The sequence below is a fragment of the Paenibacillus sp. EKM211P genome, from assembly GCF_011066175.1.
Taxonomy (GTDB): Bacteria; Bacillota; Bacilli; order Paenibacillales; family Paenibacillaceae; genus Paenibacillus; species Paenibacillus polymyxa.
On sequence record NZ_JAAMNS010000001.1, the window covers coordinates 633,491 to 683,454 of the forward strand.

General features: G+C 42.1%; 37 protein-coding genes and 1 rRNA gene (1 of these 38 cut by a window edge). 34 read left to right on the plus strand and 4 right to left on the minus strand.

Annotated features, from left to right (window positions below; all coding sequences use genetic code 11):
* From G9G57_RS02840 to G9G57_RS02850, 3 genes are all read left to right on the plus strand, one after another.
* Nucleotides 1-519: the end of a glycosyl hydrolase gene (locus G9G57_RS02840; protein WP_164964449.1), read on the plus strand. The gene continues 3,546 nt to the left of window position 1, outside the view; 519 of the gene's 4,065 nt are visible here — the last part of the coding sequence; its start codon lies beyond the left edge, outside the window; it ends in the stop codon at nucleotides 517-519.
* 366 nt (nucleotides 520-885) lie between these two features.
* Nucleotides 886-2,268, plus strand: a complete 1,383-nt coding sequence (locus G9G57_RS02845; protein ID WP_040102755.1) for a hypothetical protein — start codon at nucleotides 886-888, stop codon at nucleotides 2,266-2,268.
* Nucleotides 2,269-2,500: 232 nt separating this feature from the next.
* Nucleotides 2,501-2,728: an aspartyl-phosphate phosphatase Spo0E family protein gene (locus G9G57_RS02850; protein WP_013373325.1), complete on the plus strand. Its 228-nt coding sequence runs from the start codon at nucleotides 2,501-2,503 to the stop codon at nucleotides 2,726-2,728.
* Nucleotides 2,729-2,961: 233 nt separating this feature from the next.
* On the opposite strand, the gene G9G57_RS02855 is transcribed toward G9G57_RS02850, so the two are convergent.
* Both G9G57_RS02855 and G9G57_RS02860 read right to left on the minus strand, forming a co-directional pair.
* Nucleotides 2,962-3,777: a flagellar motor protein MotB gene (locus G9G57_RS02855; protein ID WP_013373324.1), complete on the minus strand. Its 816-nt coding sequence runs from the start codon at nucleotides 3,775-3,777 to the stop codon at nucleotides 2,962-2,964.
* A complete protein-coding gene (locus G9G57_RS02860; RefSeq protein ID WP_016324776.1) occupies nucleotides 3,761-4,588 on the minus strand; it encodes a flagellar motor protein in 828 nt (275 codons plus the stop codon). Before G9G57_RS02860 ends, G9G57_RS02855 begins: the two co-directional genes overlap by 17 nt.
* A gap of 208 nt (nucleotides 4,589-4,796) precedes the next feature.
* Between G9G57_RS02860 and uvrB the strand changes: the two genes are divergently transcribed.
* The 3 genes from uvrB (at nucleotide 4,797) to G9G57_RS02875 (ending at nucleotide 11,440) form a co-directional block, all read left to right on the plus strand.
* Nucleotides 4,797-6,788, plus strand: coding sequence for an excinuclease ABC subunit UvrB (gene uvrB, locus G9G57_RS02865; protein ID WP_013373322.1), 1,992 nt, complete (start codon nucleotides 4,797-4,799; stop codon nucleotides 6,786-6,788).
* Between the two features lie 169 nt (nucleotides 6,789-6,957).
* The gene (gene uvrA, locus G9G57_RS02870) at nucleotides 6,958-9,819 is read left to right on the plus strand and encodes an excinuclease ABC subunit UvrA (protein WP_040102757.1); all 2,862 of its coding nucleotides are present in this window, start codon (nucleotides 6,958-6,960) and stop codon (nucleotides 9,817-9,819) included.
* Between the two features lie 409 nt (nucleotides 9,820-10,228).
* On the plus strand, nucleotides 10,229-11,440 hold the full coding sequence (locus tag G9G57_RS02875; RefSeq protein ID WP_164964450.1) for a hypothetical protein: 1,212 nt from the start codon (nucleotides 10,229-10,231) through the stop codon (nucleotides 11,438-11,440).
* A 118-nt stretch (nucleotides 11,441-11,558) separates the two neighbouring features.
* Here G9G57_RS02875 and G9G57_RS02880 read toward each other — a convergent pair whose 3' ends face one another.
* A complete protein-coding gene (locus G9G57_RS02880) occupies nucleotides 11,559-13,184 on the minus strand; it encodes a nitrite/sulfite reductase (RefSeq protein ID WP_090888657.1) in 1,626 nt (541 codons plus the stop codon).
* A gap of 355 nt (nucleotides 13,185-13,539) precedes the next feature.
* On the opposite strand from G9G57_RS02880, the gene G9G57_RS02885 reads away from it, so the two are divergent.
* The 5 genes from G9G57_RS02885 (at nucleotide 13,540) to galU (ending at nucleotide 21,563) form a co-directional block, all read left to right on the plus strand.
* Entirely contained in the window at nucleotides 13,540-14,772 is a 1,233-nt protein-coding gene (locus G9G57_RS02885) for a S1C family serine protease (protein WP_017428693.1), read from the plus strand.
* Nucleotides 14,773-14,820: 48 nt separating this feature from the next.
* Nucleotides 14,821-16,734 (plus strand): stalk domain-containing protein, encoded by a 1,914-nt coding sequence (locus G9G57_RS02890; protein ID WP_164964451.1) that lies wholly within the window; start codon nucleotides 14,821-14,823, stop codon nucleotides 16,732-16,734.
* 368 nt (nucleotides 16,735-17,102) lie between these two features.
* Complete coding sequence (locus tag G9G57_RS02895; protein WP_038978193.1) at nucleotides 17,103-17,543, plus strand: GNAT family N-acetyltransferase; 441 nt, start codon at nucleotides 17,103-17,105, stop codon at nucleotides 17,541-17,543.
* A 433-nt stretch (nucleotides 17,544-17,976) separates the two neighbouring features.
* Complete coding sequence (locus tag G9G57_RS02900; protein ID WP_177189492.1) at nucleotides 17,977-20,487, plus strand: U32 family peptidase; 2,511 nt, start codon at nucleotides 17,977-17,979, stop codon at nucleotides 20,485-20,487.
* Nucleotides 20,488-20,681: 194 nt separating this feature from the next.
* A complete protein-coding gene (galU, locus tag G9G57_RS02905) occupies nucleotides 20,682-21,563 on the plus strand; it encodes a UTP--glucose-1-phosphate uridylyltransferase GalU (RefSeq protein ID WP_164964452.1) in 882 nt (293 codons plus the stop codon).
* 91 nt (nucleotides 21,564-21,654) lie between these two features.
* On the opposite strand, the gene G9G57_RS02910 is transcribed toward galU, so the two are convergent.
* Nucleotides 21,655-24,108, minus strand: coding sequence for an O-antigen ligase family protein (locus G9G57_RS02910; protein WP_164964453.1), 2,454 nt, complete (start codon nucleotides 24,106-24,108; stop codon nucleotides 21,655-21,657).
* 144 nt (nucleotides 24,109-24,252) lie between these two features.
* On the opposite strand from G9G57_RS02910, the gene G9G57_RS02915 reads away from it, so the two are divergent.
* The 23 genes from G9G57_RS02915 to G9G57_RS03020 all read left to right on the plus strand — a co-directional run.
* Nucleotides 24,253-25,191, plus strand: a complete 939-nt coding sequence (locus G9G57_RS02915; RefSeq protein ID WP_058830167.1) for an NAD-dependent epimerase/dehydratase family protein — start codon at nucleotides 24,253-24,255, stop codon at nucleotides 25,189-25,191.
* Nucleotides 25,175-25,969 (plus strand): ABC transporter permease, encoded by a 795-nt coding sequence (locus G9G57_RS02920; protein ID WP_058830166.1) that lies wholly within the window; start codon nucleotides 25,175-25,177, stop codon nucleotides 25,967-25,969. Before G9G57_RS02915 ends, G9G57_RS02920 begins: the two co-directional genes overlap by 17 nt.
* A 15-nt stretch (nucleotides 25,970-25,984) precedes the next feature.
* On the plus strand, nucleotides 25,985-27,259 hold the full coding sequence (locus G9G57_RS02925; protein WP_164964454.1) for an ABC transporter ATP-binding protein: 1,275 nt from the start codon (nucleotides 25,985-25,987) through the stop codon (nucleotides 27,257-27,259).
* A gap of 12 nt (nucleotides 27,260-27,271) precedes the next feature.
* Nucleotides 27,272-28,396, plus strand: a complete 1,125-nt coding sequence (locus tag G9G57_RS26335; protein WP_081317874.1) for a class I SAM-dependent methyltransferase — start codon at nucleotides 27,272-27,274, stop codon at nucleotides 28,394-28,396.
* Nucleotides 28,397-28,405: 9 nt separating this feature from the next.
* The gene (locus G9G57_RS02935; protein WP_164964455.1) at nucleotides 28,406-30,673 is read left to right on the plus strand and encodes an HAD hydrolase-like protein; all 2,268 of its coding nucleotides are present in this window, start codon (nucleotides 28,406-28,408) and stop codon (nucleotides 30,671-30,673) included.
* A gap of 12 nt (nucleotides 30,674-30,685) precedes the next feature.
* Nucleotides 30,686-31,918, plus strand: coding sequence for a glycosyltransferase (locus tag G9G57_RS02940; RefSeq protein ID WP_058830163.1), 1,233 nt, complete (start codon nucleotides 30,686-30,688; stop codon nucleotides 31,916-31,918).
* A 78-nt stretch (nucleotides 31,919-31,996) separates the two neighbouring features.
* Nucleotides 31,997-34,108, plus strand: coding sequence for a DUF6020 family protein (locus G9G57_RS02945; RefSeq protein ID WP_155617177.1), 2,112 nt, complete (start codon nucleotides 31,997-31,999; stop codon nucleotides 34,106-34,108).
* Entirely contained in the window at nucleotides 34,089-34,823 is a 735-nt protein-coding gene (locus G9G57_RS02950) for a glycosyltransferase family 2 protein (protein ID WP_081317873.1), read from the plus strand. The genes G9G57_RS02945 and G9G57_RS02950 overlap by 20 nt, the downstream gene beginning before the upstream one ends.
* Nucleotides 34,820-35,206, plus strand: coding sequence for a DUF2304 domain-containing protein (locus tag G9G57_RS02955; protein WP_058830161.1), 387 nt, complete (start codon nucleotides 34,820-34,822; stop codon nucleotides 35,204-35,206). Before G9G57_RS02950 ends, G9G57_RS02955 begins: the two co-directional genes overlap by 4 nt.
* A complete protein-coding gene (locus G9G57_RS02960; protein WP_238799227.1) occupies nucleotides 35,196-35,609 on the plus strand; it encodes a GtrA family protein in 414 nt (137 codons plus the stop codon). The genes G9G57_RS02955 and G9G57_RS02960 overlap by 11 nt, the downstream gene beginning before the upstream one ends.
* A 235-nt stretch (nucleotides 35,610-35,844) precedes the next feature.
* Nucleotides 35,845-36,588, plus strand: a complete 744-nt coding sequence (locus G9G57_RS02965) for a sugar phosphate nucleotidyltransferase (RefSeq protein WP_164964456.1) — start codon at nucleotides 35,845-35,847, stop codon at nucleotides 36,586-36,588.
* A gap of 37 nt (nucleotides 36,589-36,625) precedes the next feature.
* On the plus strand, nucleotides 36,626-37,174 hold the full coding sequence (gene rfbC, locus G9G57_RS02970) for a dTDP-4-dehydrorhamnose 3,5-epimerase (RefSeq protein ID WP_058830159.1): 549 nt from the start codon (nucleotides 36,626-36,628) through the stop codon (nucleotides 37,172-37,174).
* A gap of 92 nt (nucleotides 37,175-37,266) precedes the next feature.
* Nucleotides 37,267-38,286 (plus strand): dTDP-glucose 4,6-dehydratase, encoded by a 1,020-nt coding sequence (gene rfbB / locus G9G57_RS02975; RefSeq protein WP_164964457.1) that lies wholly within the window; start codon nucleotides 37,267-37,269, stop codon nucleotides 38,284-38,286.
* Between the two features lies 1 nt (nucleotide 38,287).
* Nucleotides 38,288-39,160, plus strand: coding sequence for a dTDP-4-dehydrorhamnose reductase (gene rfbD, locus G9G57_RS02980; protein WP_164964458.1), 873 nt, complete (start codon nucleotides 38,288-38,290; stop codon nucleotides 39,158-39,160).
* A gap of 192 nt (nucleotides 39,161-39,352) precedes the next feature.
* On the plus strand, nucleotides 39,353-40,264 hold the full coding sequence (locus G9G57_RS02985; protein WP_238799229.1) for a glycosyltransferase family 2 protein: 912 nt from the start codon (nucleotides 39,353-39,355) through the stop codon (nucleotides 40,262-40,264).
* Nucleotides 40,265-40,462: 198 nt separating this feature from the next.
* The gene (locus G9G57_RS26340; RefSeq protein WP_354005523.1) at nucleotides 40,463-40,540 is read left to right on the plus strand and encodes a putative holin-like toxin; all 78 of its coding nucleotides are present in this window, start codon (nucleotides 40,463-40,465) and stop codon (nucleotides 40,538-40,540) included.
* 370 nt (nucleotides 40,541-40,910) lie between these two features.
* Nucleotides 40,911-41,819: a glycosyltransferase family 2 protein gene (locus tag G9G57_RS02990; RefSeq protein WP_164964459.1), complete on the plus strand. Its 909-nt coding sequence runs from the start codon at nucleotides 40,911-40,913 to the stop codon at nucleotides 41,817-41,819.
* Complete coding sequence (locus tag G9G57_RS02995; RefSeq protein ID WP_016822991.1) at nucleotides 41,816-43,216, plus strand: undecaprenyl-phosphate glucose phosphotransferase; 1,401 nt, start codon at nucleotides 41,816-41,818, stop codon at nucleotides 43,214-43,216. The genes G9G57_RS02990 and G9G57_RS02995 overlap by 4 nt, the downstream gene beginning before the upstream one ends.
* Nucleotides 43,217-43,351: 135 nt before the next feature.
* Nucleotides 43,352-44,224, plus strand: coding sequence for a phosphatidylinositol-specific phospholipase C/glycerophosphodiester phosphodiesterase family protein (locus G9G57_RS03000; protein WP_031462313.1), 873 nt, complete (start codon nucleotides 43,352-43,354; stop codon nucleotides 44,222-44,224).
* A 126-nt stretch (nucleotides 44,225-44,350) separates the two neighbouring features.
* Nucleotides 44,351-45,061 (plus strand): heptaprenylglyceryl phosphate synthase, encoded by a 711-nt coding sequence (locus G9G57_RS03005; protein WP_164964460.1) that lies wholly within the window; start codon nucleotides 44,351-44,353, stop codon nucleotides 45,059-45,061.
* Between the two features lie 41 nt (nucleotides 45,062-45,102).
* Complete coding sequence (pcrA, locus tag G9G57_RS03010) at nucleotides 45,103-47,427, plus strand: DNA helicase PcrA (protein WP_117290420.1); 2,325 nt, start codon at nucleotides 45,103-45,105, stop codon at nucleotides 47,425-47,427.
* 86 nt (nucleotides 47,428-47,513) lie between these two features.
* Complete coding sequence (gene ligA / locus G9G57_RS03015) at nucleotides 47,514-49,529, plus strand: NAD-dependent DNA ligase LigA (RefSeq protein ID WP_164964461.1); 2,016 nt, start codon at nucleotides 47,514-47,516, stop codon at nucleotides 49,527-49,529.
* Nucleotides 49,530-49,906: 377 nt separating this feature from the next.
* Nucleotides 49,907-49,964 (plus strand): 16S ribosomal RNA (locus tag G9G57_RS03020); the annotation flags it as partial.

The window sequence follows — 49,964 nt, forward strand, 5'->3', positions numbered from 1 at the left end:
ACGCTGTCGAACACGGCTAGCGCAGCGCCAAAAGCGGATACTCAGCAGCCAACAACAGGACTGCTGCTCCAGTATCGCACAGCGGATACCAAGGTGAACGACAATCACCTGATTCCGCATTTCCAAATTATAAACCAAGGCACAACCCCCGTACCGCTCAACGAGTTGAAATTTCGTTACTACTACACGATCGACGGTGACCGTGAGCAGACTTTCAACTGCGACTATGCGACGCTGAGCTGCTCGAAGCTGAACGGTAAACTGGTTAAAATGGAGAAGCCTGCAACCAGTGCCGATTATTATTTGGAAGTCAGCTTCAACTCGGACGCAGGCGTGTTAGCACCTGGAGGAAGCACGGGCGAAATCCAAACCCGTATTCATAAAACAGACTGGTCGAATTACAACGAAAATGACGATTATTCGTATAAAGGCACGCAAACCTCATATGCCGATCATGTGAAAGCTACCTTGTACCATAATGGCGTACTTGTTTGGGGAACTGAACCGACAGCCAACTAAGATAAACGTTCGATGTACGGCACATGTGCAGTCAACCGTTTTATTTTGCGCTGATGGGGAGCTGCCGCCAGTTTAAACTTATTTAAATAACATTGCTGATAAGAGCAGGGGATTTATATCCCATCTGCTCTTTTTTTTGTATAGAACCTGTCAGTTCATTTATCGTGTTAAATTGTCTAAAAAAATTTGACCTTTAGCCTCTCTGTGAGGATTTTTATACACATTAAATTCCATAATATATTGAAATGGTGTAGAAAAAGGTGTTGACCCTTATCCAATTTATTCATATAATTTCTAGTATATTGTAATTGATTGTCGAGGAGGGTGATTTTTTAAAATCATCTGAATACGCCGGGGGTGTTTTTATTGGAAAATGCAACCACGATCCGTTCGGAAATTGAGAAAGAATTAAAACTTGGTGGCTATACTTTTAATAGTTTTGGACAAGCTACAGGGCTTAACCGAGGCATATTTAGTGCTATGCTTAATGGGAATCCGCCTAAGCCTATCTCCGTACGACAAATGGACTTGATCACTAAAGCGCTTAATTATCCAGAGGGCTGGTTGTATGACCTGTATGTGGATGAATGTTTTTATGATGGAAGACCTCATTGGAAAAGAGTTAAGCCGTTCCTGATTCGTTGTGTTGAGATAGGAAACCTGAGATGCGTGGAGAAAGTACTCTCGCGCTTAATGGAAGATCTTAATCACATCCCCACAATCTTTGCTTTGGCAGAGGAACTTTATGAAGAAGGAAAACTACAGGAAGCTATTCCTTTCTATGAATGTGTCATCGAAAATGAAAAGTATCAACATTCTGAAAGGTTGGCAATTAGTCATTATAGAATCTTTTCAATCTCTGTTAGTAAAACTATGAAAATAGATGTGGAAGCTGCGCTAAGATTCGTGCCCTTTAGAAATCGGGTACCCTTAGATTATCATTTAGATGGTCTGCTTAAACTGTTAAATCTTTATCACAATTTGCATCAATGGAAAGAAGCAGAGCGTTATGCAGATGAATTGAGAGCGCTCGCAACTATTGTGTGTAAAAGCAGAAAAACTAATAAAAAGAATGTCACATTGAAAACTGAAAGACATTTAGTTGTCTACTATGGCCAAGGTTATTTGATGAAGGGAATTGCATTGGAAAAACAAGAAAGATATGAAGAAGCTATGAAGTATATTTCTGGCTATGCTGATTTAAGTTGGTTTGAAGATTTAGGGGAAATTGGTCAGCAAGAAGTGCAAAGGTTCACGCTTTGGGCAAATGCTAATCAACTTAACCTGAATATTCTTATGGGTGATACGAGTAGTTTACCAATGTATATTCAATTTCTGAAAAATAACCCTCCCGAGATCTTATTGGGATTATTAACGATAGTAGAGTCAGCTAACAAGCACGGTTTTTTAATTGAACATATTCTACAGCAGTTTTCTAACGAACTGGCGTCCTTTAATAATGAATTATCTGTTGGTACCAGTTATTATAAGCAGTCATTTAGTTACAATACTTATGCTGATTTGTGTTACCAACTGGCTATATATATGTTTAATAACCTTTTTCATGAGAAAGGTGTTTATTATGTGTTAAAAAGCCTGAAGAAGTGTCTGGAAATCGGCAATAAAGAAAAGTTTATGGTTTGTACAGCATTGTTTGAAAGATTTAGAGGCAAAGCGACAAAAGACCAAAAATCAGAATATGAAAGTATCATGGAGGAGGTTTTAGTCAATGCGAGTAAAAAACCTTAAATACATCCTGATTTTAGGGGTTTTTAGCTTTTTAGCATTCTCCCATAACATTATTGTCTTTGGACATGGTGCAGGAGCTTAATAGTTACTAAAAAACCAGTCTTGGTAAGGCTGGTTTTTTGATGCATCCTGTTAAAGGGATGAAATGGGTTTTATTATATTTTTAACCTGTAGGGAAGGTATCAGCTTGTAAACTAATGTAAATACCACACCGAACAGGAGGTTTATTGATGTGAAATGGCAACAATTGGAGGAGTGCATCGAAGAAAAGCGAAAAGAATTAAATGATTTGGCGAAAGAGGTGGGATTGAAGGATCGACGGGTGTTGACCAAGTCTATGGAGTTGGATCGGCTCCTTAATAAGTACAGCGACTGGAAATATAGCTATCGTAGACAACAGAGCGTACTTCAAAGTTCACAGATACAAGAAAAGCAACACGAGCTCGTCCTATCTTATTAACATCAAGCATCATGACAAGATAAAACCTAACTTCACCTTGGCTTCTAATACATAGTGAGATATAGCATAAACAAAATAATCTCTATTGCATCTTGTACGCCGCCCTTATCCACGTTGTTCGTACAGTTTATTGTTCTGCGTCTACATCAGAGCGGAAGCCACGTAACATGATGATACATCTTAAAAAAACCTCCCCATTCACGTTATTGCGTGACTCGGGAGGTTTTTGGATTTTACTGCTGCAGCTGGCGCAGCACAGTGATTTCGACACGGCGGTTTTTTTGTCGTCCTGCTTCGGTGCTATTGTCACCAACCGGACGGGTATCTGCATAACCCGCATACTGGAAGCCTGATGGGGATAACTGCTCTCGGTCGATAAAAAACCGGAGTACAGACAGTGCCCGAGCGCCGGAAAGCTCCCAGTTGTCCTTGTAGGTCGACGAGTTAGAGGAACGCGTGAATGGAATGTTGTCCGTATGACCTTCAATGCTAATCGGTGTTTTCAAATCTCGAAATAGACTGGCTAATTTGGATAACGTGTTTGCAGAACCCTGCTTGAGTGCCGCTCTGCCTTGGTCGAATAGAAAGCGGTCATTCAGCGTAATGACAATGCCACGCGGTTGATCGGATACGAAAATCTGGTTTTGTAGCTTGTTGTCTGTAATATATTCCTGAATGACACCCATTAGGTTTTGCAGCTCTTTTTCCTGCTTGCGAAATGCTTGTTCACGCTCGGTGAGCTTGGTTGATCCCGCTTCTTTTTTATTAGAGGCCGGTTGCTTCGTCGCGGGTGGATTCTTGCTGGTATAACGATCGGCAGTTCCTGTAATGCCCGAGCCTTGTTCCAAAATAGAATCTCCCTTGTGGAACGTATCCTGGAGGGATTGAACAACGACGTCGTATTTCTTAGCATCCAGACTGCTCATGGCATACATCACGACGAAAAAAATAAGCAGCAGGGTGATCAGATCGGCATAGGTAATCATCCAACGATCTCGTTGGTCTCCGCCGCCACCTTGACGCCCACGGCGCTTAGCGCGCGCTCTCATGGAAGTCCTCCTTTGGAGTAGCGCTCTCTGTACGTGAGCGACGAGGTGGTTTGCGATCTATATTTTGCTCTGAGCGGATAAAAAACTCCAACTTCTTGCGTACAAGCTTAGGGTTCTCTCCGTTTTGGATAGCCAGGATACCTTGCAGCAGCAAATCCATCGTAATAATTTCACTTTCACTGGCTGCTCTTATTTTGGACGCGATGGGCAGAAAGATCAGATTGGCGCTAGCAACGCCGTATAATGTTGCGATAAAAGCTACAGCAATCGACGGTCCGAGCGCAGTAGGCTCGGTTAGGCTGCCAAGTACATGGATCAGACCCATGACCGTCCCGATAATCCCCATCGTAGGGGCATAGCCGCCTGCCGATTCAAATATTTTGGCGTACCCTTCATGTTTGTGCCCAATAGCATCTAACTCTAGTTCTAAAATTTGCTTGATCTGTTCCTGTTCAGTGCCGTCAATGACTAGTTGAAGACCTTCCCGCAAAAATGCATTCGGATGCTCTGATGATATACGTTCTAGCGCAAGCACACCGGATCGGCGGGAGGTGGCTGCCATGGAAACCAAATCTTCTATATATTGCTCCGTTGGATTGTCCTCACGACTAAAAGCCATCCGCAGAGCGGTGGGTATAGTCTTCAGCTTGGAGGCAGGGTAGCTGATCACAACGGCGGCGAAAGTTCCGCCGAATACGATCAGAGCTGATGTACCTTGAAGCAGCCCTGTGAATTCTCCGCCTTCCCACAAGAAGCCACCGATTAATGCTATGATTCCGGCGATGATGCCCAATACGATGGTGATATCCAAAATTCAATTCACTCCTATTCAAGACTTATCGTTTGCATCCGCGGTAAGAAAGAGGTATAATACGGGAACAAACATTCTTATTCAACCATATTTCCCAAGTATCATTGCTCGGGAAATATCGACATAGAATTACAGGCAAAGACGTTAAAGCTCGATTGGTGTAAAAACATGATGTTTCCATTTTAGACGATAAGGGTGATGCAGGGCAATGAGTGATATCGTTGTTAGCGATAAGACTTTTGAAATTCAGTCGGAATTCCAACCTCAAGGCGATCAACCCCAGGCCATTTTTGAATTGGTAGAAGGAATTGCAGAAGGAAAGAAGCATCAAACTCTGTTGGGTGCTACGGGAACAGGTAAGACGTATACCATCGCTCAAACCATTGCCAAGCTGAATCGGCCTACACTGGTTATTGCGCATAACAAGACCTTGGCTGCTCAACTGGCAAGTGAGTTTAAAGAATTTTTCCCAAACAACTCAGTTGATTATTTTGTCAGCTACTATGATTACTACCAACCGGAAGCGTACATCCCTTCTTCCGATACGTATATTGAGAAGGATTCCAGCATCAATGAGGAGATTGATAAACTTCGCCACTCAGCCACAAGCTCTCTGTTTGAGCGTCGTGACGTTATTATTGTAGCGAGTGTCTCTTGCATTTATGGTTTGGGTTCCCCGAAAGAATATTCAAGCTTGCTGCTCTCGCTTAGAGTCGGCATGGAGAAACCCCGCAATCAGATTTTGTCCCGCCTGGTCGATATTCAATATCAGCGGAACGATATCAACTTCGTGCGGGGTACTTTCCGTGTACGGGGGGATGTTGTTGAGATATTCCCGGCTTCCCATGGAGAAAATGCAATACGGGTAGAATTGTTCGGAGATGAAATTGAACGAATTACTGAGATTAATGTGCTTACAGGTGAATTGATCGGTGAACGTGAACATATCGCTATTTTCCCGGCATCTCACTTTGTTACTCATGAGGATACGATGAGGGTAGCATTGGTCAACATTGAACGTGAGTTAGAAGAGCGGTTAGCAGAGCTGAAGGAGCAAGGGAAGCTGTTAGAGGCGCAACGTTTGGAGCAACGTACCCGCTATGATATCGAGATGATGAGAGAGGTTGGCTTTTGTTCCGGTGTCGAAAACTACTCGGGTCCACTGACATTCCGCGAGCGCGGAGCAACACCATATACACTTTTGGATTATTTTCCAGATGATATGCTGATCGTCATCGACGAATCTCATGTTACATTGCCGCAGATTCGTGCGATGTATAACGGGGACCAAGCGCGTAAAAATGTGCTGGTTGAACATGGTTTTCGTTTGCCATCTGCCTTGGATAACCGTCCGCTGAAGTTCGAAGAGTTCGAGGACAAAGTGAATCAGATTATCTATGTATCGGCTACTCCAGGCCCGTATGAGATGGAAAAATGCGATACGATGGTGCAGCAGATTATCCGTCCTACCGGTCTCCTTGATCCTATTATTGAGGTGCGTCCGAGCAAAGGGCAGATTGACGATCTCATTAATGAGATACGGCAGCGCATAGAGCGTGAAGAACGGGTACTGGTCACCACACTCACGAAGAAAATGGCTGAAGATTTGACTGACTACTTAAAAGAAGTGGGCATCAAAGTTCGATATATGCACTCTGAGATTAAGACTTTGGAGCGGATGGCCATTTTGCGGGATCTTCGTCTGGGAACCTTCGATGTGCTGATCGGGATCAACCTGTTGCGGGAAGGTCTCGATTTGCCGGAAGTATCGCTGGTGGCGATTTTGGATGCGGACAAAGAAGGCTTCCTGCGTTCTGAGCGCTCTCTGATTCAGACGATCGGGCGGGCAGCACGGAATAGTGACGGACGTGTTATTATGTATGGCGATAAGATTACCGATTCTATGGATAAAGCGATCAAGGAGACGGAACGTCGCCGTGCGATTCAAATTCAATACAATGAAGAACATGGGATTACCCCGCAAACCATCCGTAAAAAGATTCGTGATGTCATTGAAGCAACCAAGACGGCAGAGTCCAAGAATGATTACCTTCCTAATGAGACGGGTAAACTTTCCAAGAAGGAGCGTCAATCCCTCATTCAGCGCCTAGAAGCAGAAATGAAGGACGCGGCCAAGAATCTACAATTCGAACGGGCCGCCGAGTTGCGTGATGCTTTGCTGGAGTTGCGGGCTGATTAAACATTGGGAATAAGCTATAAGCAAAACATATTGATAATAAAATGTTTGATTGCTTTTAAGAAATAGTGAGGACGGCCGATGTGGTCGTTCTCTTTGCGATATATCACTTCCATCGGATAATCCAATGCGATATAGGATGACGTGAATTACGGCTAAGGAGATGAAACATTTGGCGAATGAAAGCATCATCATCAAAGGCGCACGCGCGCATAATCTCAAAAATATTGACGTGACGATTCCACGGGACAAGTTCGTCGTCCTGACGGGGCTTAGCGGCTCAGGTAAATCATCACTGGCTTTCGATACGATCTATGCAGAAGGACAGCGGCGGTATGTGGAATCATTATCTGCGTATGCCCGTCAATTCCTCGGGCAAATGGAGAAACCGGACGTCGATTCGATTGACGGCCTGTCTCCTGCCATTTCCATTGACCAAAAAACGACAAGTCGGAATCCTCGTTCTACGGTCGGAACAGTTACAGAAATCTATGATTACTTGCGGTTGTTATTTGCCCGAGTAGGTCATCCTCATTGTCCTGAACATGGCATTGAAATCACTTCACAGACCGTCGAACAGATGGTAGACCGCATTTTGCAGTATCCTGAAAAGACGCGGCTGCAAATCCTGGCTCCATTGGTCTCCGGTCGCAAAGGTGAGCATAAAACACTGTTCACTGATATAGCCAAGCAGGGCTTTGTACGGGTACGTGTGAATGGCGAACTGCGTGAATTGTCCGAGAAGATTGAACTGGAGAAGAACAAGAAGCACTCGATTGAAGTGGTCGTAGACCGGATCGTAGTCAAGGAAGATGTACGTGCGCGTCTGTCCGACTCTATTGAGACGGCACTGAATCTTTCAGGCGGACAGTTGCTTGTAGATATTATAGGGCAAGAGGAGTTGCGATTTAGCTCCAACTTTGCGTGTCCGATTTGCGGTTTTAGCATAGATGAGCTATCTCCACGGATGTTTTCTTTTAATAGTCCGTTCGGCGCTTGTCCAGATTGTGATGGGTTAGGAGTTAAAATGGTCGTTGACCCTGATCTGCTCATACCTGATCCAGAAAAAAGTGTAGAAGATGGGGCGTTCCAGGCATGGAGTGGAGGAACTTCCACTTATTATCCTCAATTTTTACAGTCCGTATGCGAACACTACGGTATTCCGCAGGATATTCCTGTAAGCCAATTGACGTCAGAACAAATGAATCTTATTTTGCACGGAACAGGTGACCAGAAGATCCGTTTCCGCTATGAAAATGATTTTGGTCAACGTAAGGAAGCCTATGTGACCTTTGAAGGCATTATCCCGAATTTGGAGCGTCGTTACCGTGATACCGCTTCTGAGGGAATACGTGAATTTATTGAAGGCTTTATGAGTGCAAAGCCATGTAACACCTGTAAGGGGCACCGACTGAAAAAAGAAAGCCTGTCGGTAACCATTCAAGAGCGCAATATCGCTTATGTGACAGCTTTGTCTGTCGGGGAGGCTTCTCACTTTTTCCATACACTGGAGCTGAGTGAGAAAGAGCAGTCGATCGCCAACCTCATTTTAAAGGAAATTAACAGCCGACTGGGATTCCTTGTGAACGTTGGTCTGGAATACCTGACTTTAAGCCGTGCAGCAGGTACATTGTCCGGCGGGGAGGCACAACGTATCCGATTGGCGACACAGATCGGGTCCAGTCTGATGGGCGTGCTTTATATTTTGGACGAGCCAAGTATTGGGCTGCATCAGCGAGATAATGATCGTCTGATTAGTGCTTTGGAACATATGCGGAATCTGGGCAATACGCTGATTGTGGTGGAGCATGACGAAGATACGATGATGGCGGCGGACTATATCATTGACATTGGGCCAGGAGCCGGAATCCATGGCGGGATGATCATGTCGCAGGGGACTCCACAGGAAGTTATGGAAGATCCGAATTCCCTGACCGGGCAATATTTGAGCGGTCGCAAGTTTATTCCGGTCAATACCGAGCGGCGCAAGCCTGCGGATAAGTGGCTGGAGATTCGCGGAGCCAAGGAGAACAATCTCAAAAATGTGAATGTCAAAATTCCATTGGGTGTTTTCACGGCTGTCACTGGCGTATCCGGGTCTGGAAAATCGACGCTGGTCAACGAAATTTTGTACAAAACGTTGGCGCGTGATCTGAACCGTGCGAGAGTACGCCCAGGTCAACATAAAGAAATTCGCGGGCTAGAGCATATCGAAAAGGTTGTTGAGATCGATCAATCGCCAATCGGCCGTACCCCGCGTTCCAATCCTGCAACTTATACAGGTGTGTTCGATGATATTCGTGACTTATTCTCGCAGACGAACGAGGCTAAGGTTCGAGGCTACAAGAAAGGCCGGTTTAGCTTTAACGTTAAGGGAGGCCGATGTGAATCTTGCAGAGGCGACGGGATCATCAAGATTGAGATGCACTTTTTGCCTGATGTGTACGTACCATGCGAAGTGTGCAAAGGCAAACGCTATAATCGGGAGACCCTTGAGGTTAAGTATAAAGGGAAGAGTATTGCTGATGTGCTGGAGATGACGGTAGAGGATGCGACAGCATTTTTTGAAAATATCCCGAAGATTCATCGCAAGATTCAGACGCTGATGGATGTAGGTTTGGGGTATATCAAGCTGGGGCAACCAGCGACTACCTTGTCTGGTGGTGAAGCACAGCGTGTGAAGCTGGCTTCCGAATTGTATCGTCGCAGCACAGGCAAAACCATTTATATTTTGGATGAGCCGACAACCGGTTTGCATGTTCACGATATTGACCGATTATTGACCGTGTTGCATCGTTTGGTCGATTCAGGCGAAACCGTACTGGTTATTGAGCATAATCTAGATGTAATTAAAACAGCTGATTTCCTGATTGATCTGGGGCCCGAAGGTGGAAGCGGCGGTGGAACGATCTTGGCTACCGGGACACCAGAACAACTTGTAAAAGTAGAGGAATCCTATACAGGCCGATACTTAAAGCCGATCCTTGAACGCGATACACAGCGCAGTCAAGCGCTTCAGACCGTCGATCTATAGATACAGTTTTAACGTACGTTGTGAAAGCCCTGCACAGACAGGAAGGCAGAATACAAATTAGCGTATTTGTGCCTTCCCGTTGGCAGGGTTTATTTTTTTTGTAAAAAAAGAAAACTTTTATTAAATTCCTGCGTTAAAGCATGTGACACATAGTTTACCAAGCGCTGGAATAATAAATCTATAGGTATATTCTTTGATAGAAAGTCTCTGAGTAATCTCTACATTTTAGAGTTTTGGATGTTTAGGCTCGGGCTTGAAGAGGTTAATATATAACTTATGATTATCTATCATCATACGAAGTTCCGTGCCCACGTGACAACCATTACTAGTTGAAGCGACCGTTTATAGTTAAATTGCATCTAAGGTTTATATCACATCTCTGAGGAAGTCATGAAGGGAGCTGGAACGTTTGAAGATTAAGCAAAGTAGAGTTCTACGTACACGTGTATACTCATGGGCAGCAGGAGTCACTATAGCGGCATGGTTATTGGGTTATAGTGCTGCACCGTCCTATGCCTCCGAGGTGTCCGAGGCGTATGCGCCCATACAAGCCGAGATCGAAACCAGTGCAGCGATTGGAACTATTAAAGATTCAGAAAACGCTCACAATTATATTCAGCCCGCAGCAAAGGGTGGGTTTTTAATGCTGAACGTCGAGGACATTACAGAAGCAAGTGTGGTACACGTCACGTACGGCAAGCTGGACAGTTCTCTAGAGACTGTATGGAAACACCAGCAGGACCTGAACGTACAACCGGGAACAAGTAGCAGGGGAGTCCAGCGGGAGACGTCAGATGGTGGGTTGTTGTTTCTGATTGATTATACCCAACCGAACGGAATGCGAGATGTGCAGGCTTCACGATTGGACGCGGATGGAAACCCCTTGTGGTCCAAAACATTACCGACTGATGGCTTGATATCTCAAGGGCAGGGTTCTCAGGTAGGACTGGAGCCACTGGAGGATGGCAGTTTTCTAGTCTCCTCACTGAACCTTGCGGAGCAGTCCTTCACTGTACTCAAATACACAGAAGATGGCGATATACAATGGAATCGAACGACGGCCGGGGTGACCTCAGGTTGGCTGGTTGGCAGTCACAATGGATATTATGCGCTTTTGAACAGCTCAGATGGTCCCGTGGGGGTACAAGCCGATGTGTATGGTCGTAATATCCGTGATGTCCATCTAGACTTAGGATCAGGTAAGGAAATTGCCGCGGTACGTGAGTTGTCCAGCGGTCATATTGCTGTAACAGGGCTTAAAGGAAACAGCAAGCGTACTCAGGTGTTAAGTAATGGTCTGCAATTGTTTAGTAATACAGAGGACTATGCCGCTGACCGGGTGTATCTGCCTGAGGAGCAGTTGTACGTCCAGTTCAGTGATCAATATGATCCACTGGGTAAAACCACGAAGATGCATGGCATTACTATCACAGGCTTAAAAGGAAATGGCACGAAGGTGTGGGAAACGAAGACTCATTATAAGGAAGATAACTCCTTCGGCATCCGATATGATACGGGATTGATATATAAGATTCCTTCAGGCTACGCGGTGGTGACATCTACAACAGGCGCTCAGAAGCCCATAGTACTCGATTTTGCGAAAATATTGATACCGGAGTAATCCGGTGTCTTTTTTTATGAAATCGAAGAAGTAGCAAGTAGGTATGGCACTGTGGTGTGGCATAAGAAACAGCCTGCTTGTATATAAAATACAAGCAGGCTGTTAATGGGCTTTATGTCTAGGATGCAACGTGGCTGGACTGTAAAATGGCAGACAACTTCTCTTGGAAAGACGGAATGCCTACACGCTGTACATACGCATAAAAGCTTTCGCCAGCAATCCTATTTTCTTTGTAAAACAGAATAAGCTCTGCCAATACAGGACCAACCTGGTCGCCACGCACGCGGCCTTTGAGTGCCTTGTTGAACTGGGCATCTGCTCCAAGTGCCCCGCCGACAGCGATGTCGAACGCGTCAACCATGCCTTCAGGTGTCTTAAGGAGCGAGCCTTGCAGTCCAATGTCGGCAATATGCTTTTGACCGCAGGAATTCGGGCAACCAATAAAATGGATGCGCACCTTTTCATCCAATTGTACGTGCTGATCCAAATACTCGGCAACGTCAATCGCTCGCTTTTTCGTTTCCACAATCGCCAGATTGCAAAACTCATTTCCTGTGCAAGATACTGTACGGCTCATAAAATGCTTGGGCTGTGGTGTCAGGCGTTGCAGCACGGGAGCTTTTAGTAGCTCATCTACTTGATCATCCGGCACACCGCTCAGCAAAATATTTTGCGACATCGTGGTACGAATCTGCCCATCACCGTAGCGGTCAGCCAGGTCGGCCAGTTCATGCAACTCGTCAGCACTGAGGCGACCAACAGGTACGTTCAGACCGACATAGTTCAGACCTTCTTGGGCTTGGGGATGTATACCGTCAAAATAGGCGGCTTGCCAGCCAATGGTTTTATCTTCACCTCGTCCCGGCATTTCGCCAGTGTACTCAGTCAGCTTGGCCAGGAATTTGTCTGGGCCCCAATCGGCAACAAGGAATTTCAGACGGGCATGGTGCCGTTTTTCCCGATAGCCGTAATCACGGAAGATGGTGGTGACAGCAATAGCAACCTTCAGTACTTCCTCAGGACGGACAAACAAATCCAGCGGATGTGCCAAATGCGGCTTGGCGGATAGTCCTCCGCCAACCATCACATGGAAGCCAACCACTTCTTTTCCGTTAAGGATCTTGGTTGCCGGTGTGAAGGACAGGTCGTTAATTTCAGCCTGTGCATTATTGTACGTATTACTGGAGATGGACATTTTATATTTGCGCGGAAGATTGGAAAAGTCGCGATTCAATAAGAAAAAGCGGTTTACTTCATCTACAATCTCCTGAGTATCCACCAGCTCATTAGGATCAATGCCAGCCAGAGGATTGCCGACAATGGTACGAGGGCAGTCCCCACAGGCTTCAAAGGAATACAAACCAACCTTTTCCAGACGTTCGAAAATATCCGGCAAGCTTTCAACGGTCAGCCAGTGAAATTGAATCGCCTGACGGGTGGTGACATCCACAAGATCGCGCCCGTACAGTGCGGAGATGTCCGCTAAGGCACGTGCCTGGGCTGAAGTCATGATCCCTGTATTGATGCGGACGCGCATCATGAAATGACCATCCTTGGGTTTTTGCTGGTAAACCCCAGCCCATTTGAATCGGTCCATATCGTCCGCAGAGATCGAGTCATACCCTTTGTTTGCATAGCTTTCGATGATGGTACGTATAACGTCGAGACCATCCTTTTCCAGCTTGACTAACTCAAACTTGTTAAGCTTATCGGGATGAGCATTCCAGATGGGTTCATAGGCCATCTTTTTAACCTCCTTCATGTGTCTTATTTATACTTGAGATTTTGGATATAGAACTCACGATTTTTTATTTCCGACAATATAACTAAGATATAATGTGATGGTATCATAGTTGGTTATGCCCGTAAACGAAGGAATGGTCCAAAGGGTATAACGATTTTTTATTGTTTTTGCTTATTTTTTTGATATAAGGATTTGGAAAATTTATAATATAAATAGTATGAGAGGATAGGGATGTGGCAAACGGCGCTTTTTTAGAAAAAGATAGGGCTTAAAGCGATTGTATGCGTGTCCCCTCTATGGTAGATTTGGACTAACTGATAGAACAGGGTCATGTTAGAGAGGAAATGGTGAGTATATGCGTAAGATGGGGAAAAGGGTAGCTGTGCTGGCTTTGGGCAGCGCTCTATGTGTTTCTGGAACGGCAGGTGCAGCCAGCAGTGGAGCTGCGTTGAAGGCCAAGGTCATTAATGGCGGGGTCTATGTTAACGTAAGTGATATGAATAAAGCATTAGGAACCAGCGGCGCGTATAACAGCGCAAATGGTACATATACGTTATCGGCCGATCGTGTGCCGCAGGTCGTTAAAAATGTATCTCCTTCGGTAGTCGGCATCATTGGCCGTTCTGCGACAGGAGAGACCGTAGCAGGGGGAGACCGATACAACCTGGCTCACGGCACGGGTGTCATCATTCGGGCAGATGGATGGATTGTTACGAACGCGCATGTAATCGAAGGATTAGGTGATGCCGTAGTTGTAACCTCGGACGGAAAATCTTACGGAATCATCGACAGCTACAGCGATCCGATCAGTGACTTGGCGTTGATTAAAATTAAGGCAAGCGGTCTTAAACCTGCTACCTTTGCAGCTTCTACGAATAGTTTACAGGTAGGCGAGCAGGTAGTAGCTATCGGTACGCCGATCTCCTTTTCACTTCGTAACTCGGCAACCTCAGGTGTTGTTAGCGGGCTGAACCGTGGTGTCAACGCTGCGTATCGTCTCATTCAAAGTGATACCGCGATCAACCCTGGTAACAGCGGTGGTCCGCTGGTCAATCTCAAGGGCGAGGTTATCGGGATCAATACAATGAAGTTCTCAGCGGTCGGAATTGAAAATATGGGCTTTTCGATTCCGGCGGATACAGTGAAATATGTCATCAATCAATTTTTCAAATATGGTGAGGTTCGGCGTGCTAGTCTTGGCCTAGGGCTTGAAGAGAGCTGGTCAGCTATCGTTGGATTACCTACTGAGGACCCTTTGAAAGTCACAAAAGTCACCTCAGCCAGTGCCGTACAGGTTAAAATCAAGGAAGGCGATGAGCTGTACAGTATTAACGGCAAGCGTGTAGCTTCCGCCATTGATGTCAATGAGCTGCTTAAAAACTATCAACCGGGCCAAACGGTGAGTGTACTTATGCAATCGGACGGTGATATTGTGAAGCGCAAGCTGGTACTGACACAGGATACTGGTGAAATTTATGATTCCATTCAGTCTGGAGAAGATCTTGAAGACTCGAATGAATCAGGAGCTGCTGTAGATGACGGCGTAGCGCCTTCGAAGGAAGCATCAGAGCCAGCTACTGGAAAGTGAAGATAACGGCTCATCAATCTATAAAATAAAGCTAAAGGGAGATTTACTGTGAAGCATATGCAAAGAAAAATGATGCGTAAGCTGGGGGTCGGCGCTGTCGCATTGTCCCTTCTGCTTACCGCTTTACCAGCAGTTGCAGCAGATCAAGATAAAAACATATTGGAATTGCGTCTGCAAAGCGGCAGCAATACAGCCATCGTGAACGGCCAAAATGCGAATATTACGAAACCCTATTCCAAAAGTGGAGCACTGATGGTTCCGGCTGGTGTGTTTAAAAAGGCATTTAACAGCAAAATTCGCCTAGCTGAAGATAATGTGGTTAAGATCACCAGCGGCACTCACGTTGTATCGCTGACGATCGGTAGTCGTACAGCCTGGGTGAGAGGACACAAGGTGACACTTCCGGCTCCACCGGAAATGTCGTCAGGAATCCTCATGGTGCCTTTGCGTCAAGTAGCAGAAGGACTGGGCGGTAAGATGGAGAAGAATGGCGCAGGAATCATCATTCGGATGGAAGCCCAAGAAGAGGCGGGCACGGTAGCAGAAGAATCACCGAACATTGATAATGATGAGGGCAAGACGCAGATCGGGAATAGTTACTACGATTGGTCCATGAACTATCCAACAGGACTCGTTATCGGTCAGGGGGGTGGAGATGAGAGTATTTCCACATTTATGGACGAGAACAGTGCATACTATATGGAAGTACACACAGCATTACAGCCGGTTCCATTGAATGCAGACGATTTGTTGCAACAATTGGTGCAGGCAGCCAAGGAAACGGGAGAAACTGTAGTGGACCGAAAATCCTTCCCGAAAGCGAAAGTGCCTTATGCTCGTGTTATTACGAAGGATGGGGACGGCGTACTGTGGGAAAATCGTCAGTACTATGACAACGGACGACTGTATGTCGTTTATTTTTCCGATGCTAAAGCAACGAACTATAAAGATCTGGCCCAGTATGCTGGACTGTTGAACTCATTTAAAACCTCTTTTAATGCACAGGATAAAAGTATTAAAGACTTGTCCACTGTAGTAGGAGGCACACGTGAGGCCGGGAATCCAGATTACGGTGTGTCACTCAAAATACCCGCAGGCTGGAAAATGGACGACCAACGAATGCAGTATGAAAGCAATGACGGATCAAGCTTCCACATGAAAATCACCTCTGCTCCAGCAGATGGAAAATTGGAAAACTGGGGTCAGCAACTGCAAAAATGGCTGAGCGATTCATTTGTGTCCACAGCATACGAGGCACAAAAGACATATCCGCTGGAAGTTGCAGGCGTTCAGGGATTAGTGCAGGAGTACCGCTATAATTTTGGAGATGAATGGGTCAAAGAGTACAATGTGCTGATTCAGCAAAATGGATACCGCTACCTGGCTGAATATGCAGTGCCTGAAAAAGTAAGCAAGGGAAATGACCAGTTCAACGCGATCATCTCCTCGCTTCAAATTGATTTTCAAACGGTAGCAAATAACTTTGGACAATTGGAAGAGGATGACTACCTGGCGGACAAAACGAAAACGATTAAAAAGACGTCTAAAGCATATGAATATACAGTGAATATCCCACGCTATTGGACCGCGGTTAGCGATCAATTTGAATTGGGAGATATAGAGTATCAATTTACCGGAGGACGTTTTTCCATCAAAATCGACAACGACCAATCCTTTGAATTAACGGTGTCTCAGCTTAAGGACTTCTATGATAAGCAAGCCAAGAACTATAAAAACCTCAAAGTAGAGGAAGTGAAGGACGTAACGTTTGCCGGTGTTCCAGCAGTGTCCTTTACATTCCACCGTGTAGAGGAAGGCATCGGTTATACAGGTCGCCAAATCGTTCTGGAGCATAACGGTAAAACATATACCGTAACAACGACATTAAACGATGCGAACAACACGGGTGTACAGTCCAACGCACTGGATTCGACGCTGAATTCGTTTAATTTTGTGAAGTAAGAAGGTGTGGGTAAAAGATCAGTGAGTTGTAGTGGGAAGAGGCTACGCGTGCCATTTGATCCTACGATCGCTGTTGACCCGGGATTCTTGGATTGTGTAAGGATTGAATAGTAAGAATCCCAGGTCAAAGGCGAACGCTCGCGCTTCTTCGGATTCAAATGGCCCGCTTCGCTGGCCACCGCCAAATTCTCCAACCTTTTAAAGAGTGAAGTAAGCAGGGAAGAGCGAAGGCTGCTACTTTTACGAGGCTTATTCTGCCTTTTTGCTATAATACGACCTAGCTTTAACATCTGCTGTTTCGTGCGGCAAGGTCAGTAAGCTTTGGTAATAAGAAAAAATGGAAGGTGAAGTATAGGGGGAATCCGAAAATAATTACGCTAAAGGCAGTCGACAAAAGTAATTGGGTAGAATGTGCTGAACTTCAACCGAGCCCTGAGCAACAAAGGTTTATGGTATCTAACCTTTACTCAATTGCGGAATGTCAGTTTTTGGATGGGTTTTTATCTAGAGCGATTTATAATAATGACGTATTGATTGGTTTTACGATGTTTGGTTTAGACCCGGATGACGGGAATTACTGGATTTACCGATTTATGATTGACGAAAGATTTCAAGGCCAAGGCCATGGTTACCATGCAATGTTGCTGGTTATTGACGAAATAAGGAAAGCCAGTAATCGGACTGATATGATCATGATTGGATATAAACCAGACAATGAACTTGCTAGAAAGCTATACAGAAAATCTGGTTTCAGTGAGGAAGGAATATCACCCTGGGGAGAAATGCTTGCGAAGTATAGGTTTGCCTAGTTAATGGTATGATGACGCACCTCCAATGCACCGCTGACCGGGATTGGAGGTGTTTTTGTATTTCAGTATTATATTTTTAAAGGAATCGCTTGGAAAGTGTAGAAGCTTGGGGCGCAGTCTGGTACACTAGATTAGTTACAAGATAAGAATAATTTCTGCCGCAGATGTTTGTGATGCGGATTTTTTGAGTTGGATGCGCTTCAGGCAAGGGACCGATGGTTCAGCGTGTGAATGATCGGACAAGATGATAGAGACAGATAGGCTTAAGAAATAAGATTCTTAGTAGGTTTCCATATCCCTGACTGAACATAACCAGCTTTGGAATGAGTGGATGGAATATTAATGAGATTACCAAGTAAGCAGCATAGCTGCCCTGAAAACAACGATGCTCCAATGAGGGACCATTCGTTTTCAGCATATAGGGAGGGCAATAATGAAATCAGCAGTACGAAGAGAAGATGTCGAGCTTCTGGCACCAGCAGGTGACTGGGATTGTATGCGTGCGGCGGTAGCGAACGGAGCCGATGCGATCTTTTTTGGAGTGGAAAAGTTCAATGCACGGGCACGGGCGAATAATTTTCGCATGGATGAATTGCCCGAAATTATGGCCTTTTTGCATAGCTACGGAGTTAAGGGCTTTTTGACATTCAATATACTAGTATTTGAAAATGAGCTGGAGGACGCTAAAGAGCTGGTTGATGCCTGTATTGATGCCGGTGTCGATGCCCTAATTGTTCAGGATATGGGCTTGGTGAAAATGATTCGCGACATTTCGCCGGATTTTCCGATCCATGGTTCTACTCAAATGACGATTACCTCGCCGGAGGCTGTAGAATTCACGAAGCCGTACAACATGGAACGTGTTGTGCTGGGGCGTGAAAATAATCTAAAACAGATTCAAAAAATTGGCGATCAAGCAAGGCTTCCGATGGAAGTATTCGTGCATGGAGCGTTGTGCGTATCTTATTCAGGCCAATGCCTGACTTCAGAAATGTGGGGCGGACGCTCTGCAAACCGTGGTGAATGTGCACAGGCATGCCGTTTGCCTTACGATTTGATGGTGGATGGAGAGCAAAAGCCGATGGCCGATGTGACATACCTGCTATCCCCCAAGGATTTGGCAGCCATTGATTTGATGCCAGAACTGATTGATGCAGGTGTGGTTTCCTTTAAAATCGAAGGGCGACTGAAAACGCCTGAATATGTAGCGAATGTGGTTAGCAAATATCGCAAGGCCATTGACAAGTATTTTGACGGCGATACGTCCAAGACGAGCAAAGAAGATATCCGCGAGCTGCAGCAGAGCTTTTCACGCGGCTTTACACACGGGTTTCTGGAAGGAACGAATAACAAAAAGCTGGTGGACGGTACGTTCCCGAAAAGCCGGGGCGTGTATCTGGGCCGAGTGGAGCAAATCCTACGTGATGGTGTAGTATGCCGTATCGACGCCCCGCTCAAGCGTGGCGATGGTATTGTATTCGATGCAGGAGATCCTACGCAAAAAGAAGAAGGCGGACGCGTATACGATATCCGCCGCAAGGGCGTGAAGATTGAAGGCGAAGCTGGAGAAGGCTGGATCGTCGACATCGTAGCGGGACGCAACGATGTGGATCTGCGCCGTGTGCACGTGGGCGACCGTATTTGGAAGACCAACGACCCGGCGCTGGACAAGCGTCTGCGCCAGTCGTACGAAACCGAAAAGCCGTACCGTGTCTTCCCGGTACATGTGCGGGTCAGCGGCTCCCCAGGACAGCCGCTGTCGACATGGTGGACCGACGTGCAGAAAGGCACAACGGTCCGCGTGGACTCCGAGTTGGAGCTTGAAATCGCCCAGAAGCGTCCGATGACGCACGAACTGCTCGAAGAGCAGTTCGGCCGACTGGGCGGAACCGTGTTCCAGCTGGAGGAGTTGGACGTCCATCTGCATGGGGACGTCATCGTACCCATGCGCGAGCTGAACAGCATCCGCCGTCAGGCGGTGGAACTGCTCGCGGGCGAGCGCCCCAAACCACCCGTATACACGAAGCGGGCGGTAGAGGTGTATGGCGATGCAGCAGCTCCGGCATCGTCTGTGGCACGTGGTCAGGCAGAGCTGACCGCGCTGTGCCGCAGCCTCCCTCAGGTGGAGGCTGCGCTTGAGGCCGGCGTGGAGTTCATCTACGCCGACTTCGAGTTCATCAAGCAATTCCCGGCAGCCGTAGAGGCTGTGCACGGCGCTGGGCGCCGAATTGCGCTGGTGACTCCGCGTATTCACATGCCAGGAGAAAACGGATATCACAACAATATCCTGCGCCTGCAACCGGATGCTGTGCTGGTACGCAATCCGGGAGCATTGTATTTTTACATGCGTCACCGCTTGGAGAACCCGGATGTGCATCATCCGCAATTGATCGGCGACTTCTCGCTGAATATCGCCAACCATAAAGCGGCTGACCTGTTCCTGGATTCCGGCTGCGACCTGGTGACACCGTCATATGATTTGAACATCCAACAGATGGTCGATATGCTGGGACGTACACGTACCGACAAGCTGGAGATCGTCATCCAGCAGCATTTGCCGATGTTCCATACCGAACACTGCGTGTATTGTACTTTTATGAGTGAAGGCACAGACTACACCAACTGTGGTCGTCCATGTGAGGATCATCGCGCATCCCTGCGTGATCGTATTGGGATGTCTCATCCGGTTCGCGTGGACGAAGGATGCCGTAATACGGTGTATAACGCGATTGAGCAATCGGGCGCGGAATACCTATCTAACTTTCTGGAATTAGGCGTGTCCCGTTACCGAGTGGAATTTTTGGAGGAGACACCAGAGCAAGTTCATGAGGTTATTGATCTCTATAACCGTGCCTTGCGCGGAGAAATTAGCGGAACACAAGTATGGAAGACGCTGAAAGCGACGAATCAGCTAGGGGTTACACGTGGGCAACTGGTGAAATAAACAACTGTATATTTGTTCAGGAGCCAAATAGATTTTAGAAGCATAATATAATCATATAGTAAGTAGAGATTGAAGACATGTTCTCTTTAAGGGAAGATGTCTTCTTCTTTAACCTATTAAATTTATCCATCTACCTGTTATAATCATAGACAGTATTTCCATCCGTTATATTTGAAGACAAAGGAGTTTAACCTATGAGAATCCGTAAAGCAATTATCCCTGCTGCGGGATTAGGGACCCGTTTTCTTCCTGCTACGAAAGCGATGCCAAAAGAAATGCTTCCAATCATAGACAAACCAACGATTCAATTTATTATCGAAGAGGCTGTAGCATCAGGTATTGAGGATATCATTATCGTTACTGGTAAAGGAAAAAGGGCGATTGAGGACCACTTTGATTACTCTTTCGAGCTGGAGTATAATTTGACCTCGAAGGAAAAGTGGAACCTGCTCAATGAAGTGCGTAAACCATCAGAGATGGCAGATATCCACTATATTCGTCAAAAGGAGCCCAAAGGGCTCGGGCATGCCATCTGGTGTGCACGTAAGTTTATCGGTGACGAACCCTTTGCTGTCCTTTTGGGTGATGACATCGTAGAGTCTGAGAATCCATGTCTCAAACAGATGATTGACGTGTTTGATGAATATCAGCGTTCTGTTGTAGGTGTAAAACAAGTCGATTGGAACGAGGTGCATCGTTACGGAATTGTTGAAGGTCATGCACTTACTTCCAAAATCTCTGAGGCGGAACGACTAGTGGAAAAGCCAAAGAAGGAAGAGGCTAAATCCAATTTGGCCATCATGGGACGTTATATCTTGACACCTGATATTTTCGATATCCTGGGTCAGCAATCCGCAGGAGTAGGCGGGGAAATTCAACTGACGGACGCATTGTCCAAGCTGGGAGAAAAGAGTCCGATCTTAGCCTATGAATTTGATGGCAACCGCCATGATGTTGGCGAGAAGCTGGGATTCATCGAAACGACCATTCATTATGCTCTACAGCATAACGAGATTAAGGATGAAGTATTGGCTTATATGAGACAGGTAATTGAAGAGATTGACCAACAAAAATAAACATCTCACTAAATCGAACTATGCTTTGTCAATATAAAAAAAGAGACTATCAGTATGATGTAACGTCATCTGATAGTCTCTTTTTTATTAATTATTTCTCCGATTTTAACTGAGCAATTTGCCCTTTTTCTTTTGGATCAGCCTTAATCAGCTTGTCGTACAATGCTTCATCGTTTTGGCCTTGCTGTTGTAGGGCGGCAATGTAATAGCGAGCGACCTCACGATTTGTAGCATCACTCAGGTCGTCCTTCAAGCCGCCTTTGAGGATGCTTGCAGCCTCAGCAGGCTTACCTGACATGAACTCAATTTTGCCCGTACTGAGTGCAATACCTGGAGTTACTTCAAAAGTACGTGTCAACTCGATTTCAGGTGGAATCGTCTTAAGGTAAGCTACCCCATTCAGAACTTGCTGATAAGCAGCAAGACCTGCTTGGAAATACCTCTGTTCCTTGGCTGTGTCTTTAGCCAATCGAGCTTCATTGCCAAACTCAAACGCTTGGGTAATCAGGAAATTGTACCAATCCAGATCCCAGTTGAAGTTAGCACGGTTATCTTCCAAAATGGCAAATGCCTTGTCATTATTTCCTCTTGCCTGCTCAAGGCGCATTTTTATGAACAGCATGTTTTTATTGTACGGCTCTGCCTGTAGACCTAGATCAACAACGGCAAGACCGCCAGTATAGAACTCTTCACGTTTGGTCTGCTGATATACCTGATAATACATACGAGACAGACCAATAATTGAGTCATTGTGAGTTGGTCGCAAATTCAAATCTTTATTGTAAGCAGCTTGCCTTTGTTCAAAAGAATTGCTGCTTTCCAACGCCTTAGCTTCTTTGGCAGCATTGCTAGCTTGTACAAAGCGCAATCCTACAAAAATAAGCACAATACTGAGAACACCAATGACGATACTATAAATCGGACGGAAACTTGAAGGCTTTAACGCTAAGTGTTTTACACGTTGTGTATCCATTGATGCTGCCATCCCGCCGAGGCCTATAAATACGAGTATACCCATGAATACATAACTCATATTAAAGTCCAATAGACTATGGAGTAAAATGGACATCGCCAAGATCAGGTAAAGGAAGTGGCTATCCCGGTTTTCCTCGTCATTCTTGATGTAACCTTTAATGTATTTATAGAAAATATAAAAGATAAAAGCCATAAAAATGATAAATCCTACAATACCAACCTCTACTAGATATTGCATGAAAAAGTTATGTGCCTGTGCGCTTGTGTAGTTATAGTCTTGATATTTTCCATACAACGTAGCCCAACCGCCGCCACCTGCACCAATCAACGGATAGTCAGCAATCAGCTTAGAAGCATCACGGTAAAAAGTTATACGTTCTAGCACACTATGCTGTCGGAAGTTGATATTTTCAAGACGTGTCTCCACATTGGCTGGTAGAAAACTTCGTAATCCTGTACCAATGAGTAGGAATGCAACTATACCAATTACGATTACAGAGCCAACAGGTAGCCATAGATTAGAGAATTTACGTGAAGCTAGACCTTGCATTCCTTTTTCCAAACGAGATCCCAGATAGGTTTGTATAAGCCATAAAACAACTGTAGTCACCAAGGAAGCTCCAAGAAGTAGTCCCCAGCCCTTAGCTGCCAAAGCGCCATTGTAGGCCTGATTCAGTTGTAGTCCCCAATTTGAAATGGGACTCAAAATAGCAAGTGAAACAACAACCGAAATTGTGCAATGTAGTATCCACAAAATTTGACGTGCAGGTTTAAGAAATAAAAGTAATAGAACAAATACTACTGGCAGCATCACAAGACCACCACGTGAAAGGGTCAGGAACAGAGATACTATAATAGGCACCAACATAAAGGCGTGAGTCGCTTTTCCATACCAAGTCTTTGATTTCATTAAGCAAAAAACGGCTGCAAACAAAAACGCCATCAAAAATGCAGCATACGTATTCGCGTACTGAAAAACTGCTGTTAGACGTGAACCGTTAGAGTCTGTCATAACAGCATCAATGTAGCGATTGTTAAAAACCCAAGTAGAGAACCAACCCACCAAGCGTCCGGCCAATACCCACTGCCCAAACCAGTTAATGAATCCGAAGCCTATAATAAGGTAGGCTATGGTCATAATGGCAGTCTGGATGATACGGTTGCTCAACCGATCTCGTAAGGCGTACAATATAATGATGAATAACGAGGCATAGATGCACTGCACTACGACCATATTCATCGCGAGATAATGAGAAGCAGCGGAAATCAATGATAATACGTATGTCAGCGGGAGCAACATAACAAGTACTGCCAGCCAGTCTCTTTGATCTTCCAATTTGAATTTCTTATAATAGGTTGCAATTCCCAAAATCAATAGAATCATGCTAATGGTCAAAGCCCAATACAGAGGCTTCTCAAACTCTAGCATTTGTCCGTTAAAGAGTGCAGCCTGAAAGGGGGCCCAAGCTAAGAACAGAATAATGCCAACAATTAACACCCAAAATATAACCGGCCTTTTATCGCCACGGGTCGACGTTTTGGCCTGTTTCCCGTATACTGGATTCGACAAGGTTTACAATCTCCTTTTCTTATAGATACGTCAACATTTTAGCATAGAGAAAATGAGTTAACCAGTTGTTCAAAGTACTTTTGTAATTATATTCAAAAAGATAAACTTATTTGTAGTATATATTCGAAAAAAAGGAGAAGTTTTATGAAAGTTATAGTAACTGGAGGAGCAGGATTTATTGGCTCTAACATCGTGGATTTACTTGTGAAACACAATCATAAGGTTGCAATTATTGATAACCTTTCTACAGGTAAGCGAGAAAATATAAATTCTTTTGCTGAATTCTTCGAAGCTGATATTCGTGATACTAATAGTTTGGACTATATTTTTTCAAATGTAGAGCCAGAAATTGTCATTCATCACGCTGCTCAAATAAGTGTGCAAGAATCATTTAGAGATCCGTACTTAGATGCACAAATAAATATAAACGGGACAATTAATATTTTAAATCAATGTGTTTCTCACAATGTTAGGAAAATTATATATGCCTCTTCTGCTGCAGTATACGGAGTGCCTCAATATGTAAGTATTAACGAGCAACATCCTGTTTCTCCCATTTCTTTTTATGGGATTTCTAAGTATGCACCGGAAGAGTATATAAAACTGTATTCTGTTTCTTATGGCTTAAAGCATACAATTTTACGGTATGCAAATGTATATGGGATAAGACAGGACCCTAAAGGTGAAGGTGGAGTCATTTCAATTTTCTTGAATCAGTTGCTACAGAAGCACGTACCTGTGATATATGGAAGTGGAGAGCAAACTAGGGATTTTGTCTACGTTAAGGATATCGCCTTGGCAAACCTAGCTGCTTTAACTACGGCCCACAATGAAGTTTTAAATATAAGTACTGATAGAGAAGTAACAATAAATGAACTTTATAATATAATAGCTTCTTTATTAGAGTCCAGTATCCGACCTGAATATCGTAATGAAAGAACGGGTGATATTCTGAGAAGTGCTTTGACTAACCAAAAAGCGGCTGAACTTTTGAATTGGATCCCGAGACATACTTTGGAAGAAGGGCTAGCATTAACCTTGGATTACTATCAGAAGGAGTTATCAAATGGCGGCAAGAACTAGCATTATTAAACCTCAACTAAAACTTATATTTGAGCTAGCTAAAAATGATTTTAAAACTAGATACGCAGGATCCTATCTTGGGATGTTTTGGGCTTTTATTCAACCTTTCATGACTATAGCAGTGTACTGGTTCGTCTTTGAAGTTGGATTTCGTTCTGGTAGTAGACCCGATGGGACCCCGTTTATTTTATGGCTCACTTGTGGAATGATTCCGTGGTTCTTTTTTTCAGAAGCTCTACTTACTTCTTCAAATAGTTTTCCAGAGTATAGTTATTTAGTGAAGAAGGTCTCGTTCCGTATTGGCTTTCTTCCGATTGTTAAGATAGTATCTTCGTTTTTTATTCATTTATTCTTTTTGTTGTTTCTTATTGTTATACTTTTTTATTTTGGCTATAACCCAGATATTGTTTATATACAGGTATTTTATTATTTGTTTTGTTTATTTTATTTATTAATTGGAATAACGCTTATTACGTCTTCTCTAGTTGTTTTTATGAAAGACGCATTGCAAGTTTTGGGGATTTTCGTTCAGATTGGATTTTGGTTGATTCCGATTGTCTGGTCACCTGAAATTATCTCAGATAAGCTCATTAAATGGTTTAAGCTTAATCCGGTATACTACATTGTTGAGGGTTATCGCGATACTTTTATACATCATGTTTGGTTTTGGCACCGATATAATCAAACTGCATATTTCTGGATTATTTCTACATTTATTATGCTTTTAGGCATATATTTATTTAAAAAGTTAAAGCCTCATTTTGCGGATGTGCTATAAGTTGTGGAGGTTATTATGGAAGAAATAGCTATAGAATTAAAAAGAATATATAAAAAGTATAAGTTGTATTCAAAACCGACTGACAGGATTAAGGAAGCTGTGAATATTTTTGGAGGGTCCTATCATACTGATTTTTTTGCTTTGAAAGATGTATCTCTGAACGTTAAGAAGGGGGAGACATTAGGTATCATAGGAAAGAATGGTTCTGGTAAATCCACACTTTTAAAAATAATTACTGGGGTTTTGACACAAACTGATGGTGATAGACTAGTTAATGGTCAGATTTCAGCACTTTTAGAGCTTGGAACTGGATTTAACCCCGAATATACTGGAATAGAGAACATTTATCTAAATGGAACAATGCGTGGCTTTTCGAAAGAAGAAATGAATAGTAAATTGGAACAGATTATTGAGTTTGCTGATATTGGGGAGTTTATCCACCAACCAGTTAAGACTTACTCAAGTGGTATGTTTGCCCGGTTGGCATTTTCAGTAATGATCAGTTTTAAGCCAGAGATTCTTATAGTTGACGAAGCATTATCGGTAGGAGATGTCTTTTTCCAGCAGAAATGCAATCGATATATGAAAGAGGAAATGTCAGATATCACAAAATTGCTCGTGACACATGATCTCAGTTCTATTGCTAATATGGCGGATAGAGTTATTGTTCTTTCAAATGGGGAGATTGTATTTGAGGGGGATCCCTTGAAAGGGATTGAATACTACACTAAATCCGTACATTCTGAGGTATTTCGAGCTAATTCGGAAACAAATTCTCTCACTTTGGAATTAGATAAAGAAACAAGTATCCCTTTAGATTGGATACCTGTTAATGAAGAGTCATTGGGTGGAGCACAAGAAGTCATAATTAAAGCTCTGAACTTCAGTGTGAATAGCGAAAAGTATAAAGGATATATTTCAGCAAATGATCTAGTTGAGATTGATATGTTGATAGAAGCTCATAAGACAACAGATGAATTGATCGTTGGTTATCTTGTGAATGATAAGTATGGAAATGCTATTTTTGGGGAAAATACAACCGGTTCAAATATATTTTCAGGTTCTGTAAGAAAAGGTAAGTCCTATCTTGTCAAGTTACAGTTTAGATGGCCTGAGATTCAAGAAAATGAGTATTTCGTGACTCTTGGTTTGGGTGAGGGGTTTCATGAGATGCAACATACTATACAATGCTGGGCCCATAATGTCATTCAACTCAAAAATATTGTATTCACTTCAATCCATGCGATCTTTAATAATAGAATTGAGCATGTTGCAATTGAAGAATTATAAGGAGAGATCGATTTGAATAAATGGGATATTAGTACGCCAACATTCGAATCCGACCAGATCAACGAGAAGTTGAAAGTGGCCCCATGGGAAGGTCATCGTTGGTTTGCATACGATTATATTAACTTTATTGAACCAAATACAATTGTAGAGCTGGGAACCCATTATGGATGTTCATTTTTTTCATTCTGTCAGGCTGTTAAGGATTTCAACTTAAACACAAAGCTTATTGCTATAGATACTTGGGCTGGAGATGAGCAGGCTGGGTATTATGACGAAGAGGTATACCGTACTGTGAAAAGTACAGTTACGGCTCATTTTAGTCATTTAAATATTGACTTGAAAAGGATGACGTTTGATAATGCATTATCTGAAGTGAATGAGGGCACAGCTGATTTAATCCACATAGATGGTCTACACACCTATGAAGCGGTGAAGCATGATTTTGAGACATGGCTACCTAAGTTGTCTAAAGACGGTGTTATCTTCTTTCATGATGTTTTTAGTCCTCTTGAGTATGGTTCAAATGTTTTCTGGAGTGAAGTAAAGCAAAAATATTCTTACTTGGAGTTTAAACACAGTTGGGGGTTGGGGATTCTATTTCCTAAGGGAGATAAAGTATATAATTTACTACTTGATCAAAATATTGAGGACAAGATAAATCTGTATACTTATAAGGCTCTATATTCATTTGAGCAAATAAAAACAAATGATCTCTCTTTGATGGTTGAAGAACGTGATAAAATAATAAACGACAACTCACGGATGATTGCTGAAAGAGATGAGGCAATAAAAAGCAATGGGATGATGATATCAGAGCGTGATAAAACGATTAGAAGTAACGAAATGATGATATCAGAACGTGATGAAGTCATAAAGAAGAATGAGAGTTTGATTTATGAACGGGATGTTGCCTTGGAAGCGACTGAAGGTTTGGTGAAGGAACGTGATCAATTAATACGTAATATGGAAAAGATGATTGAGGAAAGAGATCAGTTATGTAATCAGTACCAAAATGAAATTCAAAACTTAAGGGCGGATATTGTGGACTTGTGTAAGAGAATAGAGCTCTTAGAAACTAAAGTTAACTATTACGAAAGTAAGAAAATAATTTTCAATTTCAGAAACAAAGCGGATTAAGGAGCCTACATGGAAAATTTAATTCATACGGTACTGGAAAAAAATAAAAAAGTAGCTTTCTTTGATGTGTTTGATACAATAATTCTCCGTCATGTAGAACCAGAATATGTGAAGAAAATATGGGCTAAACGAGTTAGTATTTATTTTGGAGATTCAATTGATTATGAAGAATTATATAGATTGAGAAATAATATGGAAGCCGAAATGTGTAAAAATAATGCGAATTCAGGTTTTGACATGGAATTTAACTACTCCAATTTGCTATCCTCGATGTATGTAGTTCTGATTAATAAAGGACTTTTGAATAATGATATCGATAAGGATACATTTATTTCTATATGTGAAAAAATTGAAATTGAAACAGAAATGGCAGTTCAGTACATTGATCCTAAATGGCTCGAAGTAGTAGCTCAGTTACTTAAGCACAATATTAAAATTTATTGTGTTTCGGATTTTTATCTCTCGCAAAAGTTAATAGCTGAGTTATTTGCTAAACATGGAATTCTTCAGTATATTAATGAGATTTATGTATCCAGTGAGTATTTGCTGACTAAGAAAAGCGGTAAACTATTCACAAAAATAATTGGTGATAATAACTTTAATCCCTCAGACATCATTATGGTAGGCGATAATGAACACTCAGATTACAAAGTGCCGCTTTCTCAGGGTATTGATGCTTATTATATAGATAGGAAACAACAGCATGCTTTTTACAGTGAATTTCGTAAGCGGGTTGAAAGCGAGACTCATTATGCGAATGAGTTAACCGCGATGGCAAGGGATATGTCGCATGTGGGGAGATTTTTAGAAATATCCTGTTCTTTGTTTTTTTATATTGTTATGCTTCACAAGTCTTTAATAAAAAATGGCGTGAAAAATGTATTCTTTTTGTCAAGAGAAGGAGAATTCCTGTTAAAGTTATTTAACCTATATCAGGAAAAAGAGGGATACAAAGATGCTTTTTATGTAAAGCCTCATTACTTGAAAGTGTCTAGAAAATCTACATTTTTACCGAGCTTACTACCTGTTGACAGTGAAAAGTTTGAGATTTTGTTTAGACAATATATTCATATTTCGTTATACGATTTTTTGTCAAGTTTAAGTTTTGAGGAAAAAGTAATAGAGGAAATTTCTCATAAACTTAATATAGATGCCAAGTTGAAAATTGAAAATTTTCCTAGTAGTAAGATTTTTATGGATTTAAGAAATGATTCGACGTTTATTGAAAAATATGAAGAATCAAGGCTTCAGCAACGAGATAATTTTTACAGTTATATAGAGAATTTCCCTGTCAATATAAAAAAACAGGGTTTTCATTTAGTTGATGTGGGTTGGAAGGGCACTATACAAGATAATATATATAGAATATACAACGAAAACGTATCAGTACATGGATACTATTTAGGGTTAATTGCCTCAGGGGATACTCGTGAAAATAATAAAAAGCAGGGACTCCTATTCTCTTCTGTTCCTTATAGAACTCCTTATTTTAATGTATACAATGAAAACAGAGCATTATACGAAATAGTGTTGGGTGCTTCTCATGGAAGTGCTAATAAATATATTCGTGATGATTATAATCATAGAATTGAAGTCGAAACCGTCCAAACAGATATGGAAAAGAAATTATTCGATGAGGTAATAAGCCCATTACAGAGCCAAATATATGATTTTTTTGAGAGATTGTGTAATCTTTTCTGCAATAGAAGTGTAAAACTTGAATATTACACTGAACAAATTGCTAAAATTCATTCTAGAATGGTCTTATTTCCAACAAAAGCGGAGATAAATTTCTTTAATGGTCTGTATCATTATGAGAATTTTGGGGTATTCAAGTATTCTACTTTTAGTACAAAAAATAAGTTTGACTTAATCAAAACGATTAAAAATACTTTTATATTGACACGAAACCCGAGAGCTATTCTTGAAAAGGGCTTTTGGGGACCAATAACACTTAGTAGTCATGGACTTGGCTATTTAGTGCCTATTTATGGACGTTACAAATATAATAAAAGTTTTAAAAGTGGGAGTAATCATCAAATTGGCACGGTCGTTTCCGCAAACGATAAGCAGCTTGCGGAAGAGCTTAAAAGGTCATTAGATGAAAAAGACAGGACCATTTTAGACCTGACGCAAATGATAGATGATCGAGATGAAGCAATGAAAAAAATGACACAAATGATAGATGATCGAGACGCTGCAATTAAAAGTATGACACAAATGATTGATGAAAGAGATGAGGTTATAGAAAAGTTATCAAAATCAAAACATGATTAGGGGAAGAAGAAAATGAAATGGGCTTTCTTATTAGGATCTCCTGATATTAGTGGAGGTTCGTATGTAATTTTTGAACATGCAATAAGAGCAACCAAAAAAGGTGTACTTGTAACAATTATTACTGAAGAAGAAGTTAATATGGAGAGATTACATTGGCATCCTGAAGCTAGGTCTTTAATTTGGAAAACATACAAAGAAGTCGAAAATGATAAATTTGATGTATGTATTGCAACTTGGTGGAGAACTGTTTACGAACTATATCGAGTGACCGCAGAAACATATGCTTATTTTGTTCAGTCTATTGAATCAAGATTTTATGATGAGAATGAGAGATCACTACGGCACTTGGTAGACTCTACCTATCAGCTTCCCTTGCACATAATTACCGAAGCAAAATGGATACAAAAGCATTTAAATGAACACTTTAATAAAGACGCAAAATTAGTGCCCAATGGTATTAGAAAAGATATTTATTCGATTGAAGGTGTTAGACATCAGGCAAGAGAAGAGGGGAAACTTAGGGTTTTAGTAGAAGGGCCAATAGACGTGTCTTTCAAGAATGTTCCAAAAACGATAGAAATCTGCAAACAATCTGACGCTGATGAAGTTTGGTTATTAACTTCAAGTCCGATAAGTTCTTACCCTGGAGTAGACAAAGTATTCTCCCAAGTTCCTATTTTTGAAACAGCTCAAATTTACAGATCTTGTGATGTTATTATCAAACTTAGTTATGTGGAAGGAATGTTTGGTCCTCCTCTCGAGATGTTCCATTGTGGTGGTACCTCGATAACATATAATGTTACAGGCCATGATGAATATATTGTTTCAGATCAGAATGCTTTGGTCGCTGCAAAAGATGATGACAAAGCTGTTTTGAATTTTATAAATAGCTTAAAGCATTCTCCTACTTTATTAAGAGATTTGAAGGATAAAGCTATAGATACTGCTAACAATTGGCCAGGTTGGGACGAATCATCTGAACAATTCTATAAAGCTGTAAAATCAATTTGTGAGGATAATAGTCTTTTTGTTCACAACTCGAAAGATATCATAGAAAAGAAAAGTAAATTTTATTTTCAATGGTATGTGATAGCGGAGGATAATAAAAATGCGATTACTAAACAAACTGCTACACAAAAAATATATGAGAATACAAAATCTTTTTTACGCAGACATTTTCCTGAAGTCTTTGGCTTTTTTAGAAAAATAAAATACAAATTGATAATTAGAAAAATAATTAAATGATATCAATTTTGGTTAATGAATTGTCTCCGTGATTATTTGTTTTAAACTATTTTTAGAAGAATTAGAATGAGGTTGCTAATGAATAACTCTATTATAACCAGAGCATTAAGTTATGTGTTTTCTTTCTGTATAAGTCTGGCTTTTGTCTATCATTTTATTCCAAGTATAACAAACAGACGTGTGATTTTTGTTTTTTTTATTTTGCTTACAACAATTACAATAGGATATGCACTTAGGAATTTATTTAAACAATTCTTTGATTCGAAACATTTACATGCGAGCAAAAGACGAAATTTAATTGTAAGTATTACTTTTTCATTTTCAATCCTTCTGATGATACCATTTAACGTTGATAATTATCATACTTTAAAAGTTCAACCGCTTGGAGAGAAAAATAATCAATCATTAGGTATCGAGGTTTGGGTTAAAGAGATTAAAATTGATAATAGAATTTTACCATTAAATGAAATGAATTTGATAGGTGATTGGGAACTGATTAATGGGGTTCCTGTTTATACACACGGTGATAATGTCTTGATAAATTGGGAAGGTAAGGTGAAAAGTAATATAAGCCTGAAACTTAGTAACCATCCCTATTCTGGTAAAGTTCGTTTAGTTATTGATGGTGAAGAAAACGACTATGACCTTTATGGTACTAATGAGGATAGCACAAAAGAAATTCATTTAGACAATTTAAAGGGAGCCTCAATTTTTGAGAAATGTCTAGTGTTTTTAGCCGATTTGATCTTATTATCCTTTACTATTTTTATCTTTTTAACTAGAATCACTATTCAAAGAACTCCTAAATCATTGTCTATTGGTAAAGGGGATAGTGCAGTATTCTTAGTGCCGATAATAATTTCATGGAGTATATATTTTCTATCCTATTATCCTGGATTAATGAGTGGTGATTCCTTAGACCAGTGGAGACAATTATCAACATTTGAATTTGGGGATGCGCATCCAATTTATGATACATTGTTTAAATTGCTTATTACTAAGATTTGGTATTCACCAGCAGCTATAGTTTTAGCTCAAATGATGTTTCTTCTTAGTGCTTTACTATATGCGTTTCGTTCTCTATTAAAATTTGAAGTGAATAGAAAAATTCTTTGGGGGATGTCTATTTTATTTTCATTGATACCAGTAAATTCAATGATGATAATAAGTATATGGAAAGATGTGACCTATAGTATATCTTTATTTTTGCTTACTATTGTTTTAATTAATTTGTATGCAGGGAAAGAGCAATGGTTTAAATCTAAGAAAAATTTATTTCTTCTTGCTCTATCATTTTTTTTAGTATTGATGTTCAGACATAATGGAATTATATCAGTAATTGGAACACAGTTCTTATTGCTTGTATTTTATAAATCTAAGTGGAAAAAGATAGCGCTAATAGGTATAACAGTCCTCGTGCTTTTTTTTGGTATAAAGAGTGTGTTAGTAAAAGTATTGGATATTGTCCCGAGTCCAAGTATACTAACATTTAATATACCAATTCAACAGGTGGCATCTATTCTTTCATCAGGTGTGAAATTAGACGAGGAACAAAATCAAGTTATTAAAAAAGCTATGGATCCTAAAATATGGATATCTGAATATAATCCCTACGTTGTAGATCCTATCATCTTTAATTCTAATTTTGATATGTTGATTTTTAATGATCGGAAATACAAAGTTCAGTTTATGAAAGTTTGGTTTGAACTCATTGCAAAAGAACCTAAAATTGCTATTAAAAGCTGGTTACAGCAAACCTCTGTAGTTTGGAGGATATCTCAACCGAGTAATTCTAGTACTCTGTTTACTGAAAGGGGGATTGTTCATACAGGTCGTGAATATTTAGATAAGTACAAATTGAAAACTGAGTCTCTCATCCCTGATTCATTAGTTCGAATTCAAGCTTTTCTTGATAGAACCCAAGAAAGTGATTTAGTTTGGGTGCTTTGGAGGCCAGCACTTTATATTTTTATTTCAATGTTATTTGGATTAATATTTGTTTTTCGCAATAATTTGAGAAGCTTAATTATTTTTTCACCTGTTATGCTTAATGTTATAGGATTATTCGCAGCAATTCCAGCACAGCAAATTAGATATCTGTATCCGTCCATTTTATGTACTTTTATAATTATACCTCTGTGTTTTAGTAATATAAATGAGAAAAGACAGTATGGGAAAGAAGGTGCTTAAGAAAGTGAGAATTTTAGTTATAATTCCAGCGTATAATGAGGAGCAAAATATTAAAGAGTTAATTAATAAATTCAAGAAAAATAAGTACGATATTATAGTTATAAATGACTGCTCTACTGACAATACATCTTTAGTTTGCAAGGAAAATGGTATAAATGTTATTGATCTTCCTTGTAATTTAGGTATTGGAGGAGCTGTGCAAACTGGGTATAAATATGCCTATGACAAGAATTATGACATTGCCATTCAGGTTGATGGAGATGGGCAGCATGACCCTGGACAAATCGAAAATATAATAACTCCAATTTTAAATAATAAGGCGGACATGGTTATAGGTTCGAGATATATCGAAAAAGTGGGTTTTCAATCAACGCGTATAAGAAGGATTGGTATAAAATATTTTAGTGATTTAATATATGTTTTTACTAGAGTGAAGATAACTGATCCAACTTCAGGATTTAGAGCATGTGGTCGTAAATCAATTTCTGTATTTGCGAATGTATATTATCCAAGTGATTACCCGGAGCCAGAGTCAATCGTACATTTAATTAGAACTAATCATAAAGTTATGGAAATACCAGTAACAATGATGGAAAGACAGGCAGGTGAATCCTCTATAAAATCTGTTAAGTCGCTATATTACATGATTAAGGTGTCTTTAGCGATTTTAATTGATTTGTTGAGAGAGAAAAAGAGCTATGAGGTATTGCAATGATTCATTTTCAACTTCAAGTTATTTTGTTTTTTGTATGTTCAATACTATTGATGTTATTGATAAGAAAAATCAAAAGTTATAAATTAGACTTGAAATATGCATTATTATGGATATTGATTAATTTAATAGGTATTGTTCTTACATTATTTCCAAATGTCTTGATTTTTATATCGCGTATTTTTTATATTGAGATGCCAGTTAATGCCTTGTTTTTAGTTGCTATAATTTCAATTTTTGTTATTTTATATAGTCTTACAGTTGCCTTGTCAAGGGATTCAAATAAAATTAAAGTTCTCTCGCAAGAGATAGGATTATTGAAAAAAGAAGTGGATCTACTTAAGGGAAAACACTTAAACCTAAAAGGGAGTTCCCATGAGAAATAACCTATTACAATTTTTGAAATATGGGTTTGTAGGTGCTTTGGGGACCCTTATTCATACTTCAACTATAATATTGTTAGTTGAAAAGCTGAACTTCGAACCAATATTTTCTTCATTTATCGGATTTATATTTTCACTGGTGATTTCATATTTTATAAATCGTCAGTGGACATTTAGTACTTCAGGGAAGGGGGTTAAAATTTTAGTTAAATACACTTTAGTATCTCTAACTGGTTTGGTTCTTAACCTATCAATTATGTATGTTATCGTTTATGCTTTTCACTTTTCTTATCTTTTAGGACAATTTTTTGCATTGATTATCGTCCCTATTTTTAATTTCATATTAAACAAGTATTGGACTTTTGCTTATGTTAATGAAAGAAAAAAGTGTCCTGAAAAACTATGAGCTATTTTCATAGCCTGAAGGAAATTGTTGGTGTAACACTCTAAATAAAAGTGCAAATTGGATCACTTTATTTAGGTAAAGTGATTTTTTGAACTCTGAAGTCTCCACTCTTATTAACTCTAAATATTTGGAGTGATTTTTTGCTACCTACTAAAGACAAACTAAAAAGAGTGCGTTATAACGCTAGGTGAAAAATTTATTCTTATTTTTAAATTAATAATTAAGGAGTCGACATATGAAAGGCATAATTCTAGCGGGCGGGACTGGTTCTCGTCTTTTTCCTTTAACCAAAGTGACTAATAAGCACCTGCTTCCTGTCGGTAAGTACCCTATGGTCTTTCACTCCATATATAAGCTGAAAAAAGCCGATATTACAGACATTCTTATTGTAACAGGTAAAGAACATATGGGGGATGTTGTAAGTTTGCTTGGGAGCGGTCGCGATATGGGCGTAACCTTTACATATAAGGTGCAAGACGAAGCCGGTGGTATTGCCCAAGCGTTATACTTGGCAAAACAATTTGTTGGTACGGATCAGATGGTTGTCATTTTAGGGGACAATGTATTTGAGGATGATATCTCTCCTTTTGTACAAAATTTTCGTAAACAGAATGTTGGTGCTAAATTATTATTGCAAAAGGTCCATGACCCGCAGCGATTTGGTGTAGCAGAAATTCAAAATCAACGTATTTTATCTATAGAAGAAAAGCCCCAGGTACCTAAAAGCGATTATGCAGTTACGGGTATTTACATGTTTGACCACGGAGTGTTTGATATTGTTAAAACACTTAAACCTTCGACACGTGGAGAATTAGAAATAACGGACGTAAATAATGCATATATTGCTAACGGAACATTGACCTATGATATTCTTCAAGGTTGGTGGACGGACGCAGGAACGCATACTTCGCTTGCAAGAGCAAATGAACTCACGCAAAACATTATATTTGGTGAGGAATTTGGTAAATTAAAGTTGTAAGGGGAAGTTTTAAAGCATTGAGGAAAGAAGGTATATTATGAAGGTGATACCTTTAAGATTGGCAGACGCTAGTGTAATAGAACCAATTGTTCATGGTGATCAACGTGGTTTTTTTATGGAAAGTTATAATCAACAGGTAATGCAAGGTAAGGGGATTACTCATACGTTTATACAAGATAACCAATCACTTTCTGCTGATGCAGGAGTTATACGTGGGTTGCATTACCAATTAAATCCGAAGGCACAAACTAAACTTATCAGGGTAATCACAGGTGCTATCTATGATGTGATTCTGGACATTCGAAAAAGCTCTCCTACGTTTGGACAATGGATGAGTGTCATTCTAAGTGAGTATAATCATCGCCAGTTGCTGGTGCCAAAGGGGTTTGCTCATGGTTTTTGTACGCTTGTTCCAAATACGCAGGTGTTGTATAAGGTTGATGAATATTACTCTCCTTTACACGACAGAGGGATACTGTGGAATGACCCCGCATTGAGTATTGATTGGCCTACCTCTAAGGCGATACTTTCAGAGAAGGATAAACAGCAGCCATTACTGAAAGATGCGGAAATCAATTTTGATTAGAAATTAATACGAAAATTAATGTTTTGTATGCTTTTGAGCTAATAAAATGGTTCAGAAGTCTATTATTACATTGCTCAGTACAGGAGGCTTGTATGAAACTTCTCGTCACCGGCGGTGCCGGATTTATTGGCAGTAACTTTGTATTGTATATGTTAAAGCAGCATCCAGATTATGAAATCGTGAATGTGGATACCCTCACCTATGCAGGTAACTTGGAAAATTTGAAATCCATCGAAGATCATCCCAAACATACCTTTGTGAAAGCAGATATTACTGATGCACAAGTGATGGACCAACTGATGCAGCAGGGAATTGATGTGGTGGTGAATTTTGCGGCAGAGTCGCATGTGGATCGGAGTATTTTGGAGCCGGAAGTGTTTGTGAAAACAAACGTATTGGGGACACAGGTGTTACTGGATGCCGCCAAAAAATATAATGTGACCAAATTTGTACAGGTATCGACAGATGAAGTATACGGTTCACTGGGTGAAACCGGATTGTTCACAGAGGAAACTCCATTGCAGCCTAATAGTCCCTATTCTGCTTCCAAGGCAGGCGGTGATCTGTTAGTTCGTGCATATCATGAAACCTTCGGTTTGCCAGTGAATATCACACGTTGTTCTAATAACTACGGCCCATATCAATTCCCAGAAAAACTGATTCCGTTAATGATCTCACGTGCGTTGAGCGATCAACAGCTACCTGTGTATGGGGATGGCTTGAACATTCGCGATTGGTTGTATGTAGAGGATCACTGCAACGCAATTGATCTGGTCATTCATCAGGGCAAGCTGGGTGAAGTGTACAATATCGGGGGAAATAACGAGCGAACGAATGTGCATATCGTTAAAACGGTATTGGAGGAGCTGGGCAAGCCAGAATCTCTAATTTCGTATGTGCAGGATCGTCCGGGTCACGACCGCCGTTACGGTATTGACCCGAGCAAAACCATGAACGAGCTGGGTTGGAAGCCCAAGCACTCTTTTGAGACCGGCATTAAAGAAACGATTCGCTGGTACTTGGACAATGAGGAATGGTGGACTCGCATTCAATCTGGCGAATATCAGCAATATTATGCCAAGCAGTATGGTTCCCGCTTAGGGGATGTGTAAAATGAGAATATTGGTTACTGGAGCATCCGGTCAACTTGGCAAGGATGTGGTAAAAGTCTTCCAAGAGCAAGGACATAATGTTCTTGGCTACGATCGGGAACAACTGGATATTACAAATTTGGATCAGGCGATGAACATAGTAGGACAATATCAGCCTGAAGCTGTAATCCACTGTGCAGCGTATACAGCGGTTGATGCGGCGGAGACTGATATGGATAGAGCTTATCAAGTAAATGCTGCTGGAACACGTAATATGGTATTGGCTGCGGAAAAAGTAGGAGCTAAACTGGTGTATATCAGTACAGATTATGTATTTGATGGAACCGCTGAGCAGCCCTATCACGAATATGATCATACGAATCCACAGAGTATCTATGGGAAGTCCAAACGGGCGGGAGAGGTGCTAACCGAGACACTTTGCTCTAGGTACTTTATTGTTCGTACGTCATGGGTGTATGGGCTGTACGGGAACAATTTCGTTAAAACCATGTTGAAGCTTGGACAAGAGAAGCCGCAGCTTCAGGTGGTGAATGATCAGAAGGGTTCACCTACCTATACGGTGGATTTGGCACATTTTTTGGCGGAATTGATTCAAACGGAGAAGTATGGCGTATATCATGCATCCAATAGCGGTTATTGCACCTGGTACGAGTTCACACAAGCTATTTTGCAGGATTCCGCAGAGCTATATGCTGTGAAAATCACTGCAAAATTAGAGCCATGCAGCACAGAGCAGTTTCCCAGACCCGCAGCGCGGCCACGTAATTCCGTGATGGAGCATATTGCTATCCGGATCAACGGATTCCACGATTTACAGGATTGGCGCAAGGGATTGCGTGACTTTTTGCAGGAGTATTTTGATAAATCTGAATAATTAAAACTGTATCATAGCTATCAAAAATCTCCCATCATTTCAGAATTGGGAGATTTTATTATATTTAAGACTATGTTGATTAAGGGTGATGAGCATTATAATGTATAGGCAGGTGGAATGTACATGTCCCCGTAGCCCATATTTTCAAAGAAGGAGGGCATTATTCTGAACAGACCTAACGTACAAGTTTTATTGTCTACATATAATGGATCAGCTTACTTAGATGAGCAGGTAGAAAGTCTCATCAATCAAAAAGACGTAGAAGTACAGATTCTAATCCGTGATGATGGCTCAACAGATGATACGGTAGCCAAGTTGATTACATTGGAGCAACGTTATCCCAAACAGATTAGGTTATGCCCAGAGAGTAATGTAGGTGTCATTGCGAGTTTTTTTGATCTGATTCAAAGATCTTCCGAGACATTCGACTATTATGCTTTTTGTGATCAGGATGATGTGTGGATGCCGAACAAGCTTGCTCGGGCTGTAGCTCAGCTCAGGGAAAAGGATGAGAGCCGCCCGCTGATGTACTGTTCTGCTACCCAAATGGTCTCTCAAAACTTGGAACCCCTCAAGGTATGGCCAGCCGATATTCCCAGACCTTTATCCTTATATAATGCTCTCATCGAGAATGTATGTGTAGGTTGTACCATGGTAATCAATAAACAAACACTTCAGTTCGTGAAAACGAGAATGCCAGATACTTTGGATAACATTATCATGCATGACTGGTGGATTTACTTATGTACCGCCGCTTTTGGTGAGGTCGTTTTTGATCCTGAGCCGTCCATTTGGTATCGGCAGCATCAAAACAATGTGCTCGGAGGGTCAACGGATGGCTGGATCGGCAAGTGGAGGAAGAGACTAAGTAGATTTGTGAAAGGAAAAAATCGCTATATTTTAAGTAAGCAAGCCCGGCAATTTGTTCAACTATATGGACAAGACATGCCTTCTCAATTGTACAGAGATGTGGATCAATTCCTGGATAGCTACCAAAAGGGTGTGCTTTCTCGTATGAGATATATTGGGCAGTCTCCATTCTATAGGCAGTCACGGTTGGACAACTGGATTTATAAGTTAGTTTTTATATTGGGGAAATTATAGAAGATGGAAAGGAAAATATTGAAACTTTTTTCCATATAGGAGCGTCAAATAATCAAAGGTGCAAATGAATGCTAGATAAAATACCATCGAATGCGTGTTCCTTTTTGGAAATATATAGTATAATTGAAACGTGCAACCGATAGAGCTGGCAAGGGCGGTCGGCTAACTCTCCCGAGGAGGGGGGTGAAGCCTGTGACAGTGTTTGAGGCGCTCAGTTTAATGCTGACGTTCGGGGCGTTAATCGTCACACTGTTAGAGTTTAACAAACGAAAATAGACCGCCCCCGCAAGGAAGGGTCTATTTTCGGCCTGATTGTTCTAAAACCGTCCGCTCTTGGAGCGTTGGTTGCGCGGGGCTGGCTGGCACCAGCCCTTTTTCCATGTATATCTTACCACGATGAAATTTAGACCTCAACCGAGGATTTTACAAAAATCTAATAAACGACTTCCGATGAACAATATATAGATCGAAATGGTTTCGTTTGTCTATATTTGCACTTTGGAGCGACTGGAATCGAATTTTGTGAAATTCTACTAACTATGCAAGGTTACAAGTTATGTGCTTTTTTGCGCCCCGTGGCCTGCACGGTATGCTATAATAGGCGATAGTAGAATAGATTACTGAATTTGTCAGGAGCGTTTTAAATATGGATGTAAGCATACTGGTCGTCAACTATAATACGTGTCGATTGACGCTGGATTGTTTGCAGTCAGTGTATGCGTCAAAGACGCAGTATCGATATGAAGTGATTGTTATCGATAATCACTCCAGTGACGGGTCTGTTGAGGCTATTCGTGCTGCGTACCCGGATATTACATTGATAGCTAATAAGGATAATACAGGGTTTGCCAAGGCGAACAATCAGGGGATGGAAGTAGCTAGCGGGCGTTATGTATTGCTATTGAACTCCGATACGTTGGTGCAGCCGGATACGCTGGATACAATGATTCAGTTTATGGATACACACCCGGAGATGGGGGCATCGGGCTGTAAGGTCATTCTGCCGGATGGCTCGCTAGACAAGGCTTGTAAGCGAGGGTTTCCAACGCCGTCGGCGTCTTTTTACTATGCTTTCGGCTGGTCGAAGCGTTACCCGGATAACCCGAAGTACAACCAATATCAGCTTGGGCATCTAAGCCCGGATGATGAGTATCCTGTGGATGTACTGGTTGGGGCTTTTATGCTGGTGCGTCGGGAGACGATTGACCAGGTCGGCGGATTGGACGAAACCTTTTTTATGTATGGTGAGGATATAGACTGGTGTTATCGGATTAAACAAGCCGGTTGGGGCATTTACTACTACCCACGCACATATATTATTCATATCAAAGGCGGTAGCGCTCGCCGTCGCCCTTTGAAAATTATTTATGAGTTTCATAGAGCTATGTGGGTATTTCATCGTAAGCATTATAAGCAGCAGTACAGCTGGTTCACCAACATGGCTGTATATGCGGGAATTACGGTGAAGTTTGGAATGGCTTTTCTTAAAAATAAGTTGTCTGCACCGGTTAAGCCGGACGGCGGAGAACAATCTCGTACTGAGGTGAAAGCATGATACGCAGAAATCAGCGTTTTTTAACCCAATTATATATTGTGGCGGATTTCGCGGTCATTCAGTTATCCTTTCTGATCGCTTGGTTTTTCAAATTTGAAAGTGAATGGATCACTTATAAAGAGCCACTTCCTATTCAAGTATATGGAGGGTGGAGCTTAATATACGGTCTGATTGCCGTAGTGCTGGGAATGTTATTCTCGCTCTATTCACCAAAACGCAAAAAGAGGTTTGCAGATGATGTGTTTCGCGTCACACAGATTCATATTGTTGGCCTGTTTGTGCTGTTGAGTGTGATGTTCTTCGTAAAGCAAATCGACATTTCGCGGTCTTATCTGGCGATCTATATGATTGGTAATGTACTGATTATTTTGTTTTATCGATATTTTTTGAAGCAAGTTCTTAAAGTCCTCCGTCAAAAAGGATACAATAAGCAATTCATGCTCATTCTTGGAGCGGGTTCTTTGGGCCAACGATTTTATCATAATCTTGGACAGTATCCTGATTTAGGCTATGAAGTAGTGGGATTTCTAGATGATAAACGGCATTGGAGTGAAGAGGAAGAGGCACATTTTCGCCCGATTCTTGGAGGATTAGATCAGTTGGAGGCAACGCTGTCGCGCCTGATGATTGATGAGGTCATTCTGGCGCTGCCGCTGGATGCTCATGATAAGTATCCCAAGATTATCAACATGTGTGAAAAGGCTGGAGTGCGCACGCTTATTATTCCCGATTTCTTTGATTATTTGCCGGCACGACCTTACTTTGACAACTTTGCAGGTATGCCGATGATTAATGTACGGGATATTCCACTGGATGTAGCAGGGAATCGATTGTTTAAGCGTCTGTTCGATATTTTATTTTCTTTATTTGCGATTATTCTGACCTCTCCGATTATGCTGGCTGTGGCGATTGGTGTGAAGGTCACGTCGAGAGGCCCCATTATTTTTAAGCAGGAGCGAGTAGGCTTGAACCGTCGCACCTTCCGGATGTACAAATTTCGCTCCATGAAGGTACTGCCGCCTGGAACTGAAGATACGGGCTGGACGACTGCTAATGACCCAAGACGCACACGTTTTGGTACGTTTATTCGTAAAACAAGCCTCGACGAGCTGCCACAGTTTTTCAACGTACTGTTGGGTGATATGAGCGTCGTTGGCCCACGTCCGGAACGGCCCTATTATGTGGATCAGTTCCGTGAGGAAATTCCAAAATACATGGTGAAGCATCATGTTCGTCCTGGAATTACAGGCTGGGCACAGAGTAACGGTTTGCGCGGAGATACATCTATTGAGGAACGGATTAAGCATGACATCTTCTATATTGAGAACTGGTCGCTCTTATTCGATATTAAAATTATTTTTCGCACGATTCGCAATGGTTTCAAAAACGCATATTAATCCAGAGTCACCCTTCGGCTTAGCCGGAGGGTGTTTTTGTGTCTATATAGCTGATTTTTTAGTTCAACTGATATAGGGCTGTTTTGAGTAGGTGTATGTAGGGTATTGACCTGTACGAAAAGGATGTGACACCCTATGAAACGAGTGATTGCTGCAGTTATTCTTTTAATGATAATCGGTACATTTTTACTGGCTTACAAAGGACAATCTACTGAAGAACATACTGGCTTTACCACACACCGTGTGATTTCGCATGCCATGGGAGCCGTTGATGGTTTGGCCTATACCAATGCGCGTGAAGCGTTTGTGGAAAATTACAAAAAAGGTAGCCGTGTATTCGAGGTCGACCTGATGTTTACTTCGGATGGACATTTGGTGGCGCGCCATGAATGGACAGAATCCTTTACCAAACAAATGCAACAGGAATACGCAGTTGCTACAGAGCAGGGCGGAAAGCCTTGGAGCTATCATCAGTTTAAAAACACCCCCATACACGGTTCTTATACTCCACTTGATTGGAAGGATGTATTGGATTTATTGGAAAACTACCCGGATGCCTATATTGTGACCGATACGAAAGAGCAGGACCCTGCCCAAATCAAACAGTTATTTGCACAACTGACCCATCAGGCTCAGGAGAAAAATCCCGAACTTCTGTCTCGTATTGTCCCTCAAATTTATAATGAAGAAATGTTGCAAACGTTGCGGAGTATCTATCCTTATACATCCATCATTTATACGCTATATGCTACAGAAGACACGGATGACCAGATCATTCAATTTGTCCAACAGCATGATATAACAGCAGTAACTTTACCAGAAAATCGCGTGAGTGGTGCCTTAGTGGAAAGTTTGCGTCAGGCAGGGGCAGTGTGCTACGTAAATACGATTAACGAGTTGAAGGACGCCACTGAGTACGAACAGATGGGTGTAAGAGGTTTTTATACTGACGTTTTAACGGAAAAAGAACTTCGTAGACGCAGTTGGTTGTATGCGCTGAGACCATGAGCTGTCTGAACTCGGTGTTCCCATTTGATACGAACATTGACACCTTTTAAGCACTGTCATAGACTTAGCATAGAACGCTTTTGGATATTGGAATTCGGCTCGTCTGGATGATGACAAAAGCAATGGATGCTGGAGGAATGTGTGTTGGCAGATTCAATTCAATCATGGAGGCATGTATTTAAGCTTGATCCTGACAAGGAACTGAATGATGAGGCGCTTGATGCCGTGTGTATGTCTGGTACAGACGCTATTATGGTGGGAGGTTCATCAGGCGTAACCTATGAAAATACGGTGGATTTGCTGTCGCGGGTTCGGCGTTATGAGGTGCCGTGTGTGCTTGAGGTATCCGATCTGGAAGCTGTGGTGCCGGGGTTTGATCTATATATGATTCCCATGGTGCTGAATACCGCTGACAGTAATTGGATTATGGGGCAGCACCAACGTGCGATTGAGCAATTTGGTTATATGATCCCTTGGGATTTGCTTGTGACGGAAGGATATATTGTTTTGAACGGTGATTCCACCGTCGCTAAGCTTACTGGTGCGGAAACTTCGCTGAGTGCTTCTGCTGCCGCTTCATATGCACAGATTGCTGACAAGCTTATGCATCTACCGATTGTATATGTGGAATATAGCGGTGTCTTTGGAGATATGGAACTGGTACAACAAATACATCGCGGTACGGAGCGATCTCGTGTTTTATACGGAGGAGGGATCGTGGATAAAACTACCGCGTTACAAGCAGCAGCTGTTTGTGACACCATTGTAGTAGGAAACATTATTTATCGTGATTTGTCGAAAGCGTTGGAGACGGTAGCTGTGAAATTGGAAGTATAGAGCGTGAATATATGAAAGCTTAGGGAAAGGAGCATGCACGCATGCAATCAATAGATATACACGAGGCGGTAGCTCGCCTTAATCAGCCTCAGCGTCAGGCCGTCGAGGCGGTAGATGGTCCTCTGCTAATTATGGCTGGCGCAGGCAGTGGTAAGACACGGGTGCTCACGCACCGAATAGCTTACCTCATTGCGACCCGCAAGACGGCTCCATGGGGGATTTTGGCGATTACCTTTACGAACAAGGCCGCGCGTGAAATGCAGGATCGCGTATCCAAGCTGATTGGTCCGCAGGGGAAAGATGTGTGGGTATCCACCTTTCACTCCATGTGTGTGCGTATTTTACGCCGGGATATCGAGCGGATCGGATTTACCTCCAATTTCAGCATCTTGGATTCTACGGATCAATTGTCTGTCATCCGAAGTTGTATGAAGGACCTGAATATAGATACCAAAAAGTTTGAACCCAAAGCGGTTCAGTCTATGATGAGTACGGCTAAAAATGAACTGGTCACTCCTGAAATGTATGAGCGCAAGATTGGCGATTATTTTGAAGGAATTGTGGCGAAGGTATATACCAAGTACCAACAACGGCTCAGAAACAACAACTCTCTTGATTTTGATGATTTGATTATGGCAACGATTCAGCTCTTTAAAGAAGTGCCCGAGGTACTTGATTTCTACCAGAAGAAATTTCAATACATTCATGTTGATGAATATCAGGATACGAACCGTGCGCAGTATATGCTGTGCAAAATGCTGGCTGACAAGCATCATCGGCTATGTGTTGTAGGTGACAGCGACCAATCCATCTATCGGTGGCGGGGTGCGGATATTAGCAACATTTTGAACTTTGAAGAGGATTACCCGGAAGCACGCACGATTTTGCTGGAGCAGAATTATCGCTCAACTTCAAATATTCTTAATGCAGCTAACGAAGTCATTGGCCAAAACACAGGCCGCAAGCCAAAAAAACTATGGACCGACAAAGAAGGCGGCGCCAAGATTAAGGTTTATCGTGCTGACTCCGAGCATGACGAAGGCTATTTTATCGCCTCAGAAATTCATAAGAATATTAAGGCGGGCAAAACCTATAGCCATCATGCCATTTTGTACCGTACGAATGCCCAGTCTCGGGTGGTCGAGGAAATTTTGATCAAATCGGATATCCCTTACCAAATCGTGGGCGGAATCAAGTTCTATGATCGTAAAGAGATTAAGGATTTGCTGGCGTATCTTCGCCTACTGTCCAATCCTGACGACGATATCAGCCTGATCCGAATCATTAATGTACCCAAACGAAGCATCGGCGACACAACGGTTGGCAAATTACAGGCAGCCGCGGCGGAACGTGGGGTTTCGATTTTCCGTGTGCTTCAAGTGGTTGATGATTTGGGCTTTGCTGGACGCACGCGCAATGCGCTTGTAGAGTTTTACGATATGATTGAAGGTTTAAGTCGGATGGTGGATTACCTGTCAGTTACTGAGTTGACCGAAAAAATGCTGGAAACCACCCAATATCGATTGGAACTACAAAATGAGAATACTCTCGAGTCACGCTCGCGTTTGGAGAATATTGATGAGTTTCTGTCGGTAACTATGGAATTTGAAAAAGGGACGGAAGACAAGTCGCTTGTCTCCTTCCTGACCGATCTTGCTCTCATTGCCGATATTGATTCCATGAATGACGATGAAGAGGAGCAGAGTGATGCGGTTGTATTAATGACCATGCATAGCGCCAAAGGACTGGAGTTTCCTATCGTATTTATCGTTGGTATGGAGGAAGGGGTATTCCCTCACAGCAGGGCCTTTTTGGATAATGAAGAGCTGGAGGAAGAGCGTAGATTGGCGTATGTCGGGATTACCCGTGCTGAGGAGCAGTTGTTCCTCACATGCGCTCAGATGCGCACTCTGTTTGGACGTACCACAGCTAACCCGCCTTCCCGCTTTCTCGAAGAGATTCCGGATGAGTTAAAAGAGGATACGGTCATCAAGCGTGATCGTTACCGTCGTTCAGGCAATGTAGGCGGATCTTATGGTGGTCGCGGACTGGGCAAAAGCAGTGGCAGCAACTTTGGTGGAGAGCGCTCGTTTGATACGATGAGCCGTAGTGGCTCGTCTGCTTCCGCGTCGCCCCGCGTAACAGTGACCACTTCCTCACCTGCAAAACCAACTCCGTCTGTTGCGACAGGGGGGGCATCCATTTTTGCTGCCGGAGACAAGGTACAGCATGGCAAGTGGGGAATTGGAACCATTGTAGCTGTAAAAGGAACGGGCAATGATATGGAGCTTCAGATTGCTTTCCCGGCTCCAGTAGGGGTTAAACGACTGTTAGCTGGCTTTGCACCGATTACAAAAGTAGAATAATCTTAAATATTATTAAATCTCGAACCTCATAGGGCAGCTTGGCTAAGGCCTCTGCCCTAATGAAGTTCCCGGAGGGATACGCCTGCATGAACCCAATGCACAGGATGGAGCAGCTTGTTGCTGAACTGAACACATATAACTATCACTACTATACATTGGATGATCCCCAGATCAGCGACAAAGAATATGATGTGCTTTATGACGAACTGGTAGCGCTTGAACAGACAAGCGGTCTTGTACTGCCGGATTCGCCAACACAGCGTGTGGGCGGGGAGATCCTCAAGGGCTTCACACCGCATCGCCATCTCGCTCCATTATGGAGCCTTGATAAAGCTCAGAATATGGAGCAGCTGCGTGCATGGAATGCGCGTGTCGTGAAGCTAGTCAATGATTATAATACCAAGAACCCAGAGCAACCTTTGCCATCCCCCGGCTATGCGATAGAACTAAAATTTGATGGACTGACGCTGAACCTGACATACACGGATGGACAACTGGTGCAGGCTTCCACACGTGGTAATGGTGTGGTAGGTGAGGGGATACTGGCACAGGTCAAGACGATTAAATCCGTTCCACTTACAATTCCTTTTCGAAATGGAACAATTGAAGTGCAGGGAGAAGGAATCATGAATCTTTCTGTACTGTCCAAATATAATGAGACTGCCGCGGACCCACTTAAAAATGCACGCAACGCCGCAGCTGGTGCTTTGCGCAACTTGAATCCCAAAGTGACAGCAGAACGCCGACTGAATGCATTTTTCTACAACGTGGGATATGCAGACGGTATCCAGTTTAACAGCCACCAGGAGATGATGACCTTCCTGCGTGAAAATCATTTCAAGGTAAACCCATACCTGACTTACTTTGATAATTTTGATGATGTAATGGAGCAACTGATTGAGATTGAGGAATCCCGTGCAGGATTGGACTATCTTATTGATGGGGCAGTATTGAAAATTACAGATATGCGCACACGTGAGGTTCTCGGATATACTGATAAATTCCCACGCTGGGCGGTGGCCTATAAGTTCGAAGCAGAGGAAACGACTACGGTCCTTAACTCGGTCGAGTGGAATGTAGGAAGAACCGGGAAGATCACTCCACTGGCTAGGGTAGAACCGGTAGAGCTGGCGGGAGTCACTGTACAAAATTGTACGCTGAACAATGCTGGTGACATCGAGCGTAAAAACCTGAAGTTTGCTTTGGGGGCACGTGTGTTTATTCGTCGCTCAAACGATGTTATTCCTGAGATTTTGGGAAAAGTAACATCTGAGAACGATGGAGGGGAAATTGTGGTTCCAGATCATTGTCCAGCTTGTGGGTTTCCGCTGCAGCAGCGAGGCGCTCATTTATTTTGTGACAATAAGCTAGGTTGTAAACCCCAAATTGTGGCCCGCATTTCTCATTTTGCTTCACGTGATGCTATGGACATTGAGACGTTCAGTGATAAAACAGCTATTCAACTGCATGATGAATTGGGAGTTCGTGAACCAGCGGATCTGTATACACTGCAATATGATGATTTTGTGAAGCTGGAGCGGTTTGGTGAGAAAAAGGCCAATAACCTCTTGGCGGCACTCGAAAAGAGTAAGGAGAGAGACTTGGCTTCTTTCCTTTATGCTTTGGGCATACCGAATACCGGTAAAGCGACGACACGCATGTTGGCTGAACACTATCGTGACTTGCACAAGACGATGTCCGCTACGGTGGATGAACTGATAGAACTCCCAGATGTAGGTGGGATTGTAGCTGAAAGCATTGTTGCATTCTTTGCCGATCCATTTACTCAAGCAGGGATTGAAAAGATGCTGTCTCTAGGGGTAAAAGCTCAGGCCCCCGAAGCTCCACAGGCGAAAAAGACAGACAGCTTTTTCAGTGGCAAAACGGTTGTGCTTACAGGTACCTTGCATCAGCTTACGCGTGATGAAGCTGCATCGAGGCTGGAGGCGCTGGGAGCCAAAGTTGCCGGATCTGTATCGAAAAAAACGGATCTAGTCATAGCTGGTGAAAAGGCTGGGAGCAAGCTGGCTAAGGCACAACAGCTCGGAATCGACACCATAGAAGATGAGGATGAATTTATCAGACTGTTAGAACAAGAATAATAGTTTTTGCAATGAGGGCAGTCATTCCGTTCCAAAGCGGAGTGGCTGCCTTATTATCTGTTATATAGTAAAGAACAAGAGTATAAAAAGGTGCTTGCTAAATAACTTCAGGCATGATATATTATTAGACGTTGCTTTGAGAATAATATTTCTTGAAGCAAAGTTGCTAAAAAGAAAATCGAAAAAAAAGATTTGACAAGAAAGCAACTAACATGATATGATGTAATTCCTGACTTGTTAAACAAACGAGGTCAGACAAGTTCTTTGAAAACTGAACAAATGGATGATGAAATAAAGATTACTTCTTTTATAAAGAAGAATCGCTAGCATTAAAAATGAGCTAATCGCTCTTTCTATAAACCAACTTCGGTTGGTCTTTAATGGAGAGTTTGATCCTGGCTCAGGACGAACGCTGGCGGCGTGCCTAATACATGC

Excerpts from the sequence above, each read along its gene's own strand:
- galU (WP_164964452.1), top strand. The coding sequence starts at position 20,682 with ATGAGAATCCGTAAAGCAATTATCCCTGCTGCGGGATTAGGGACCCGT.
- rfbB (WP_164964457.1), top strand. The coding sequence starts at position 37,267 with ATGAAACTTCTCGTCACCGGCGGTGCCGGATTTATTGGCAGTAACTTT.
- ligA (WP_164964461.1), top strand. The coding sequence starts at position 47,514 with ATGAACCCAATGCACAGGATGGAGCAGCTTGTTGCTGAACTGAACACA.
- rfbD (WP_164964458.1), top strand. The coding sequence starts at position 38,288 with ATGAGAATATTGGTTACTGGAGCATCCGGTCAACTTGGCAAGGATGTG.
- rfbC (WP_058830159.1), top strand. The coding sequence starts at position 36,626 with ATGAAGGTGATACCTTTAAGATTGGCAGACGCTAGTGTAATAGAACCA.
- G9G57_RS02945 (WP_155617177.1), top strand. The coding sequence starts at position 31,997 with ATGAATAACTCTATTATAACCAGAGCATTAAGTTATGTGTTTTCTTTC.
- G9G57_RS02995 (WP_016822991.1), top strand. The coding sequence starts at position 41,816 with ATGATACGCAGAAATCAGCGTTTTTTAACCCAATTATATATTGTGGCG.
- G9G57_RS02960 (WP_238799227.1), top strand. The coding sequence starts at position 35,196 with ATGAGAAATAACCTATTACAATTTTTGAAATATGGGTTTGTAGGTGCT.
- G9G57_RS02915 (WP_058830167.1), top strand. The coding sequence starts at position 24,253 with ATGAAAGTTATAGTAACTGGAGGAGCAGGATTTATTGGCTCTAACATC.
- G9G57_RS02990 (WP_164964459.1), top strand. The coding sequence starts at position 40,911 with ATGGATGTAAGCATACTGGTCGTCAACTATAATACGTGTCGATTGACG.
- uvrB (WP_013373322.1), top strand. The coding sequence starts at position 4,797 with ATGAGTGATATCGTTGTTAGCGATAAGACTTTTGAAATTCAGTCGGAA.
- G9G57_RS02925 (WP_164964454.1), top strand. The coding sequence starts at position 25,985 with ATGGAAGAAATAGCTATAGAATTAAAAAGAATATATAAAAAGTATAAG.
- G9G57_RS03000 (WP_031462313.1), top strand. The coding sequence starts at position 43,352 with ATGAAACGAGTGATTGCTGCAGTTATTCTTTTAATGATAATCGGTACA.
- G9G57_RS02965 (WP_164964456.1), top strand. The coding sequence starts at position 35,845 with ATGAAAGGCATAATTCTAGCGGGCGGGACTGGTTCTCGTCTTTTTCCT.
- G9G57_RS02955 (WP_058830161.1), top strand. The coding sequence starts at position 34,820 with ATGATTCATTTTCAACTTCAAGTTATTTTGTTTTTTGTATGTTCAATA.
- G9G57_RS02855 (WP_013373324.1), bottom strand. The coding sequence starts at position 3,777 with ATGAGAGCGCGCGCTAAGCGCCGTGGGCGTCAAGGTGGCGGCGGAGAC.
- pcrA (WP_117290420.1), top strand. The coding sequence starts at position 45,103 with ATGCAATCAATAGATATACACGAGGCGGTAGCTCGCCTTAATCAGCCT.
- G9G57_RS02885 (WP_017428693.1), top strand. The coding sequence starts at position 13,540 with ATGCGTAAGATGGGGAAAAGGGTAGCTGTGCTGGCTTTGGGCAGCGCT.
- G9G57_RS02935 (WP_164964455.1), top strand. The coding sequence starts at position 28,406 with ATGGAAAATTTAATTCATACGGTACTGGAAAAAAATAAAAAAGTAGCT.
- G9G57_RS02900 (WP_177189492.1), top strand. The coding sequence starts at position 17,977 with ATGAAATCAGCAGTACGAAGAGAAGATGTCGAGCTTCTGGCACCAGCA.
- G9G57_RS02880 (WP_090888657.1), bottom strand. The coding sequence starts at position 13,184 with ATGGCCTATGAACCCATCTGGAATGCTCATCCCGATAAGCTTAACAAG.
- G9G57_RS02950 (WP_081317873.1), top strand. The coding sequence starts at position 34,089 with ATGGGAAAGAAGGTGCTTAAGAAAGTGAGAATTTTAGTTATAATTCCA.
- G9G57_RS03005 (WP_164964460.1), top strand. The coding sequence starts at position 44,351 with ATGCTGGAGGAATGTGTGTTGGCAGATTCAATTCAATCATGGAGGCAT.
- G9G57_RS02920 (WP_058830166.1), top strand. The coding sequence starts at position 25,175 with ATGGCGGCAAGAACTAGCATTATTAAACCTCAACTAAAACTTATATTT.
- G9G57_RS02940 (WP_058830163.1), top strand. The coding sequence starts at position 30,686 with ATGAAATGGGCTTTCTTATTAGGATCTCCTGATATTAGTGGAGGTTCG.